This is a genomic window from Actinoplanes sp. NPDC000266 (assembly GCF_042899005.1).
Taxonomy (GTDB): Bacteria; Actinomycetota; Actinomycetes; order Mycobacteriales; family Micromonosporaceae; genus Actinoplanes.
This window is the reverse complement of the sequence record NZ_JBIAZI010000021.1, coordinates 1-57,671: the sequence shown is the minus strand read 5'-3', so window position 1 is coordinate 57,671 and position 57,671 is coordinate 1. Positions and strand designations below refer to the sequence as shown.

Sequence of the window (57,671 nt, the reverse complement as noted above, 5' to 3'; positions counted from 1 at the left end):
CTGGGCGGGCACGGCGGTGAGCAGCGGGCCGTGTTCGTCTACCAGCTGGAGTCGTACGACTATTGGCGGAAGTTCCTCGGCCGCGACGATTTCGAGTTCGGGCAGTTCGGGGAGAACTTCACGGTCGACGGGCTGGCCGACGACGAGGTCTGCGTCGGCGACCGCTACCGGATCGGGGCGGCGCTGTTCGAGGTGACGCAGCCCCGGGTCACCTGCTACCGGGTCGGCATCCGGATGGACGACCCGCGGATGCCGTCGCTTCTCGTCCAGCATCGGCGGCCCGGTTTCTACTTCCGGGTCCTCGAGGAGGGCGAGGTCCGGGCCGGCGACGAGATCGTCAAGGTGGCCGACGGGCCGGAGGGCCTCACCGTGTCCGAAGTGGACGGCCTGCTCTATCTGCCGGGCCATCCGCGCGAGAAGATCGAGCGGGCGCTGCGGATCCCGGCGCTCAGCCCGGGCTGGCAGGGGTCGTTCCGGGCGATGCTCGACCAGCCGGAGACGGCGAGCGGCAACGCCGGGCTGGTCGACGCCGTGCCGCCGCCGGCCTGGGGTGGTTTCCGGGCGTTGCGGGTGGCCGCCGTCGAGCGGGAGAGCAGCACGATCACGTCGGTGCGGCTGGCCGATCCGGACGGGAACCCTCTGCCCGCGGCACTTCCAGGCCAGTTCTTGACGGTACGTCTGCGCGCGGGCCTCGTCCGCAGCTATTCGCTGTCCGGAAGGCCGGGCGACGCCGCGTACCGGATCAGCGTCAAGCGCGAGCCGCACGGTGCCGGCAGCGAATATCTGCACACCCACGTCCGCGCCGGCGACCTGCTCGACGTCGCCGCGCCGCGCGGTTCGTTCGTCCTGCGGCCCGGCACGACGCCGGTGGTGCTGATCAGCGGCGGCGTCGGCGCCACGCCCGTACTGGCCATGCTGCACGAACTCGCCGAGCATCAGCCCGATCGCGAGGTGTGGTGGGTGCAGGCGGCCCGCGACGGCGACGAGCGGCCCTTCGCGGCCGAGGCGGCCGCCCTGCTGGCGCGCCTGCCCAACGCCCACACGTACGTCTGTTTCAGCCGTCCCCGCCCGCAGGACCGCGACTACGACTACACCGGCCGCCTCTCCGCCGACGTGCTGCGGACGCTGAACCTGCCGGCCGGCGCCGACGTCTACCTCTGCGGTCCCGCCGCTATGGAAGAGAGTGTCACCACGGCCTTCCCGGCCGGGCTCGTGCACACCGAGGTCTTCGGGGCGCACGCCGCCCTGACCCCCGGCATCAGCGCCAAACCGGCCCGGCCGCCGCATCCGCCGGAGGGCGAGAAGGGCACCGGGCCGTCGGTGTCGTTCGTCCGCAGCGACCTGACCGTCCCCTGGCCCGACGGCGAGACCAGCCTGCTCGACCTGGCCGAGGCCTGCGACGTGCCCGTGCGCTGGTCCTGCCGCGTCGGCGTCTGCCACAACTGCGAGTCGGGCCTGCTCTCCGGCGAGGTCACGTACACCACCGAGCCGGTCGACCCGCCGGCCGAGGGCAACGTGCTGATCTGCTCGTCCCAGCCCCGCGGTGACGTCGTCCTCGATCTTTGACGCGCTGTCGAATCTGGCCCACCCCATTCGACGGAAGAGCGACGGAGACACGAGGGAGGACATCATGGCGCAGTACGCCGTTCTGATCTACGCGGCCGAGGGACCCGAGGAGGACCTGGCCGCGCACGACCGGCACGCCGCCGATCTGGCCGAGTCCGGCGGTCTGGTGGCGGCGTTCGCGCTGGAGCCGGGCGCGACCGCCACGGCGATCCGCGACGAGGTGCTGACCGACGGCCCGTTCGTGGAGGCCAAGGAGGTCATCGCCGGCTTCTACGTGATCGAGGCGCCCGACCTGGACGCCGCGCTGCGCGTGGCCGGCCGCAACGCCTCACCGCCTGGGCGTCCGGCGGCGTGCCGGCCAACCCGGCCGCGTGGCTCACCACCACGGCGAGGCGGCGCGCCATCGACGCCGTCCGGCGCGAACAGGCGTACCGGGCCAAGCTCATGCTCCTCGAACGGCCGGGCGAACCGCGTGAGGTGGCCGCGGAACCGGCGCCCGAGGACCCGCTCGGTCTGATCTTCCTCTGCTGCCATCCGGCACTGGCCCCTCAGGTGCGGCCCGCGCTCACGCTGCGGCTGGTCTGCGGGCTGACCACCGCGGAGATCGCCCAGGCGTTCCTGGTGTCCGAGCCGACGATGGCGGCCCGGCTGACCAGGGCCAAGAAGAAGATCTCGGCGGCCCGGATCCCGTTCCGGATGCCGGGACCGGCCGAGCTTCCCGGTCGCCTGCCGGCCGTCCTGGGCGTCATCCACCTGCTGTTCACGACCGGGCACACCGCGCCGTCCGGCCCGGCGCTGGTCCGGGCCGACCTCACCGTGAACGCCCTCCGGGACGGCCGCCCGGGGCGGTATGTGCTGCAAGCCCGGGCGGGCCCTGCCCGAGGTGGAGCGGCTGGAACGCGACGGCCGGCTCGCCGGCTACCGCTATCTGCCGGCGGTCAAGGCCGACCTTCTGCGGCGGCTGGGACGGGACGGCGAGGCCGTGCTCGCCTATCAGCGGGCGCTGGAGCTGACCGCGAATGAGGCCGAACGGGCGTTTCTCACCGAGCGGATCGTCAAGGCAGCGGGTCGCCCGGTCTGACCAGGCCGCTCTGGTAGGCCAGGACGACCAGCTGGGCGCGGTCGCGGGCGTTGAGCTTGGCCATCGCGCGGTTGACGTGGGTCTTGGCGGTCAGCGGGGAGACGTAGAGGCGGGTGGCGATGTCCTCGTTCGACAGGCCGTGCGCGACCAGCACCAGGATCTCGCGCTCGCGGTCGGTGAGGACGTCGAGGGCGGCCAGCGCCTCCGCCGGTGGCGGGCGCAGCTGGTCGAGGAAGCGGCCGACCAGGCCCTGGGTGGCGCGCGGGGACAGCAGGGCCTCGCCGCCGGCCACCACGCGGATCGCGTTCACCAGGTCGGCCGGGTCGACGTTCTTGCCGAGGAAGCCGCTGGCGCCGGCCTGCAGGGCGAGGACCACGTTGTCGTCGTTCTCGAACGTGGTGAGCACCAGAACCCGTACCCCCGCCAAATGGTCGTCGGCGCAGATGCGCCGTGTCGCCTCGAGCCCGTCCATGTGCGGCATCCGGATGTCCATCAGCACGACGTCGACGCGGGCCGAGCGGGCCAGCTCGACCGCCGCCTTGCCGTCGGAGGCCTCGCCGGCGACCTCCAGGCCCTCCTCGGCGTCGAGGATCATCTTGAAGCCGGCCCGGATCAGCGCCTGATCGTCAGCAAGCAGCACGCGAATGGTCAACGGTGGTTCCTCTCAGGGGCAGCACGGCGTGCACCCGATATCGGCCCGCGTCGTCGGGGCCGGTGGTCAAGGTTCCGTGCGCGGCGGCGGCCCGCTCCCGCATGCCGATGAGCCCGAAACCGGATCCGGAACGCGTGTTCACCCGGTACGGGACGATCGTGTTGGTGACGCCGACGGTGATCGCGTCGGTGTCGTACGAGATGTCGAGATTCGCGGTTCCGTCGCCGTACCGGTGAGCGTTCGTCAGCGCCTCCTGCACGATCCGGTATGCGGCCAGGTCGGTCATCGCGGGCAGCGTTCGTGGAGAGCCGCGCTGGTCGAGGCGTACCCGGAAACCGGCCGCACCCAGACCGCTCAGCAGCTCCGGCAGACGGTCGAGACCGGAGGTCGGCTCCGTCGTGTCGGCCTCGTCGGGATCCCGCAGCACGCCGATCACCGACTGGATCTCGCGGAGCACGGTGTCGGCCGCGTCGCGGATGTGACCGAGCACCGGCCAGACCTGCTCGGGATGCTTCTGCAGCACGTGCCCGGCCGCGCCGGCCTGCACGCTGATCACCGCGATGTGGTGGGCCACCACGTCGTGCAGCTCGCGCGCGATGCGCAGCCGCTCGTCCATCACCCGCCGCCGGGCTTCTTCCTCGCGGGTCTGTTCCGCTTGGCGGGCCCTCTCGGTCACTTCGGCGATGTACGCCCGGCGCGAGCGCACGCCCAGGCCGAGGCCGGCGCCGCCGAAGATCCACGAGAACGCGGCCAGCGACTGGATGTTCCACCAACTGCTCGTGTCCGCGATCAGGCCGGTCACGAAGATCGCGGCCGACACCGCACACGCGTACTCCCGGGGGCGGAACGGCACCGCGTACATGACCACGCCGAGCGCCAGCAGCAGGCCCCCCGACGGCGCCTTGACGGCAATGGTCACCAGTGTGGCCACCGTGACCACGGCGAGAGTGGGCAGAGGCCATCGCCGGCGGGCGAAGACGGCCAGGACGGCGATCGTCGTGAGCAGCACATATCGCCGTTCGCCCTGAGCCTCTTCGAGCTTGATGGTGGCCCAGCCGAGCAGAACGGCGATGAGCAGATCCCGCAGCAGGGACTCGGCCTTCGTCTTCATCACCCACGACGGTAGGCGCAGCCGTCGCGCCCCGGCGTCGTCTCCCAGTAGTAGCAGCCCCGCGGCGGATATACCGCGGGCGCAGTAGTGGCCGTCCGCGCTCGGACGACGCCTTTCCGCGCGCGTTTCGGGACCGTTGAGGGGTCACTCTTCTCGACCTCTCGAAGGGCTCTCAGGTGGCGACTCTCCTCTACCGGCTCGGCCGGTTCTCGTTCCGGCGGCGCCGCCGGGTGACCGTGATGTGGCTGCTGCTGTTCGCCCTGATGGGCGTCGGCGCGGCCACCCTGTCCGGCCCGACCAGCGGCTCCTTCTCCATCCCGGGCACCGAGTCGTTCCGGGCCATGGAGGTGATCGGCGAGAAGATGGGCGGCGGCGGCGCTGACAGCGCGTCGGCCCAGGTGGTCTTCACGGTCGACGGGGCCACGAAGCTGACCGACACCGATCAGCAGGCGGCGCTGAAGCGGGCGGTGACCGCGCTGCGCGGCGCGCCCGACGTCGGCGCGGTCTCGGAGCCGACGGTGTCGGCCGACAAGCAGACCGCGTACGCCACCGTCACCTACAAGGTCACCGCCGAGGAGGTGACCGAGCACGACCGGGAGTCCCTGTACGAGGCCGGGCGCACCGCCGAGTCGGCCGGTGTCGAGGTGGAGTACGGCGGCACCGCCACCCAGGCCTCCGAGGCCGGCGGCGCGACCGAGGCCATCGGCGTCGTGGTGGCCGCGGTGGTCCTGGTCATCACGTTCGGCGCGCTCGTCGCGGCCGGGCTGCCGCTGCTCACCGCCCTGCTCAGCGTGGGCGTCGGCATGCTCGGCATCCAGATCGCCACCGGCTTCTTCGACCTCAGCGGCTCGACCTCGGCCCTGGCCACGATGCTGGGCCTGGCCGTCGGCATCGACTACGCGCTGTTCGTCGTCTCCCGCTATCGGCACGAGCTGGCCGAGGGCCGCGACAAGGAGGAGGCGGCCGGCCGCGCGATCGGCACCGCCGGATCCGCGGTCGTCTTCGCCGGCCTCACCGTGATCATCGCGCTGGCCGCGCTCTCGGTGGTCGGCATCGGCTTCCTCACCAGCATGGGCCTGGCCGCCGCGGGCACCGTCGCGGTCGCCGTGCTGATCACGCTCACCCTGCTGCCGGCCCTGCTCGGCTTCGCCGGCGACAAGATCATGGCCAAGAAGCGCCGGCGGGCCACCACCGGCATGACGTTCGGCGAGCGCTGGGCCCGGCTCGTGGTGCGCCGCCGCGTCCCCGCCCTGCTGATGGCGGCCGGCGTGCTGGCCGTGATCGCCATCCCGGCCACCAGCCTGCGGCTGGCCCTGCCCGACGACAGCACCGCGGCCGTCGACTCGACCCAGCGCAAGGCGTACGACCAGCTCGCCGAGGGCTTCGGGGCCGGCTTCAACGGGCCGCTGATCATCGTCGTCGAGGCGCCGGCCGGTCAGGCCGCCGGCGCCGCCGAGCGGGCCTCGAAGGTCATCGGCGGGCTGGACGACGTGGTCGCGGTGACCCCGGCGACCGTCAACAAGGCCGGCGACACCGCCCTGCTGACCGTCATTCCGGGGAGCGGGCCGAGCAGCGCCGCCACCCAGGACCTGGTCACCGCGATCCGGGCCCACCAGGTGGCCGGGGCGACGCTGGCCGTCACCGGCACCACGGCCATCAACATCGACGTGTCGGAGAAGCTGAACGACGCGCTCATCCCGTATCTGGCCGTGGTCGTCGGCCTGGCCATCCTGCTGCTGATGCTGGTGTTCCGCAGCATCGCGGTGCCGATCAAGGCCACGCTCGGCTTCCTGCTCTCGGTGGCGGCCACGTTCGGCGCGGTGGTCGCGGTCTTCCAGTGGGGATGGCTCTCCGGGCTGCTCGGCCTGGACACCACCGGGCCGATCGTGAGCCTCATGCCGATCTTCCTGATCGGCGTGCTGTTCGGCCTGGCCATGGACTACGAGGTCTTCCTGGTCACCCGGGCCCGCGAGGAGTTCGTGCACGGCGCCTCACCGGACGAGGCGGTGATCTCCGGCGTGAAGCACGGGGCCCGGGTGGTGACGGCCGCGGCCCTCATCATGATCAGCGTCTTCGCCGGCTTCATCCTGGCCGACGACGCGATCATCAAGTCGCTCGGTTTCGCGCTCGCCTTCGGCGTCGCGGTGGATGCCTTCCTCGTACGGATGACGATCGTGCCCGCCGTGCTGTCGCTGCTGGGCCGGTCGGCGTGGTGGCTGCCGCGCTGGCTCGACCGGGCCCTGCCCAACGTCGACATCGAGGGCGAGAAGCTCACCTCGGCCGTCCGGGAGGACCCTGAACTGGTGGGCGCCGCTAGGTGAGAGCGACCTTGGCGCCGGTGGTGTGGAACGACTCGTGCAGCACCACCGTCGCCAGGGTCCCGCCCTTGGGCAGGTCGAAGACGAGCGTCCCCTTCGCCTCCGAACTCGGGGCGATCGGGTTGACGAAGTTCCGGTCGGGGTTCGCGATGACCTCGGCCTGCATGTCGGTGGAGTATTCGGCGCCCTCGGCGTCATAGCCCTTCTGGGCCGTGGTGTCGAAGGTGACCGGCTTGGAGGAGCCGTTGCGGGCGACGATGTCGACCAGGCAGTACGAGCCCTTGGGCTCGAGGTCGACCGAGCCGTCGCCGATCGAGCCGACCCGGCAGCGCACGGCCATCACCCGGAAGATGAACTTGCCGTCGACGACCGCGACGTTGAGCTGGGCGCCCTCGGTGGTGAGGACCTCGCCGTCGTCGCGTTCACGCCACTTGGCGTACGCCAGCAGGGCGGCGGCGGCCAGGACGGCGAGGACGACGAAGCCACCGAGGACGCGCGGCCATCGCGACTTTGCGGGTGCTTGCGCGGGAGCGATCACGCAACACATCCAAACGATGACCGTCACCGTCCGCAGTGGCCCGTTCAGCCATACTTCAGCTTCAGCTCGTCTCGCCCGCCATGCTGAACGACCCGAGCCGGTTGATCGCGTAGAGCGTGCCGCCGACCAGGAAGATCACGCTCATGATCACGGACACCGGCAGCGACACCTCGCCGTCGAGCACGGCGCTCGGCGCGATCTTGTCGGCGATGCCGATGACGTACTGCTCGATCGAGAGCACCCGCGTCCCGCTGACGAAACGGCCGAGAAGACCTTCCCAGACCAGGATGTACGCCAGACCGACCAGCACGGGCCGGCGGGTCAGCAGGCTCAGCAGCAGGAACAGCGCCGAGTAGGCGAGCGCGCCGGCCACCGCGCCGATCACGAGGGCGAAACCGAGCTTCACCGACTCGACCAGCGCTCCCACCACGAACAGCGGGATCGCGGCCGTCAGGGCGGTCACCCCGGACGCCACCAGCAGTTTGGCCAGGATGATGTCGCGGCGCGGCAGCGGCTTGGTCAGGATGTGGATGATCGTGCCGTCGTCGACCTCGGAGCCGAGCACGCCGGTGCCGACGATCAGGGCCGTCACCGGGAGCACGACGGCCAGGCCGAGACCGACCACGACCGGCTCGCCCCAGTCGGCCGGGCTGACGTCGTACGCCTTGCAGATCAGCGCCAGGCCGATGAGCAGTAGCGGAAGCGGCAGCAGGAGCAACGCCCGGCGGCGGCCGAACAGGCCCCGGAAGGTGATGTAGGCGACCGTGGACATCATGCCTCCAGCAGGTAGGAGAAGACGCTCTCCAGCGACTCGTCGGACGGCAGCAGCTTGCGCAGCCGGATGCCCTCGCCGAGGGCGATGCGCGGCAGCGCGCGGGTGAAGCTGCCGTAGTCGGAGGCGCGCACGGTCAGCCCGGTCGCCTCGATCTCCACGCCGCTCACCGATTTCTCCCCGATGAGCGCGACCGCCAGCTTGCGGTCGTCGGAGCTCTGCACAGCGAACACGTGCGGGCGGTTCGTCATCAGCCGGCGGATCCGCCGGTAGTCGCCGGAGGCGGCCAGCCGGCCCGCGACGATCACCTGGACCAGGCCGGAGAGCTGCTCGACCTCCTCCAGGATGTGCGAGCTGAACAGGATCGTGTGGCCCTGGTCGCCCAGCGTGTGCAGCAGCTCCATCATGTGCATGCGCTGCCGCGGGTCCATGCCGTTGAACGGCTCGTCGAGCAGCAGCACCTGCGGCTCGTGGACGAGGGCGGCGGCCACCCGGGTGCGCTGGCGCATGCCCTTGGAGAACGTGTCGATCCGCCTGTCCTGGGCGCCGGTCATCTCGACCAGCTCCAGCGCGCGCTTGGCGGCGCCGGCCGGGTCGGGCAGCTTCTGCATCTTGGCGCAGGCCACCACGAACTCGCGGGCGGTGAGGAAGCCGTGCACGGCCTCCCGCTCGGCGACCAGCCCGAGCGTGCCGTAGATGGACGGGTTGCGCCAGGTCGGCGCCCCGTCGATGCTGACGGCGCCCTTCGACGGGGCGAGGAAGCCGGCCATCATGTGCAGCACCGTGGTCTTGCCGGCGCCGTTCGGGCCGAGCAGGCCGGTCACGCCCGGCTGCAGGGTCATGCTGACGTCGTTGACCGCGACCACGTTGCCGTACCAGCGGGAGACGTTCTGAAGCTCGACGACACTCACAGCGCAGCCACCTTCCGGTACCGGGCCAGCAGAAGCAGAAGGGCGGCGGCGACCAGGCAGACGGCCTCGATGCCGTAGATCGGGCCGAAGCGGCCCACGTCCAGGCCCAGATCGACGCCGTCGCGCAGCCAGATCTGCACGCCGTTGATCAGCGACATGGGGCTGGCCAGGCCGGCCAGGTTCTGCGCGGTCTCCGACGGCAGGATGCTGAGCACGGCGACCACCGGGGCGGTCATCAGGAAGAAGGCGACGATGCCGCCGGCCGCGAACGCGCGCTTGCCGGTCAGCGAGGCGACCAGCAGGCTGATCGAGGCGAAGAGCACGGCCCAGAGCAGGCTGTACGCCCAGCCCGGCAGCAACTCGCCGTAGAACTCCTCCCACACCTTGCCGATCCCGCCGTCGATGGTGAACGCGGCGGTCAGGAACATGATCAGCTGCGGCACGCCGAGCAGCAGGAACACCGCGGTGACCAGGGCCGCGAACTTGGCCGCGACGTAGTCGGCGGCGCGCAGCGGCCGGCTGAAGTACAGCGGCAGCACGTTCGAGCGGATGTCCCGCGACATCAGCTCCGGGGCGACGATCGCCACGAAGAAGATGATCAGCCAGGTCATCGTGTCGTCGAAGGTGAAGTAGTCGAACAGGATCACGTCGACCTGGGCCCGCACCGCGGCGTTGATCACCGCGACCAGCAGGACGATGCCCACCACCAGCCACGGGAAGATCTTCGACTTGAACGAGCGGCCCAGCCCGAACGCGGCCCGCAGACCGTGCTGGTAGAGAGCGGCGAACACCGAGGCGCGGCCCAGGCGGGGGCCCTCGTACCGCTGATATCCGATGTCGTGGATGACGCCGGCGTCAGACATCGGCCGTCTCCTTCGTGGTGAAGAGCTCGGCCACCCGGTGGCGTCGCTGGTCGAGGCGGTGCAGCGGCAGGTCGAGCTCGGCCACGGCGCGCAGGATCTCGTCGTACGAGCTCTCCGAATCGAGCGGGACGAGCAGCTGCCGGCCCTCCCGGGTGACGTCGAGCCGCAGGTGGGTCAGGGCGTCGAAGAGCTCGTCCATGCCCTCGGAGACCTCGACCGCGAGCACGTCCGAGGCGGCCGTCATCGCGGAGATGCGGTCGGCCCGCAGCAGCCGGCCGGCCTCGATCGCGATGAGCGAGTCACAGATCCGCTCCACCTCGCCGAGCAGGTGGGAGCAGACGACGACCGAGATGCCGAACTCGGTGCCGATGCGGTGCACCAGCGCCAGCATGGCGTCCCGGCCGGCCGGGTCGAGGCCGTTGGTGGGCTCGTCGAGCAGCAGGAGATCGGGGTCGTGCACGAGCGCCTGGGCCAGCTTGACCCGCTGCTTCATGCCGGTGGAATAGCCGCCGATCTGCCGGTAGCGCTCCTCGTAGAGCCCGACGTGGCGCAGCGCCTCGGAGGCCCGCTCCCGCGCCGCCGTCTTGGGCAGCCCGCTGAGCCGGCCGAGGTGGGTGACGAACTCGGCCGCGGACACGTCCGGCGGCAGGCTGTCGTTCTCCGGCATATATCCGACCCGCGCCCGCACCTGATCGGTCTGCACGACCGGATCGAGGCCGAACACCCGCACGCTCCCACTCGTGGGCGCGATGAGCCCCAGCATGATCTTGATGAACGTGCTCTTCCCGGCGCCGTTGGCGCCGACCAGCCCGATCACGCCCGCCTCGACGTCGACGGTGAGATCGCCGAGAGCGGTCACCCCGCCCCCGTACGTCTTCGTCAATGACTGTGTCGCGATGATGGTCACGGGCTCAGCCTAGGAAGCCGGTGCACCCGGCGGATCCGGTGGAACCCTGAGAGCGCCTACAGGGTCTCTCAGCTCACTCTCAGGTTGAGGTACGGTGCGCCGGTGCCGTCCACGTATCCACCCTTGAACCTGGCCGTACACACACCGCGGCTGACCCTGGCCGCCGCCGCCCGGGGCCGGGGCCTGGGCAAGGAGTCCCGGGCGGCGATCCTGCACCTGGCCTTCGAGGGTTTCGGCGCGAGGGAGGCGGGAAGCGACGCCTTCACCGACGACCACGCCTCGAACCGCGTCTCCGAGTCCCTCGGCTACACCCGGAACGGCTCCGACTGGGCCACCCGCCGGGGAGAGCCGGCCGAACTGCAGCGCTGGCGCCTGACCCGGGCCGCGTGGACCCCACGCCGCCGCCCCGACATCACCCTCACCGGCGTCGAGGAGTGCAAGCCCGCCCTCGGCCTGTAGCCGTGTCCCAAGCGGTCCGGCCCGCAACCGCCACAGCTGCGGTGAGGCCGTCAGGGAGTGGCCCGGGCTCGGATCACCAGGGCGATGCCGAACAGGGCGGGCAGCAGCATCACCTGAGGGAGCAGGGCGATCAGGCCGTGGCCGGTCAGGCGCCAGTCGGTCCACAGGCCGATCGCGGCGGCGACGGTGACGATGGTCAGGCCGATCGACGTGTCCCTGGTCGCGGGGCGGGGTGCGGGTGGCGGCAAAGGGCGGTCGGGTTCCAGCGCGATGCCGGCGATCAAGCGGCGGTAAGCCTCGGGCGTGCCGATCTGCTCGCGTTCCGATGGGTGGGCCACGTAGAAGCGGAGCGCGGCCGCCACAAAAGCGCCGGACGTCCCGTCGAAGATCAGGGTGTCGCGGTTGGCCGGGCGGCCGGTTGTCTCGGGCTCACCGTGGGCGGCGATGGTGATCTCGCCGTCCAGGTCGTTGCGGGGCTGGGTCTCGGACAGCGCCGGCCAGGGGTGGAAGAGCGTGCCGGCCAGCTTGTCAGCCCGTACACCCGTGGGGGTGAAGGTGACCCCGGTGCCGTGCCAGAGGCCGTACGCGTAAAAAGGCAGAGGCGCGAGTGTGGCGATCAGCAGGACCACCCACGCGGTTCTGTCGGGCTCGGCGAGGCCCAGCGACAGGCAGGCGGCGATCAGCGCGAAATGGGCCAGGCCGGCCAGGATCAGCGCGGGGCCCCGTGGCGTCGTGAAGCCGGGCATCGACGGCGTTCGGGGGCGTTCGGCCACGAACCAGGCCAGCAGGGCCAGGGCCACCGCCGCGCCGAGCAGCAGGGCGCCCCGGTGGGCCAGGGCCAGGATGACGAGAACCGCCGCGCCTCCCACGAGGGTGGCGCGGCGGTGCCGGACGATGAGCACGGACGGAAGCTAGCGGCGCGGGGTGACGGCAACCTGAAAAATGGGCAAACGGCCGAGCTTGCGGTACGCGTCGAGCGCGGCCCGGGTGCTGTCCACCGAGGAGTCCTGGCCTTTTTGATTGCTCGGGGTCTCGAACTGCACCATCGCCTTGATCCGCGGGAACTTGCGGATGTCGTCGCCCATCCGGCGGTAGAAGTCGGCCTTGTACTTCGTGTTCCGCTTCGACGACCAGACGCCCCACTCGGCCAGCATGAGCGGCTTGTTCGGGTGGCGGGCCACCGCCCAGCTGTAGAAGCCGGGCCACGCGCGCTTGCCCTCGAGGCGGCGGTTGAGGATCTCGGCGAAGTTCCCGTGGCCGTATCCGGGGTCGCTGTAGGCGTACGTGTCGAAGCCGATCCAGTCGACCACGTCGTCGCCGGGGTACATGTGGTTGAACCAGCTCTTCTGCGCGTGCGGCACGTACGCCATGTGCACGAGCACGGAGACGATGTTGTCGGCGCCCTTGGCCCGCAGGCGCTTCACCACGTGGCGGTACATGGCGGCGTAGTCGCGGGCCGTGTAGCCGGAGCCGGCCTTCTCGCGGACGTCGTTCTCGCCCTCGTGGTGCACGGCGAAGAAGAACTGCTCGGGGAAATTCTTCTTGATGTGTACGGCGAGCCGGTCGATGAACGCGTCGGTGCGGCGGTCACCCTTGGCGATCTTGGCCCAGGACGCGGACTCCGGCTTCCAGTTGAGGAACAGGATGCGCTTGCGGCCGGGCTGGTGCGCGATCGCGATCTCCTGCTCGGTCGGGAACAACTGCCGCGTCCCGCCGTGATAGGCGTGGTAGATCGCCTGGTGGCGGCCGGTCTTGCGCTCGAACCGGGAGAGGGCGGAGGCGCCGCGGCTCTCGGTGTGCGCGCCCGGGGCCACGCCCCACAGGACGCCGCAGGTCGGCACCAGGTTGTGGCCGGTGTAGCAGCGTCCCCCGCGACGCTGCTGCTGCGGTTGCTGCTGCTGTGGCTGGGTGACGGCGGCGGCGAAGCCGGGCGCGGCGATGTTGGCGATCCGCGGCGCCGGCGCGGGCGCGAGCACGGACGCGGCGGCGCCGGCGGCCGAGGTGGCCGCGGCCGAAGCCGAGGCCGCGGTCGAAGGAGCGGCCGACGACGGCGCGCGGAAGACCGGCGGCGCGACGCCCGGTTCCGCCGTTTCCGGAGCTTCGGGCGGCGACATGGCCGGCACGGAGACGGTCGGGTCGCTGAGCCCGAGTCCGATCTGGTCGGTACCGCCGGTCCACGCCCAAGCGAGCGTGGCCGCGACCGAAAGTGCGAATGCCGTAGGTATCGCGGCGAACTGAACAAGCCTTCGTCGACTCACGATCAGCCAGTATTAGGGCTTTAGTCCGTTTTGTCTAATACCTGACGGGAAAAGGTGGAGGGGAGACCCATCTCGACCACGATCACGCGGGCTGCCAAACTGTCCCCTTAGTCGGCCCGCAGGGGGATACGGAAGTGAATGGTTCGATGCTGCCCGAGGACGTGCTGCGCGACGCCCCGTCGTACACGCCGCACCCGCACGAGCTGGCGGACCTCGAACTTCTGCTCTCCGGCGCCTATGCGCCGCTCATCGGCTTCCTGGGCCGCGCCGATCTGCACGCGCTGCGCCGCCGCGGCCGGCTGGCCGACGGCACGCCGTGGCCGGTGCCGGTCACATTGGAGGTTCCCGAGGAGATCGCCGGGCGGCTGAACCTCGAGGACCCCCTGCGCCGCATGGTCATCCTCACCGACCCCGAGGGCGCGCCGGTGGCCGCGCTCGAGGTCTCCGACGTCTGGCCGTCGCGCGAGCGCGAGTGGGGCGTCGGCGGCCGGGTGACCCGGATGGGCGACGGCGGCCACGGCCCGTTCCAGCGCCTGCGCCGGACGCCCGAGGAGGTCCGCGCCCTGCTCCCACCGGGCCGGGTCCTGGGCGTGATCGCCGACCGGCCGCTGCACCGCCCGCAGCTCGCCCAGATCTCGCACGCCGCCCGCACGCTCGGCGCCCATCTGCTGATCCTGATCCCGGTGATCGGCCCCGGCCCGGACGGGCTGCCGCCCGAGGCGCTGGTCCGCACGATCTTCGCCGCCCGCGACCGGATGCCCCCGGCCACGATCGTCGCCGTGCCGCTGCTGCCGCGCGGCGACGAGCTGCGCGACGCCCTGCTGCGGGCCCGCGTCGCCAAGTCGTACGGCGTGACCCATGTGCTCTCCACCGGCGACATGCTCTCCGGCGGCAACCTGCGGGTGCTGGTGCCGCGCGAGCTGGCGTACGACAACCGGGACGGCCAGTGGCGCTGGCGCGACGACATCCCGCCGCGCAACCGCCGCCTGGCGATGACCCCGGCCGAGATCGACGACCTGCTCGACCGCGGCTTCCCGCTGCCCGAGTGGCACACTCCCCCGGCCGTGGCCAAGGAGCTGGTGCGGGTCCGGCCGCCGCGCCGGCACCGCGGACTCGTGGTCTTCTTCACCGGCTTCTCCGGCTCCGGCAAGTCGACGATCGCGCGCGGCCTGGCCGACACGCTGCGCGAGAGCGGCGACCGCACGATCACCCTGCTCGACGGCGACGTGGTGCGCCGCGAGCTCTCGGCCGGGCTGGGCTTCAGCAAGGCCGACCGCGACCGCAACGTGCGCCGCATCGGCTGGGTCGCGGCCGAGGTCGGCCGCCATCGCGGCATGGCCGTGGCCTGCCCGATCGCGCCGTACGAGAGCGCCCGTGCGGCCGTGCGGGCGATGGCCGTCGAGGCCGGCGCCGGCTTCGTGCTGGTGCACGTGAACACGCCGCTCGAGGTCTGCGAGCAGCGCGACCGCAAGGGCCTGTACGCCCGGGCCCGGGCCGGCCAGCTGCGCGGCATGACCGGCATCGACGACCCGTACGAGGAGCCGGCCGACGCCGAGCTGACCATCGACACGACGACCATGTCGGTGGCCGAGGCCATCGAGATGGTGATCGCTTATCTGGTGGAAAGCGGCTGGGTGGAGCCGAAAATGTAAGGGACCCATCACGTCGGCGGGAGTGAGGCGTTGAGCCCTTGGGGGCGAAACGCCCAAAAGAACCTCACTCCACCCCCGAAAGGGCCGCCAACCGATGGAAGCGTCACGCCCCGCGGATGTCTCGCACTATCTCGGTGTCTTCCGCCGGCACTGGTGGATCGCACTGATCGCGACGGGCGCCGGACTCGGTGCGGGTGCGGGCCTGACCTCGGCGATGCCCAAGGTCTACCAGTCGTCCACGGCCGTGCTCGTGCAGGCCGTCGACCAGGACACCAACGCGCAGGGCGGCCGCACCAAGGGCTCGGTCAACCTGGACACCGAGGCCCAGCTGGTCGGCTCGGGCGCGGTTGCCACCAAGGCGGCGGCGCTGCTGCGCAGCGACCGGTCGCCGATCGAGCTGGCCAAGGACGTCTCGGTCGAGGTGCCGGCCAACACCACGGTCCTCATGGTCACTTTCAAGTCCGACTCGCCGGAGGGCGCGCAGGCCGGCTCGCACGCGTTCGCCGAGGCCTATCTGCGCAACCGCGAGGAGACCGCGCAGAACGGCCTCGACCAGCAGATCAAGACGCTCTCGGCGAAGATCAAGCAGCTCACCACGACGCTGACCGGCATCAACGCCCGGCTGGCCCGGGCAACCCGGGGCAGCTCGGACGAGAGCAACCTGCAGAGCCTGCGGCAGAACTCGCAGAACCAGCTCAACGGCATGACCGGCAAGCTGAACGAGCTGACCACGACCACCGTCGGCGCGGGCAGCATCATCAGCGACGCCCGCCTGCCCGAGGACCCGGTCAGCCCCAAACCCATGATCAACATTTCCACCGGCGGCATGCTCGGCCTGCTGCTGGGCCTCGCTCTGGCCTTCGTCCGGGAGCGGTACGACCGGCGGCTGCGCTCGGCGGCCGACGTGCGTGACCGCGGGCGGATGAACGTGCTGGCCGCGCTCGACGAGCGGACCACCCCGCACTTCGACGACGTCCTGCAGCCGTACGGCGCCGGCGGCCGGGTCTTCAACCGGCTGCGCAACGAGGTGCTGGCCACCCTGCCGCCCGAGGCCCGGACCATCGTGGTGACCGGGGCCAGCCGCGGCTCGGCCAGCACCCTGGTGGCCGCGAACCTGGCCGCCGCCCTGGCCCGCACCGGCAGCGACGTCGTGCTGATCGGCGCCCACCTGCCGGACAGCGTCGTCGACGCGGCCCCGCTGGCCCGGATGCTCGGCGTCTCGGCCGTGCCCGGCCTGTCCGACCTGCTGGCCGGCCGGGTCGGCCTGTCCCGCGCGCTCCAGCGCTGCCCGCGCATCCCGTCGCTGCGGGTGATCACCACCGGCGGCGCCGCCACCGCGGCCGGGCTGATGCAGTCGCAGCGGCTCCGCGACACCCTGGAGACGCTGCGGAGCCAGGGCGGCTACGTGGTCATCGAGGCCCCGTCGACCGCGAGCAGCGCCGACGCGCAAAGCCTGGCCAGCCTGGCCGACGCCGCGATCCTCGCGGTCGAGCTGCGCCGGGCCCGCCGCCCCGCTCTGCTCGACGCGGCCGAGCAGCTCCAGCGCGTCGGTACTCCGCTGCTGGGCGCCGTTGTGCTGCCGCATCTGACCAACCTGCGTACGGCCGAAGCCGCCGCACCCGTCGTGACCCTGACGCCCGCGCCGGCGTCGTCGGGCCCCCGGCCCGACGAGACGGCCGTGCTGACCGCGCCCCAGCGCTTCCCGACCAACACGGTGTCATCGGCCGAGAAGGCCGCGCTGCGCCAGCGCGACGTGAACCACGCGGACGAGATCACCGCCGTGATCGACATGTCGGGCGCGGTCAAGGACATCGCCAAGGACGGCGACAAGAAGTGACCCAGACGGCCCCCACCCCGGCGCGTGTAGCGGGCGGGGCGGCTCACGGTGCGCCGAAGCGGAGGGATCTGCCGGCCTGGCCGGTGGCGAGCATCCTGGCGTTCTACCCGATCTGGTGGGCGCTCGGCCTCGGCGTGCTGATCTTCGCGGTGATGGCCGTGCCGATGCTGTTCCTGCTGATCCGGCGCCGCGCCGCCGGCCGCCCGCTGCGGCTGCCGCCCGGCTTCGCCTTCTGGGTGATCTTCCTGGCGGCCGTGGTGGTCAGCATCGGCGCGCTCGGCGCCGACCCGGCCGGCACGGTGGCCGAGCATGCGACGGGCCGTCTGCCCGCCGTGGCTTACAAGGCTTTGATGTACGCCTCGCTGACCGTCCTGCTGGTCTACGCGGGCAACCTGACCGAGGCCGAACTGCCCAAGCGCCGGCTGGTGAAGCTGCTCGGCTGGCTGTTCGTGGTGACCGTGCTGGGCGGGCTGCTCGGCATGGTGGCGGGCACGTTCGAGTTCACCTCGCCGGTGGAGTGGCTGCTGCCCTCGGGCGTACGGAACAAGGGTTTTGTGCAGTCCCTGGTCCATCCCTACGCGGCCCAGATCATGGACATCGTCGGCGAGGGGCAGCCGCGCCCGGCCGCGCCGTGGGGCTACACCAACACCTGGGGCAACAACTTCTGCCTTCTGGTCGGCTGGCTGATCGTGGCCGCCCGTACCTCGCGGGCGAAATTCTGGACGACCGTCTGCCTGGCCGTCTCGATCGTGCCCGCGGTCGTCTCGCTCAACCGCGGGCTGTGGATCGGCATCGGCGTGCTGGTCGTCTACGTGGCCGCCCGCTACGTGCTGGCCGGCAAGCTCTGGATCATCGGAGCGGTCCTGGTCGCCGGGGTCATGCTCGCCGTCACGCTCGTCGCCACCCCCCTCGGCGACGTGGTCGGGGCCCGGATGGACAACGGCAAGTCCAACGGCGTCCGCTCGTTCCTCATCGACCGGGCCCTGGACGGCTTCACCGGCTCCCCCGTCGTCGGCTACGGCGGCACGCGCAACACCCTCGGCGGCCGCAACTCCATCACCGTGGGCGAGAGCGCCGGCTGCGAGCGCTGCGGCAACTTCACCGTCGGCGGCAACGGGCAGCTGTGGCAGTTGCTCTACGCACACGGTGCGGTGGGCACGGTGGGTTATCTCGGTTTCTTCGCGTACGGCCTGTGGCGGTTCCGCCGCGACCGCAGCGCGATCGGGGTGGCCGGCAGCGCCGCCATCGTCACCTCGTTCTCGGCGATGCTCTGGTACAACTCGCTTGTCACCCCCCTGGCCTTCACCGTTCTGGCGTTCGCGCTGCTCTGGCGCAATTCATCCGAGGGGGACACGACGACATGAGTCCGGTCAAGACGGCGCCGGCCGAGCTGACCGCGGGCGACGCGGAGCTGCGTACGCGGTACCTGACCGAGGTGCTCGACCTTCTCTACCCGCGGCCTTGCCGTACGGACGGTTCGCCGGGCACCCCCATCGCCGAATATCTGGTGGTTCCCGACGCGCGGCGGCCCCGCCTGCTGGTGCCCTCGATGTCGCGCCGGGTGGCGGCCGCGGCCGTACGCCGGTACGCGGAACCGCAGTCACGGGCGGCCCGGCTCAAGCGGGAGGCGGTGGTGGCCGCGGTCCGCACGGGGGCCTCCGGCGTGCTGCTGCGCGACCGGGTCCGGGTCACCGGCCCGTACTCCCAATGCATCGACGGCTATCTGAGCGAGGCGCTGGGCCGCGAGCTGGCGGTCAGCGTCCACATCGGCCCGGCCCGGGCCAACCGCAAGCCGGTGCTCCAGCTGCTCAGCCCGGACGGTGACACGTTCGGTTTCGGCAAGCTCGGCACCGGGCCGCTCACCCAGCGGCTGGTCCGCGCGGAGTCGGCGGCGCTGACCGCGCTCGGCAACAGCGGACTGACCAAGCTGACCGTGCCGCGGGTGCTGCACGCCGGCGAGTGGCGCGGGTTGCAGGTGCTGGTCCAGTCGGCGCTGCCGGTGTGGCTGCCGCGCGCGCCGCTGAGCCAGCGGCGCCTGGTCGCGGCGATGCTCGACATCGCCGGATGCTGCGGATATACGACCGGGACCCTGGCCGGCGGCGCCTACTGGCACGAGCTGCGCGGCCGCCTGGCCGCGGTGAGCGACCGGCCCGAGGGGGTCAGCCTGGCCTCGGCGGCCGAGCTGCTGGTGCGCCGCGGCGGCGAGCTGACCTTCCGCTACGGCGCGTGGCACGGCGACTGGGCGCCCTGGAACATGGCCAACCTGGCCGACGCGCTGCTGGTCTGGGACTGGGAGCGGTTCGCGACCGGGGTGCCGCTGGGCTTCGACGCCATCCACCACGAGCTCCAGAAGCGCATCCAGTCCACTGAGGACGCCCGGGACGCCGTCGAGGCGACCGTGAAGCGCGCGGGCGAGCTGCTGGCGCCGTTCGGTGTGGTGCCCGAGGGCCGCGAGGTGACCGCGCTGCTCTACCTCGTCGATCTCGCCACCCGATATCTGACCGACCGCCAGGCCGAGGCCGGCGCCCGCTTGGGCGTGCTCGGCACCTGGCTGCTCCCGGTGCTGATCCGCCGGGTCGAGGAGCTGTGACCATGGACGTACGCAAGATGCCGGCGCCGATGAAGCGCGTGGTGCACCTGGGCTCGCGCTCCTACGGCCGGCTCACCGCGCCGGGCCGGATGACGCCGTCGTTCCTGATCTGCGGTGGCCAGCGCTGCGGCACGACGTCGCTCTACCGGGCCATGGCCGAGCATCCGGTCGTGCTCAAGGCCGTGCTGCACAAGGGCGTGCACTACTTCGACACCTCGTACGGGCGCGGCATGGGCTGGTACAAGGCCCACTTCCCGCTCACCCGCGGCGCCGACAAGATCGCCGAGCGGTACGGGGTCGCGGCGCAGACCTTCGAGTCGAGCCCGTACTACATGTACCACCCGCAGGCGGCGGCCCGGATCGCGCGCGACCTGCCCCACGCGAAGCTGATCGTGCTGGTCCGCGACCCGGTCGAGCGGGCCTATTCGCAGCACCACCACGAGGTGGCCCGCGACTTCGAGCCGGAGCGCGACTTCGGCGCGGCGCTCGCCCTGGAGGCGGCCCGCCTGCACAAGCAGGAGGAGAAGCTGGCCGAGGATCCGGAGTACTACAGCTTCAGCCACCAGCACCACGCCTATCGGGCCCGCGGCGAGTACGCCCGCTATCTGAGCGTGATGGCCCAGCATGTGGGCCGGGAGCGGATCCACGTGGTGGAGAGCGAGCGGTTCTTCGCCGAGCCGGAGGACGTGTACGACGAGGTCTGCGACTTCCTGGGGCTGCCGAACTATCTCGAGCGGCCGCCGTTCGAGCGGCACAACGCCCGCCCGCGCCAGGCCGACATGGATCCGGCGCTGCGGCGCGAGCTCACCGACTACTACCTGCCCCACGACGAGGCCCTCGCGCGGTGGCTGGGGCGTATGCCGATCTGGCGCCGTACGACATGACCGCGGTTCTGGATCGTTCGGGCTCCACCAAAGCCGCGGCTCGCGGCGGGCTGGCCAACATGGTGGGCTCGGCGCTGGCCGGCGGCACCGGCGTGGTGGTCACGTGGGTGGTGGCCCGGTCGCTCGGCGCCGAGCAGGCCGGGGCGTTCTTCGCCGCCACGGCCGCCTTCGTGCTGACCGGCGGGCTGGCCAAGCTCGGCACCCAGACCGGGCTGGTCTACTGGCCGGCCCGGCTGCGGGCCACCGGGCGGGCCCACCTGCTCGGCGCGTGCCTGCGGGCCGGGCTGACGCCGGTCGTGGTGGTCTCGGTCCTGCTCGCGGCGGCGATGTGGCTGACCGCGCCGGTGATCGCGCGGATCACGGCACACGACGCCGGGCACGTCGTCGACGCGCACACGGCCGGGTTGCGGGTGCTGGCCGCGTTCCTGCCGTTGCAGGCGCTGACCGACGCGCTGCTCACGGCGACCCGCGGCTATCGGGCGATGCGGCCGACCGTGCTGCTCGACCGGGTGCTGCGTAACCTTCTGCAGGTCGCACTGATCGGGCTGGCGGCATTGTGGACGGCCGGGTCGCTGCCCGGTTTCGCGCTCGCCTGGGCCGCTGCTTATCTGCCGGTCGCGGTGCTGGCGGCGTACAGCCTCAGAAAGGTCTATCGCGCGGGAAAGCCGCCCGGGGTGACCACCCACCGGGCCGAGCGCGTCAGCGTCCGCCGGGACTTCTGGCGGTTCACCGGGCCGCGTGCGCTGGCCAGCGTGGCCCAGCTGGCCCTGCAGCGGGTGGACGTGCTGCTGGTGGCGGCCCTGGCCGGTCTGGCCCCGGCCGCCGTCTACGCCGTGGCCGGGCGGTTCGTCGTGCTGATCCAGTTCGCCAATCAGGGGATCTCGCAATCGGTGCAGCCGCGGCTGGCCGAGGCGCTGGCCACCGGCGACCGGCGCGGCGCCAACCACCTGTACCAGACGGCGACCGGCTGGCTCGTGTTCGTGACCTGGCCGATCATCCTGCTGGTGATCCTGTTCGCGCCGCTGTGGCTGCGGCTGTTCGGTGAGCACTACGCGAGCGAGGGACGGGTCGTGGTAATCGTGCTGGCCGGCGCGATGCTGGTCGCCACCGGCTGCGGCATGGTCGACATGGTGCTGGCCATGGCCGGGCGCACCTCGTGGAACCTGGCCAACGTGCTGATCGCGCTGGTCGTCACGATCGGGCTCGACGTGCTGCTCATCCCCCGGCACGGCGCGCTGGGCGCGGCGATCGGGCTGGCCTGCGCGATGGTCGCCAACAACCTGCTGCCGCTGATCCAGGTCGGGCGGGCGGTGGGGCTGCACCCGTTCGGGCGCGGGACGCGGGCGGCTGGACTGCTGGCGGTCGCCTGTTTCGGCGTACTCCCCTGGGCCGTCACCGCGATCGCCGGAACCGGCGGCACCGGACTGACCCTCGCGGCGCTGGCCGCCGTTCCCGCCTATTGCGGCGGCGCCTGGCTGCTGCGCACACGCCTTGCTCTGGACGCCTTCAAACCTTCGAGGAGGACGAGTTGACCACCGACTACACCAAGGTGTTCCAGGACACCGACGCGGTCGAGAAGTACGAGAACATCACCTACGCGCCGGACAGCTACGCCTCGCAGATCAACGAGCGGCAGCAGGACTATCTGCGCACGCTGGTACGGCGCGAGTTCGGCCCGCTGGCGCCGGTGCAGCACGACTTCGCCTGCGGCACCGGGCGGGCCATCCGGATCCTGCACGGGCTGGTCCGCGAGGCGCACGGCTACGACACGTCGGCCGAGATGATGGCGAAGGCGGCCGAGGTCGGCTCGCGGGCGAACTGGCACCAGGTGGCGGTGGACGGCCCGGTGCCGCATCCGGTGCCGGCCGGCTTCCCGGCCATCGTGACGATGTTCCGGCTGCTGCTCAATGTGGACTCTTCTATCAGAGACCGCGCGCTCGCTTTTGCGGCCAAGGCGCTGCCCTCGCGGGACTCGGGCGTGCTGGTGGTGGAGAACCACGGAAACGCGGCATCGGTGCGGCATCTGCGGGCCCGCAAGCATCAGGGGCAGCGGTGGTTCGCGGAGTTGTCGCACGAGGAGGTGGCGGCGCTGTTCGAACGGCACGGCTTCGAGATCGTCGAGCGGCGGGGCTTCTCGATGATCACCCCGTCGCTGCACGGGAACCCGGTGGCCCGGGCCGTCGACGCGGCCGCGCGGCGAATGCCGGGCAGTGACTCGTATGCCGTGAACGTCCTCTACACCGCGCGCCGTGTCCACCACGCCGACCTTCCCAGCGACCACCATGCGTAGATTTGCGCTGATCTTAGTGGTGGTCCTTTTTGTCGGTGCTTGCTCATTTGGTCGGGACAAAAAGGACATCGATCAACCTCCGGCGCCGCCCGATCTGTCCGCGGCGCCGGCCGCGGTCGCCGTCCAGCAAGGGCCCTTCACCTCGGGGCCGGTGCGCGCGCCGCGGCGCGGGGCGCTCGTCGGGGCGTGGATCAAGCCGGACGCGCTGACCCACGTGGGCCGGCTCGCCGCGGTGGACAGCCTCCAGGCCGACCTGGGCCGGCGGCTGAGCATCGTGAACACGTACCGGCGCTTCGAGCAGATGGTGGGAACCCCGTCCGACAAGGAGTTCCTGGCCCGGGGCGCGACGTTGATGGTGAGCTGGGCGACCGGCGACAACCGGTCCATCCTGGACGGTGAGCACGACGACCTGATCCGCAAGCAGGCCAAGGCCGTACGCAAGCTGAAGGTCCCGGTGCTGCTGAGAATGCGCTGGGAGATGGACCGTCCGAACCTGCGCGCGACGATGTGGTCGGGTGCGGATTACATCGCGGCCTGGAAGTACGTCCGGAAGATCTTCGACGAGGAGCGGGCGAAGAACGTCTCGTGGGTGTGGTGCCCGACCGCCGAGGGGTTCATCAGGGGCGACGCGCCGGGCTTCTACCCGGGCGACGACCAGGTCGACTGGACGTGCGTCGACGTGTACGCCGGCGAGAAGTTCCAGCCGATCGGCCAGCTGATGGGCCCGTTCCTGACGTGGGCGGCCCAGCGCCCGAAACCGATCGTGATCGGCGAGTTCGGCGTGGCCAAGGCATGGGGTTCAGCCGGCCGAGCGGACTGGTTGAAGGACGCGGGCAGAACATTCAAGGCCAACCCGCAGATCAAGGCGATCGCGTACTTCGAATCGGACCCGGAGGGCAACGGCCCGAACAAGCAGTTCCAGCTCACGGGCGACAAGGCGGCGTTCAAGGCCTTCCACAGACTGGTCCGGGACCCGTACTTCAATCCGTGACGGCTTCGAGGAACTCGAGCCGGTTGCCGTGATCGTCAGATGAGTAGAACCGCCGGTGGCCCGGAAAGTGGGAATCCCACTGAACCGGGCGACCGGCGGTTTCCAGTTTGGCCGCGAGACCATCAAGACCATTGACGAGTACGCCGGGGTGAGCCCGCTGGGCGGCCACAAAATCCGGCACGGGGCTGACGTGGATCTCCCAGCCGCCCCCACGGAACCAGCACCCACCACGGGCGGCGAGCGCGGGCGGCTTGGTCAGTTCCACCATGCCAAGGACACCGGCGTAGAAGCCGCGAGCGAGGTCTTCGCCGCCGGGCGGGCAGAGGACTTGGACGTGGTGGAGCCGATCGAAGTCGAAGGTCATGCCCGCAGAGTACCTTGCAAACCGTACGTACGTCTTGCTTCGTGGAGCGCCTTCGTCGAGCTGGGCGCGCCACGGAGGCGGGGTGCGACCTTGCGCCAGTCGCCCGGCTTGCGCATGGGCGATTTCTCCGTGCCAGATTTCTTTTTCCGTTGCGCCGAATTCGGCATGATCGGCATCAATTATCGATGGCTTTGGCGGCGCGGTGGCGGGATAATTGGATATGCGCTACCAACAACTTGGACTCTTCACTCGCGAGCAAATGGACAGCATGCGCGACCGAACCCGCGCACGCAATTGGTCACCCGAGATGGATGCGTTTCGCCGCGAACACGAGCGCCGCCGCGCGTGGGGCCTCATCCAGCGCCACGGGCTCAAGCTCATGCGGCTACGGCTCGAGCGCGGCTACGCGCCCCGGCCACCGATCGACACTAGATCGCCGACCACCGCGCGACCGTCCACTTCGGAGCAACTGCGGCCTCTCGCCCCGACACCGCCCCGACCGCCAGTCACCGCAGCGACTCCATCGCCCGCCCAGCCGCTTACCGCAGCAACTCAGCCATCAGAAGACACCGCCGAGGTGGCCGCACCTCAGTCATCGGGAACCACAGGCGCTGCCGTCGCAACGCGCTCACCAGACGCCCCAAGCACTGGCGCCGCAACGCAGCCGCCAGGTCCCGCAAATACTGGCTCCGCAACGTAGCCGCAGAACCCGCAAACACTGGCGCCGCAACGCAGCCGCCGGAACCCGCAAACACTGGCGCCGCAACGCAGCCGCCGGAACCCGCAAACACTGGCGCCGCAACGCAGCCGCCGCGAGCCTCACGCATCACCGCCGCACCGCAGTCGCCGGAACCCGCGAACACCACCGCCGCAACGCAACCGCCCCGAGCCCCGCGGATCACCGCCGCACCGCAGTCGCCGGCCGCCCCAAGCACTGGCGCCCCAAGCACTGGCGCCCCAAGCACTGGCGCCGCAACGTAGTCGCCGGAACGTCGCCGCCGCGCCGCAGTCGCCCGGGGCCGCGCGCATCGCCGTCGCACCGCAGCCGCCGGCAGTTTCAGGCGCTGCTGCCGGTATGCGACGCCGTTCACCGGCACAGCTCGCCCTGCAACCGGAGGCGCGGCCGGCCAGAAGGCGATCGGAGCAACCGGTTCAACACCGGCCGGTGCAACCCGATCACGACGATTCAGTCCATTAATTGTGCGCGTTGAGCGGATCCGGCTACCAAACAATAGCCCCGCCGGGTCCGCTGCGGCAATTAATTCGAGGCTCGCATTCGGTCAGGAAGGTGATTGCGGCCGCTCGAAAAAATTGTCTGTCAGCGGGCTCGGGCTCGCTGTCCGGGGGCCTGGGCCAGCAAGCGCAAAGCGTAGGGGGCGTCATGGCGTAAGTAGCGGCTCGCCAAGCGGCGAGGCTCTGTTCCCAAGCGGTGGGCCCACTCCAAACCGGTGCGCTGCATCCAGCGGGGAGCCCGCTCGATGTCGCCGGCCACGAAGTTCACCGCCGCGCCGCAACCGATGAACCAGGACTGCGGGAGCAGGGCTCGCAGGCGGGTGATCATGCGTTCCTGTTTGGGGTAGCCGAGGCCTACGAAGACCAGGTCGGGGGCGGCTCCTGCCACCTTGCGGCAGAAGTCCTCGTACAACAGCGGGTCTCTGTCGAAGCCGAACGGGGGGCACAGCGTTCCGGCTATGCGCAGGCCGGGGCATTGCGCCGCCAAGCGGTCGGCGGCTCGGGTGGCGCCGTCCTTCTCGGCTTCGTCGCGGTCGGCGGGGGCCCCGCCGATCACGAAGATGGAGCGGTGGTCTCGGCCCAGACCCTGTGACAGTGACCAGATCAGGCTGCTTCCCGCCACCCGCTCCGGCAACGGCTGGCCGCCCAGGCGGCTTGCCCAGACCAACGGCATGCCGTCGGCCACGATCAAGTCGGCGTCGTTGAGGTGGCGGCGGCATTCGGCGTCGGCCTGGGCCCGGCGCAGGATGTCGATGTTCGGCGTGATGATCCGGCCGCCTCGGCCGCGGGCCAAAGAGTCGCGCACGACGGCCACGACCTCCGCCTCGGTGATCCGGTCGATGCCCGTCCCGTCCAGGTGGACGCGGTCGAACGCCTCGATTGTCACGCAACGCCTCCTTCGCGCTTGTTCGCTCGTTATAGGAGCGAAACGAGCGAAGGTGGGCAAGAGTGGCACGCGTGGTATTTCTGGGTGGATTAGGACGAAGTGGGACAACGCTCGTCGAACGTCTGCTCGGCCAGCTGCCCGGGGTGTGCGCGCTCGGCGAGGTCGTCCACCTCTGGCAGCGGGACATCCGCGACGACGAGCGGTGCGGCTGCGGCGCCCGCTTCTCCGGGTGCGGATTCTGGCGCCGGGTCGGTGAGCGGGCCTTCGGCGGCTGGCACAACGTCGACGTCGACCGGGTGCACGCCCTGCGCGACGCCGTCGAACGCACCCGGCACATCCCCCGGCTCGCCACCGCGGCCGAGGCGCCGGACGAGGTGCGCGAGTACGCCGGCTTCTACGCCCGCGTCTACTCGGCCGCGGCCGAGGTCTCGGGGGCCGAGGTCGTCGTCGACTCGTCCAAGCACTCGGCACTCGCCCACGTGCTGCGCTGGGCCGACGACATCGACCTGCGGGTGGTGCATGTCGTCCGTGATGCGCGCGGGGTGGCGTACTCCTGGACCAAGCGGGTCTCCCGTCCGGAGACCGACGGCGCCGAGGAGATGACCCGCTACTCCCCCGGCCGCTCGGCGATGCTCTGGAACGCCCACAATGCCGCCTTCGGGCTGCTCGCCAAGCGCGGCGTGGCCGTGCACCGGCTGCGCTACGAGGAGTTTCTCGCCCATCCGCGTTCGGAGTTGTTGAAGATCGGTGACTTCGCGGGGCTGCGGCTCCTCCCCGGCGATCTGGCCTTCCTCGGCAACGGCCACGCCGATCTCGGCGTCGGGCATTCCGCCGCCGGCAACCCGATGCGCTTCACCGTCGGGCGTCTGGAGCTGCGCCGCGACGACGCCTGGGTGAGCTCCCTGCCCGCCAAACAGCGTCGCCTGGTCGGAGCGGTGTGTGCGCCGATGCTGCGGGCGTACGGATATCCGCTTCTGAAAGAGGAGAGTCGATGAACTGGCCGTCCGTCGGTGTCGTCATCCCCACCCGGAACCGGCCCGAGCTGGTCCGCAAGGCCATCGCCTCGGTGCGTGACCAGCGCTATCCGGGCGAAATCAAGATCTTGGTGGTGTACGACCAGACCGAGCCGGACTATCTGCTCGCCGCCACTGAGGGCGTGCAGGTCTTGGTGCTGACCAACTGGCGTACGTCCGGTCTGGCCGGCGCCCGCAACACCGGCATCCTGGCCCTGGACACCGAGTACGTGGCCTTCTGCGACGACGATGACCAATGGCGACCGGACAAGCTGCGGCGTCAGGTGGCCGCCCTGCTGGCCGACTCGGACGCCGAGTTCGCGACGTGTGCGATCGAGGTCGAGTACGAGGGGAAGACCACCGCCCGGCTGGCCGGGCGCAGCCGGGTCACCGTGGACGAGCTGGCCCGCTCGCGGATGGCCATGCTGCATTCGTCGTCGTTCCTGATCCGCCGCACGGCGCTGGCCGAGGACGCGATCGGCCTGGTCGCCGAGGACGCGCCGGGCAGCCAGAACGAGGACTGGGACCTGCTGCTGCGGGCCGCCCGCCGGGCGCCCATCGTGCATCTGGACGAGCCGCTGGTGCGGGTGCTGTGGGGCCGGACCTCGCACTACGCCTACGAGTACGCGACGAAGATCAGCTCGCTGCGCTGGATGATGCAGCGGCACCCGGAGATCAGCGGCTGCCGTCCGGGCGCGGCCCGCGTCTACGGTCAGCTCGCCTGCTGGTCGGCCGCCACCGGCAACCGCAGCCAGGCGTGGCAGTTCAGCAAGGAGGCCGTCCGGGCGAACTGGAAGGAACCCCGTACCGCGATCGCCCTGGCCGCCATGACCGGTGCGGTCAAGGTCGAAAACGTGCTCTCGGCTTTGCATAAGCGAGGCCGAGGTATCTGACAACACTCTTTCGGTCACGCCCGATCACAAGGTAGTGTTCGGGCGTGTTCGAATTAGTGCGGATCCTCTGATGCTGGCGCAACAGCGCCAGGCCGCGATCCTCGACCGGGTCCGGGCCGCCGGCGGCGTACGGGTCAGCGAGCTCGCCTCCGAGTACGGCGTCTCCGACATGACGATCCGCCGCGACCTGGAGTCGCTGGCCGATCGTGGCCTGCTGGCGAAGGTACACGGCGGAGCGACCACCGTCAGCCCAGGCTCAGCACATGAGCCCGGCTTCGCCGCCAAGAGCGTGCGCCAGCGCCTCGAGAAATCCGCCATGGCCATGCGCGCCGCCGCCATGGTCTCCCCCGGCGACGCCATCGCGCTGTCCGCCGGCACCACGACCGCCGAGCTCGCGCAGCGCCTCGTCGACGTGCCGTCGCTGACCGTCGTGACGAACTCGATCCCGGTCGCCGACGTCTTCTACCGGGCCGGCCGCCCCGACCAGACGGTCGTGCTGACCGGCGGCACCCGCACCCCCTCGGACGCCCTCGTCGGCCCGGTCGCGGTCGCCGCGATCGGCACCCTCCACCTCGACATGCTCTTCCTGGGCGTGCACGGGATGAGCGAGCGCGCCGGATATACGACGCCAAACCTCATGGAGGCCGACGTCAACCGGGCCCTCGTCGAGGCGGCCGAGCGTCTCGTCGTGCTCGCCGACCACACCAAGTGGGGCACCGTCGGCATCAGCTCGATCGTCCCGCTGGAGCGGGCCGACGTGCTGATCACCGACGACGGGCTGGACGAGCAGGCCCGTGCATTGCTGATCGAAACAGTTCCAGAACTTGTGATGGTGAGTGGCCAGTGACCTTCAAGAGCCGCACGGCGATCCGTCTCTCCGACGGCCGTGAGCTGATCTACTTCAACGAGGAGGAGGGCTCGCACCGGGCCGAACACCCGGACACCCGCCACCTTCCGACGCCGCCGCACACCTCGCAGTTGCGCTACGACCCGCTGGTCGACGAGTGGATCGCCATCGCCGCCCACCGGCAGACGCGTACCTTCCTGCCGCCGAGCGACGCCTGCCCGCTCTGCCCGACCACGGCCACGTTCGCCAGTGAGATCCCGGCCCCCGACTACGACGTCGTGGTCTTCGAGAACCAGTTCCCGTCGTTCAGCGACCGGGTCTCCCCGGACGAGGTCGACGAGATCAACCCCATGGTTCCCGTACGCCCGGGCGTCGGCCGCTGCGAGGTCGTGTGCTTCACCAGCGACCACAACAGCTTCTTCGGTGCGCTCACACCGGCCCGCGTCCGCACGGTCGTGGACGTGCTCGCCGACCGTACGGCCGAGATCTCGCAGTTGCCCGGCGTGGCCCAGGTCTTCCCGTTCGAAAATCGGGGCGTCGAGATCGGCGTGACGTTGCACCACCCGCACGGGCAGATCTACGCCTATCCGACCGTGCCGCCGCGCACGAAGCTGATGCTGGCCGCGGCCGCCAAATACAAGGAACGGACCGGCGGCGACCTCTACACCGACGTCCTGGCGGCCGAGCGGGAGCAGGGCACCCGGATCGTCGGCGGCAACGAGCACTGGACGGCGTTCGTGCCGGCCGCGGCCCGCTGGCCGTTCGAGGTGCAGATCGCGCCGAATCGCAAGGTGGCCGACATCCCGGCGCTGTCCGACGCCGAACGCGACGCGTTCGGCCCGCTCTACCTGGACATGCTGAAGCGCTTCGACGGACTGTTCGGCAAGCCGATGCCGTACATCTCGGCCTGGCACCAGGCGGTCGTGGGCGAGGGCCGCGACCTGGGATATCTGCACCTGCAGCTGTTCAGCATCCGGCGCGCCGCCGACAAGCTGAAGTATCTGGCCGGATCCGAGTCGGCCATGGGCTACTTCGTCAACGACATCGTCCCCGAGAAGGCCGCGCAGCTGCTGCGCGAGGCCGCCTGAGCTTCCCTTCCTCACTTCCGCCTTCTCGTTGACGCGAGGCCTTCGGGGCGGGAGAAGAGGGGCGGGGGTCCCGGGACAGGGACCCCCGCTGGGAAGGGACGGCAGGCGGCGCCTACATGGCCGTACAACCGCCGAGAGAACCGATCGGCGCCCGGGACAAGGCAGCCGGATCGGTGGGCGACCCCTCGGCGTCGCGCGGCCCATCCGTTCTGCCATGAGAAACGAGGTCCGTAACCACGGGTTACGGATCTAAACATGCAATTTGCGCCATCAGAAACGGCGCCGATATTCGGCCGGCGAGACGCCGAGAGCGCCCAGGAAAGCCCGGCGCATCGCCTCCGGCGTGCCGTATCCGGCCGCCTTGGCCACCTCGGCCACCCCGTCCGAGGTGTCGGCCAGAAGGCGGCGAGCGGTCTCGAGCCGTACGCGGTCGACGTACCGGCCCGGCGAGGTGCCGGTCTCCGCCACGAACGCGCGGGCGAACTGCCGCGGCGACAGGTTGGCGTGCGAGGCCAGCGCCGTCACCGACAGATCCGCGTCCGGATGCTCGATGATCAGCCGCTGTACGTCCCGGAGCGGCTCCCGCCGGGCCGTCTGCGCCGAGAGCTGCGCGCTGAACTGGGCCTGGTTGCCCGGCCGGCGCAGGAACATGACCAGCGCCCGGGCCACCGCCAGCGCGGCGTCGCGGCCCAGGTCCTCCTCGACGAGGGCGAGCGCCAGGTCGATGCCGGCGGTGACACCGGCCGAGGTGAACACGCCGCCGTCCCGTACGAAGATCGGGTCCGGTTCGACCTCGACGCCCGGATAGCGCTTGGCCAGGGTCGCGCAATATTGCCAGTGGGTGGTGGCGCGGCGGCCGTCGAGCAGCCCGGCCGCGGCGAGCAGGAAGGCGCCCGTGCAGACCGACATCACCCGCGGCGGCCGGCCCCCGTGCCGGCGCAGCCATGCGACGACATCCCGCGGCGGCTGACGCGTTCCGGCCCCGCCGGGGACGACCAGCGTGTCCGGCACCGTCTCGTCCAGCGGCCCGTCCGGGACCAGGGTCAGACCGCTTGACGTACTCACGGGACGGCCACCGGGGCTCGCGGTGGTGATCCGGTAGTCGCCGGCGTTGGTGAAGACCTCGACCGGCCCGGTGACGTCGAGGCTCTGCACGCCGTCGAAGAGCAGCACCCGTACGTTGCGCATCGTCTATATATGCCACAGGGCCGCCGGCACTTTCGTGCCGGCGGCCCTGTTACTGCGAAATCAGGCGAGCTTGCGCGCCAGGTTCTCGTCGAGCGCGTTCATGAACTCGTCGGTCGAGAGCCACGGGGCGTCCCGCGAGATGAGCAGCGCCAGGTCCTTCGTCATCTGACCGCCCTCGACGGTCTCGACGCAGACCTTCTCCAGCGTCTCGGCGAACTGGGTCACCTCGGGGGTGCCGTCCAGCTTGCCGCGGTGCTTGAGGCCGCCGGTCCAGGCGAAGATCGACGCGATCGGGTTCGTCGACGTCTTCTCGCCCTTCTGCCACTGCCGGTAGTGCCGGGTGACCGTGCCGTGCGCCGCCTCGGCCTCGACGGTGTTGCCGTCCGGGGTCATCAGCACGGAGGTCATCAGGCCGAGCGAGCCGAAGCCCTGGGCCACGGTGTCGGACTGCACGTCACCGTCGTAGTTCTTGCAGGCCCAGACGTAGCCGCCCTCCCACTTGAGCGCGGCCGCGACCATGTCGTCGATCAGCCGGTGCTCGTAGGTGAGGCCGGCCGCCTTGAACTGGTCGGCGAACTCCGACTCGAAGATCTCGGCGAACAGGTCCTTGAAACGGCCGTCGTACGCCTTGAGGATCGTGTTCTTGGTCGACAGGTAGACCGGGTAGTTGCGGGCCAGGCCGTACCGGAACGAGGCGCGCGCGAAGTCGCGGATCGACTCGTCGTAGTTGTACATCGCCATGGCGACGCCGCCGCCCGGGTAGTCGGCGACGTGGAACTCCATCGGCGCCGAGCCGTCCTCGGGGGTGAACGTGACGGTCAGCTTGCCGGCGCTGGGCACCACGAAGTCGGTGGCCTTGTACTGGTCGCCGTGGGCGTGACGGCCGATGATGATCGGCTTGGTCCAGCCCGGCACCAGCCGCGGCACGTTCTTCATGATGATGGGCTCACGGAAGACGACGCCACCGAGGATGTTGCGGATGGTGCCGTTGGGCGACCGCCACATCTTCTTGAGGCCGAACTCCTCGACGCGGGCCTCGTCCGGGGTGATCGTCGCGCACTTGACGCCGACGCCGTGACGCTTGATGGCGTTGGCCGCGTCGATGGTCACCTGGTCGTCGGTCTCGTCGCGGTACTGGATCGACAGGTCGTAGTACTCGAGGGGGACATCGAGGTAGGGCAGGATCAGCTGCTCCCGGATCTGCTTCCAGATGATCCGGGTCATCTCGTCGCCGTCGAGCTCCACCACCGGGTTAGTGACCTTGATTTTCGCCATTCGGCCGGCGCTCCTCTCCCATGTTTTTAGCAGTACGAGCGTACTGCAGGGCCGTCGAAGATCATCTGTCGCCCCCGGACCGGGATTTACCCCGATCGCCCCAACCAGTTTGCCCGCTTGTCGGCGGCCTGTATCGCAAACCCGGTGGCATCGAACAATGTCACTGCAAGAGAAGCTCAACCAGCCGATCGGCCGTCGACTGCTCCTCTCCGCGGGCGCCGGGGCCGTCGCCACCGGCCCATTGCTGCTCTACCCCACCGCCGGCTACGCACACACCAGCACCACGCTGCCGGCGGACGTCTTTGGGCTCGGCGTGGCCTCGGGCGACCCGCTGCCCGACGCGGTGGTGCTGTGGACCCGCCTGCACGGCGCCATCCCCGACCGTGTCGTGCCGGTCGAGTGGGAGATCGCGGCCGATCCGCTCTTCCGCAAGTCGCGCCGCGCCGGGGTCACCGCCGCCCTGCCCTCGCTGGGCCACTCGGTGCACGTGGACGTGCGCGGCTTGCGACCGGACGCGGAGTACTACTACCGCTTCCGGGCCGCCGGCCGGATCTCGCCGGTCGGGCGCACACGCACCGCGCCCGCCGCGCTGTCGAAACTGCGGCACCTCCGCTTCGCCTTCGCGAGCTGCCAGGACTATCAGGCCGGCTTCTACACCGCCTATCAGCACCTCGCTCAGGAAGACCTCGCCTTCGTCGCGTTCCTCGGCGACTACATCTACGAGGGACCGCGCAACGCCGCCGCGGTACGCCAGCACGAGGGCACCGACGAGCCGTACACATTGGAGCAGTACCGCGAACGGCACGCGACCTACAAGGCCGACCCGGACCTGCGGGCGGCGCACGCCGCCTTCCCGTGGATCGTCACCTTCGACGACCACGAGGTCGACAACAACTGGGCCGACGAGATCCCGCAGGACCCCGACCTCCAGACCCCTTCGTCGTTTCGAGCCCGGCGGATCGCGGCCTTCCAGGCCTACTACGAGCACATGCCGCTGCGCCGCTCGTCGCTGCCGCGCGGGCTCGACATGCAGCTCTACCGCCGGTTCCGCTTCGGATCGCTGGCCAGCCTGCACGTGGTCGACACACGGCAGTACCGCAGCGACCAGCCGGCGACGCTCGAGGCGGCGCAGGACCCGGCGCTGAGCATGACCGGCGCCGAGCAGGAGAGCTGGCTGGTCAACGGGCTGCGCCATTCCGGCGCCCGGTGGAACCTGCTGGCCAACCAGGTGATGTGGGCCCAGAACGACCGCAAGGCCGGCCCCGAGCAGGTCTTCGACTTCGACAACTGGGACGGTTACCGCGCCCAGCGCACCCGGCTGCTCAAGCTCTTCCGCAAGGTCGACAACCCGGTCGTGCTGACCGGCGACCGGCACTGCACGTGGGTGAGCGACCTGCGGCCGAACTTCGACGACCCCTCGACACCGGCAGTCGGCGCGGAGATCACCGGCACCTCGATCACCTCGGGCGGCAACGCGAACACGACGTCGTTCCATGCCACCTACGACCCGATCATGGCGGAGAGCCCGCACTGGCGGTACATCGACAACCAGCGCGGATACGTGGTCTGCGACGTCACCCGTGAGCGGATGGTGAGCAGCCTCCGCCTGGTGGACACGGTATGGGCGCCCACAGCCGCGGTCCGAACAGCGGCCGAGTTCGTCGTCGAGTCGGGCCGGCCCGGCATCGCCGAGGTGATCGATTCTGCGACCTCCCCACCGTCGACCGCCTCCACCCCCACCCAGGGTGGGAAACCGCGCGCCTTCGACGTTACCGACGACCAGGGCCTTGATCGCTAGTTGTCCACAGGCCGTTCGGCTGTCCACAGGTTCGGGAATCGGGGGTGCGGGGCGACCCGCGCCCTCGGCAGAATCGCGGGCATGCCACTCACCCACAAAGTCGGACGGCTCACGGTCATCGCCCTTCAGGACGCGGAAGGGCCCTTCTTCCTGCCCCGGGCCGAGGCGTTCCCCGACGCCACGGCCGAGCAGTGGGCCGAGGCCGACGCGGCCGATCCGGCCGCGGTGACGGCCGAGGGCGAGTGGTGGCTGCGCTTCCGGAGTTATGCGGTGCGGCTCGGGGATGGACCGGTCACGCTGGTCGACGCGGGCATCGGGCCGGCCGGGTCGCTGGCGGCCGACTGGGCGCCGGTGCCCGGGCGGCTGCCCGACGAGCTGGCCGCGGCCGGCATCGAGCCGGCCGACGTCGAGACGATTGTGCTGACCCACCTGCACAACGACCACATGGGCTGGGCCGTCCCGCGCGACTCACCCTTCACGGCGGCGCGAGTGGTGGTGCAGCGGGCCGACGTCGCTCACTACGAGGCCCACCGCGACCAGGCCGGCCAGTTCGACCTGCTGATCGAGCCGCTGCGCGCCGAGGGCCGCCTCCAGGAGCTCGACGGCGACCTGACCCTGAGACCCGGCCTTCGCGTCGTGTCGACCCCGGGCCACACGCCCGGCCACCAGTCCGTCCTGGTCGAGGACGGCGACGACAGCCTGCTCGTCGCCGGCGACATGCTCGTGCACGCCATCCAGCTGCCCCATCCGGAGCTGGCCTACGCCAGCGACGCCGACCCGGAGCTGGCGCGCGCCACCCGCGTGCGGGTGCTGGAGGAGGTGATGGCGCGCGGATCGACGCTGGCGGTGTCGCATCTTGGGGCGGCGTTCCGCACGGCTTGAGGCGCGGACCGGCGCTCGAAGCCCGCGTGGCAGCGAGCGTGAGTGGACCGCTCGGGTCGGACCACCGTCGCTCGAGCGCCGGGGGCGGCGACGTTGCGGTCGGGTGGGCCGGAGCGCGTACAAAAGCAGGAAGGCCGGACCAGAGCGGCCCGGCCTTTCCCAGAAAGCACGATCAGAGGTTGGCGACATCCGCCTGCTTGGCGCGGACCGCCTCGGCGGCCTCCTTGAGGCCGGCGATCTCGGCGTCGGTGAGCTTCTCCTCGACGACCTTCTTGATGCCCTCGCGGCCGATCTGGGCCTCGACGCCCAGGTAGACGCCGTTGATGCCGTATTCGCCGTCGACCCAGGCGCAGACCGGGAGGACCTCGCCGGAGTCCTCGACGACGGCCTTGGCCATGCGGGCGGCGGCGGCCGACGGGGCGTAGTAGGCCGAGCCGGTCTTGAGCAGGGCGACCACCTCGGCGCCGCCGTTGCGGGTGCGGACGACGAGCTCCTCGATCTTGTCGGCCGGGAGCAGGTCGGACAGCGGCTTGCCGTCGATCGTGCAGCGCGACGGGACCGGGACCATGGTGTCGCCGTGCGAGCCGAGGGTGAGCGCCTTGACGCTCTTCACCGGCACGGCCAGCGTCTCGGCGATCGAGTTGGTGAAGCGGGCGGTGTCGAGCACGCCGGCCTGGCCGAAGACCCGGTTCTTGGGGAACTGGGTGGCGATCTGGGCCAGCGCGGTCATCTCGTCGACCGGGTTCGAGACCACGATGACGACGGCGTTCGGGGCGTACTTGGCGATGTTCTCGGCCACCTGCCGCACGATCTTGGCGTTGACCTCGAGGAGGTCCATGCGGCTCATGCCGGGCTTGCGGGGAAGGCCGGCGGTGACCACGACGACGTCGGAGCCCTCGATGGCCTCGTAGCCCTCGCCGTTGGGGCCGGTGGTGGCGCCGACGACCTTGGTCTCGAAGCCCTCGATCGGCCGGGACTGGTTCATGTCGAGGGCCAGGCCGGCCGGCTTGCCGTCGATGATGTCGGTGAGCACCACGGTGTCGAAGATGTCGTACTCGGCCAGGCGCTGTGCAGTCGTGGACCCGTAGAAGCCGGCACCTACGACGGTTACCTTCTTGCCCATAGCTCTATCCACTCCCAGTCTCCGGGATACTTTTTTGCGAACGTATCAGTCGGTTAACGGCACGTTTCGCCCTGGTCGGCTTAACGCGAAATAAGCCACTCCCGCTATTCCCCGACGACGGCGCCGTACGCGGTGGCGAACTGGATCGCCTGGGCAATGTCGATCTTGGCTCCAGTGAGGTCGACATCGCGCAGCCGCACGCCGTCGAGGTCAGCGCCGCGCAGGTCGGCGCCCTTGAACACGGCGTCGGTGAGCCGGGCGTTCGACAGGTCGCAGTCGCGCAGGTCGGCCCGGGTCAGATCGGCGCCCATCAGGTCGGCCTCCCGCAACCGTAGGCCGGACAGCCCGGCTCCGGTGAGGTTCTGGCCGCGCAGGTTGACGAAACCCCAGTCGCCGCCCTCGACCGTGATGGGCCGCAGGCCGCAGTCGATGAACTGGGAGCCGGTCAGCTTGCAGCCGGTCAGGGTCGCGTCGAAGAAGGAGCAGCGTTGCAGCGTCGACTGCATGATGGCCACGCTGGACAGGACGGCCGCGTTGAAGCGGACGTTGCCGAAGGTGCAGTTGGTGAAGACGCAGCCGGTCAGCCGCGCCTCCGACCAGTCGACGTCGTGGAAGGCGCAGTCCTCGTACCGGACGCCGGTGACCTCCTCGAGCGCCCAGTCGGCGCCCGAGAAGGTCCGGTCCTGTACGAGGAGGTCCATCAGCCGTGGTAGAAGTGCCGCGTCCCGGTCAGGTAGACCGTCATCCCGGCCTTCTCGGCGGCCTCGATGACCAGGTTGTCGCGGATGGAGCCGCCCGGCTGCACGACCGCCTTCACGCCGGCCGCGATCAGCACCTCGAGCCCGTCCGGGAACGGGAAGAAGGCGTCGGAGGCGGCGACACTGCCCTTGGCCCGGTCGGCGCCGGCCCGGTTGACCGCGAGGTGGGCCGAGTCGACCCGGTTGACCTGGCCCATGCCGACGCCGACGGTGGCGCCGTCCTTGGCCAGCAGGATCGCGTTGCTCTTGACGCTGCGGATCGCCCGCCAGGCGAACGCCAGGTCGGCCAGGTCGGCGGCGGACAGCGCGGCGCCGGTGGCGAGCTCCCAGTTGGCCGGGTCGTCGCCCTCGGCGTCGATGCGGTCGGGCTGCTGCACGAGCGCGCCACCGCCGATCAGCTTGACCTCGGCCGGCGCCGGGTTCCAGGCCGGGGCGACCAGCACGCGCAGCTTCTTCTTGCCCTTGAAGATCTCGAGAGCGCCCGCCTCGTACGACGGCGCGACGATCACCTCGGTGAAGATGCCGTCGAGCTGCTTGGCCATCGCCTCGGTGACCTCGCGGTTGACCGCGATGACGCCGCCGAACGCCGAGACCGGGTCGCAGTCGTTGGCCTTGCGGTGCGCCTCGGCCACGTCGGCGCCGACCGCGATGCCGCACGGGTTGGCGTGCTTGATGATGGCCACGCAGGGCTCGGTGAAGTCGTTGGCGCTGCGCCACGCGGCGTCCGCGTCGACGTAGTTGTTGAACGACAGCTCGCCGCCGTGCACGAGCTCGGCCTGGGCCAGGCCCACCGGCGCGCCCGCGTCGGTGTACAGCGCGGCCTGCTGGTGCGGGTTCTCGCCGTACCGCAGGGTGTTCTGCTTCTTCAGCCCGATCCCGGTGAACTCCGGCCAGCCGGTCTCCTCGACCAGCGTGGTCGCGGTCCAGTTGGCCACCGCGACGTCGTACTCCGCGATGTCGGCGAAGGCACGCGCCGCCAGCGCCTTGCGCTGCGTCAGGGTGAAGCCGCCGGCTTCCAGGGCCTTCAAGACCAGGGGGTACGCCTCGACGGCCGTCACGACCGCAACCGACGGGTGGTTCTTGGCGGCGGAGCGGACCATGGCCGGCCCGCCGATGTCGATCTGTTCCACGCACTCGTCGACGCTCGCGCCCGAGGCCACCGTCGCCGTGAACGGGTAGAGGTTGCTGACGAGCAGGTCGAACGGCTCGATCTCGAACTCGGCCAGCTGCTGCTCGTGCGCCGGCAGGCGCAGGTCGGCCAGCAGACCCGCGTGCACCCGCGGGTGCAGCGTCTTGACCCGGCCGTCCAGGCACTCGGGGAAGCCGGTCAGCTCCTCGACCCGGGTGACCGGCACGCCGGCGCCCTCGACGGTCGAGGCGGTCGAGCCGGTGGAGACGATCTGCACCCCGGCCGCGTGCAGCGCCTGGGCGAGCTCGACCAGCCCGGTCTTGTCGTACACGCTCAGCAGCGCGCGACGGATCGGGCGGCGCCCCTCGGCAGTCGAACTCATGGAATGCGTACCTTCCTGTCCTGGATGGTCCAGCCCTCACGGACCAGTCGGCCGACCCACTCGACGAGCTGGGCCCGCTCGGCCACCTTGATGCGCTCGGTCAGCGCCTCCTCGGTGTCGCCGTCGAGCACGGGCACCGCGACCTGGGCGATGATCGGGCCGGTGTCGACGCCGGCGTCGACGAAGAAGAGGGTCGCCCCGGCGATCTTCACGCCGTAGGCGAGGGCGTCGCGCGGGCCGTGGATGCCGGGGAACGACGGCAGCAGCGCGTTGTGCGTGTTGATGTAGCGGTCGCCGAACGCGGCCAGGAACGCCGGGCCGACCAGCTTGAGGAAGCCGGCGGAGACGACCAGGTCGGGCTTGAACTCGGCGACGTGGCGGGCGAGGGCCGCGTCCCAGTCGTCGCGCGTCTCGTACGCCTTCACCGAGTCGACGAACGTCGGCACACCGGCGGCGGCCGCGCGGTCGAGGCCGGCGATGCCGTCACGGTCGGCGCCCACCGCGACGACCTGCGCGCCGTAGGCGGGATCGGCGGTGGCCTCGAGCAGAGCCTGAAGGTTGCTGCCCGAACCGGAGACGAGGACGACCAGGCGGGCGGGCGCGGGGTCGGTCACCCGAGGAGCCTATCTCCGTGGTTCGCGACGGCTGACAACGGGTAACGCAAAACCCCTGATCATCGGTTACGCTGCCGATTCTCAGGAATGCACATTTGTCGCTGTGCCAGCGCCATGTTTGACACTGGAGGACGCGTGACAACCCCACCCCCCTATTACGGCCCCCCTGGCGGCGACCCGGTCGGACCGCCCGCCGGCAACCAGAACACCCAGGGTCTCGTCGGCATGATCCTCGGGATCGTCGCGATCCCGCTGGTCTGCTGCGTTTATCTCGGTATCCCGCTCGGCATCGCCGCCGCCATCGTGAGCTGGCTCGGTCTGCAGAAGGCGAACGCGGGCCGCGCCACCAACCGCAGCCAGGCCCTGACCGGCCTGATCTGCGGCGCCGTGGCCACGGTGCTCGGCATCGGCCTGCTGATCTGGGCGCTCACCGCCGGTCAGAACATCAACTGGGAAGACCTCCAGAACAGCAACAACTGACCTTCGAAGAAAGGGGGCGCCCGGCCGGGCGCCCCCTTTCTCATGCGCTGGATTTCTTGAAGCGCCGGGCCGCGGCCGCGCCGACGGCCGCCGAGACGCCGACCACCGCGGTGGCGACCAGGCCGACCTGACCGGCGTCGGGCCCGATGGTGGCCATCCGGCCGTCGCCCAGCGGGCCGCCGGACATGTCGGCCAGCACGCCCAGCACGATGCCGGCGGCCGGGCCGGCGATCAGGCCGGCCCCGAGCAGCAGCGACCACGGGGTGTCGGGGGCCTTCGGCAACGCCCGCGGGCGGGTCGATCCGGGGCGGCGGCGGACCTCCGGCGGCGGCGCCTGCTCGGCCTCGCGGTGGGCGCGCAGGGTGAGCATCCAGCCGGCGGCCAGGCCGGCCAGCACCGGGATCGAGAGCAGGAGCGCGCCGACCGCGCCCATCGGCCCGTTCGGCAGGCCGGCCAGCAGCGGCAGGGTGGGCAGCGGCCCGACGGTCACCTCGGTCAGCCGCACCACCGATCCGGTGCCGAGGGCGAAACCAGGACCGAGCAGATAGGCGGCGGCCCAGATGACGCCGTTCAGCCCGTACGCCAGGCTCAGCAGGGTGATGCCGGCCTGCCCGGCCACGCCGGTGTTGTAGGCCGAGATCATGTCGGCCGCCTGCCCGCCGCCGACCGCGACGGCGAGGCCGGTGACCGCGGCGCCGGCCGCGAGGATCAACAACGCCGCGAGTACGCCCGTACGCAGCCCGTGCCGCAGCACCGCGGGCATCCGCTGCGCCCAGCGGGCCAGCGCCCCCGTCCCGCGCACCGAGCCGGCGAAGGCGGCCAGGCCACCGAGGACGAAGAAGTTGACCGCGGCCCGGCCCGGCGTGACCTCGGTGCCGCGCCCGTCGACCGCGAGCGCGGCCAGCGAGCCCAGCAGCGAATAGGTCAGGGCGATGGCGAACGCGACTGAGAGCGCCCCGGCCGTGGAACCCGAGCGGCGGGCGCCGACGGCACGGGTGACATGCAGCCCGGCCCGCTCCAGGCGCCAGAGGATGAGCGCGGTGAGCAGCAGCGGGGCCAGGCCGAGCGATCCGATCGAGGTGCCGATCGGCACGCCGTGCCCGAGCATCCAGCCGGCCAGCCCGGCGTGCGCGGCGCCGGCCAGTCCACCGGCGCCCTCGAGGGTGCGGGCCAGGCCGATCACGGCGGCCACGGGCAGATACGAGATCAGCGCGGCCCAGATCGTGGCGAAGCCGGCCGCCACCGGCAGCGGGGCCCGGCGGACCCGCTCGGGCGGTGGGCGGCGCTGGGTGGGCAGCTTGACGGTCTCGCGGTTGCCGAGCGCCTTCTCGTCGACCAGGACGGTCTTCTGCTCGGTGGCTTCCTCGTCGTCGTCACGCGGATCGAACGCTTCCGTGTGCCGCTCGATCGGCTCGGTGGTCCGCACGATCGGGGCGTCCTGGACCGCCTCGGCGACCTTCGGGTCGTCCGAGTCGTCCGGGCGGGGTGGCGTCGACATCGCGAACTACTTTTCCACGCCGGGGGCGGCCCGGCGCTGCAGATACGACGGCGCGCCGTCAATCAATTGACGGCGCGCCGGCGTGGCGTACAGAAATCAGCTCATGACTTCGCGCATGAGACGGGCGGTCTCGCTCGGCGTCTTGCCGACCTTGACACCCGCGGCCTCGAGCGCCGCCTTCTTGGCGTCGGCGGTGCCGGCCGAGCCCGAGATGATCGCGCCGGCGTGACCCATGGTCTTGCCGGGAGGCGCGGTGAAGCCGGCGATGTAGCCGACGACCGGCTTGGTGACGTTCGCCTTGATGAACTCGGCGGCCCGCTCCTCGGCGTCGCCACCGATCTCACCGATCATGACGATGGCGTCGGTCTCGGGGTCGTCCTGGAACGCCTTGAGCGCGTCGATGTGCGTGGTACCGATGATCGGGTCGCCACCGATGCCGACGGCGGTCGAGAAGCCGAAGTCCCGCAGCTCGTACATGAGCTGGTAGGTCAGCGTGCCGCTCTTGCTGACCAGGCCGATGCGGCCGCCCGGGGTGATGTCGGCCGGGATGATGCCGGCGTTCGAGGCGCCGGGCGACGCGATGCCGGGGCAGTTCGGCCCGATGATCCGGGTCTTCTGGCCACGGTCGATGTTGTACGCCCAGAAGGCGGCCGAGTCCTGCACCGGCACACCCTCGGTGATCACCACGGCGAGCGGGATCTCGGCGTCGATCGCCTCGATCACGGCCGACTTGGTGAACGCCGGCGGGACGAAGATGACCGACACGTCGGCGCCGGTCTCCTTGATCGCCTCGGCCACGGTCGCGAAGACGGGCAGCTCGGTGCCGTCGAAGTCCACCTTGGTGCCGGCCTTGCGGGGGTTCACCCCGCCGACTACCTGGGTGCCCGCGGCGAGCATCCGCTTGGTGTGCTTGGAGCCCTCCGAGCCGGTGATGCCCTGGACGATGACCTTCGAGTCCTTGGTAAGCCAGATCGCCATTACGTCACTTCCCCGCAGCCGCGAGCTCGGCGGCGCGCTCGGCCGCTCCGTCCATCGTGTCCACCCGCTCGACCAGCGGGTTGTTGGCGCCGTCGAGGATGGCCCGGCCTTCCTCGGCGTTGTTGCCGTCGAGGCGGACCACGAGCGGCTTGGTGACGGTCTCGCCGCGCTCGGCGAGCAGGGCGAGGGCCTGGATGATGCCGTTCGCGACCGCGTCGCAGGCGGTGATGCCGCCGAAGACGTTCACGAAGACCGACTTCACGGCCGGGTCGCCGAGGACGACCTCGAGGCCGTTCGCCATCACCTGGGCGCTCGCGCCGCCGCCGATGTCGAGGAAGTTGGCCGGCTTGACGTTGCCGTGCTTCTCACCCGCGTAGGCCACCACGTCGAGGGTGGACATGACCAGGCCGGCGCCGTTGCCGATGATGCCGACCTCGCCGTCCAGCTTGACGTAGTTGAGGTTCTTGGCCTTGGCCGCCTGCTCCAGCGGGTCGACCGCGGACTGGTCGACCAGCGCCTCGTGGTCGGGGTGCCGGAACGCCGCGTTCTCGTCCAGCGTGATCTTGGCGTCCAGCAGGAGCACCCGGCCGTCGCCGACCTTGGCCAGCGGGTTGACCTCGACCAGGGTGGCGTCCTCGGCCACGAAGGCCTGCCAGAGCTTCACCGCGATGTCGACGATCTGGTCGGCCACCTCGGCCGGGTACTGAGCCGCGGCGACGATCTCACGGGCCTTGGCCTCGTCGACGCCCTTGCTGGCGTCGATCGCGATCTTGGCGACCCGCTCGGGCTGCTCCTCGGCGACCGTCTCGATCTCCATGCCGCCGGCCACGCTGGCGATGCAGAGGAAGGTGCGGTTCGCACGGTCGAGCAGGTAGGAGAAGTAGTACTCCTCCTTGATGTCGGCCGTCTCGGCCAGCATCACCTTTCCGACCGTGTGGCCCTTGATGTCCATGCCCAGGATGTCGGTCGCCCGGGCCTCGGCCTCGTCGGCGCCGTCGGCCAGCTTGACGCCGCCCGCCTTGCCGCGGCCGCCGACCTTGACCTGCGCCTTGACGACGACCTTGCCGCCGAGCCGCTCGGCGATCGCCCGGGCCTCCTGCGGGGTCTCGGCGACGCCGCCGCCCAGCACGGGCAACCCGTGCCGTTCGAACAGGTCACGCCCCTGATACTCGAACAGGTCCACGTGTCTCCTTTCGCTCGCGACGCCAAGCGCCGGCAAGCCGCACCGTTGCGTCCCGACCTGTGTGCGCGCGGCGAACGAGAGTCGCCGGCGTGAAGAATGTCCGGCCCTGCGAGGCCTTCATTCGCAGACTAGCGACCTGAACGGGTGCTCCGAAGGCGCGGGTGCGCGGTGTGCAAGACCACACACCCGGGGCAGGAGTGGCCCGTGGTACGCGGTCATGCCAGAGGTACCCGATGGTTCGCGAAATAGGCGACCGCCTGGAGAATCTCGGCCTCTTTCTTGTCCGCGAAGGTCAGCGTGGCGGTGAGCCCGCTGCCGTAGATCAGATTGAGGCTGCTCGCGTCCACCGCCGTGAAGGCGCCGAGGTTGTCGTTCACGCGCGGATCACGCGGGTGCACGACCAGCATCTTCTCGACGAACCAGCGCCGCCGGCTGATCAGCCCGATGTGCTCCCAGGGCAGCCAGACGGCCGGGCCCCGGGTCGGCCGGGTCTTGATCCAGAGGCCGGCCGGGCCGGCCGCGAGCACCGGGCCGCCGCTGGCGACGAGCCAGACGATGCCGCCGACCCAGAGGAAGAAGACGACACCGATCACCGCCGGTACGGCGATCAGCGCCGCCCACTGCACGTCGTCCTCGCCGAGACTCGCCAGGCCGAACAGGCAGAGCGTGAACAACCAGATGAACGCGCTGGAGGCGCCGACGAAGCCGAGGCGCTTGGCGAGATGGGGGCGTACGACGAAGGGCTGATCGTCGGGGATGCGCTTGACGACGGGGTACGGGGCGGTCACGCCGCGACAGGCTAGACCACCCGGGTGACCCCGGCGCGATTTCCCCCGTAACCCCCTTTTGGGGGCGTCGTTGATTGTGGTGTCGGAGCGCTACGGCGCACCGGCGCGAAGGCGGCCGATGCCCTGTCGGTCGAGGGGTGGCGGCGGGGCATCGTGCATGAGAGGCCGGACGTGTGAGGGGTGCGTCCGGCCTCTCCCCTTGCCCCCGTCCAACCACCCCACCGCCGCCCTTAAGCGGACTGAAGGCTCTGCTAGGATCTCCGCTGGTCAAGCCACCGGTGATGAGACATTGGCGCGTACCCATTCGACGATGGACGCGGTAGTGGCGCCCGGAGTGAAGATGTGCGCCACTCCCAGCTTTTCCAATTCGGTGATGTCGTCGGCCGGAATGATGCCCCCACCGAATACGACGACATCGCTTGCGTCACGCTCCGCCAGCAGTTCGATTACGCGGCGGAACAATGTCATGTGCGCGCCGGACAGAACGGACAAACCGATCGCGTCGGCGTCCTCCTGAATGGCGGTCTCGACGATCTGCTCCGGCGTCTGGTGCAGGCCGGTGTAGACCACTTCCATACCCGCGTCGCGCAGCGCGCGGGCCACCACCTTGGCCCCGCGGTCGTGCCCGTCCAGCCCGGGCTTCGCTACGACGACCCTGATCCGTGCCTGCATCCTGACCCTCCGTGCCGCTGACCGCGATGTCACCTGAACGAACGGTAACCCGCGCCGGGGCCGCGGGGTAGCGGCGGTCACATAACAGTGATCACCCGGCGTGATGGGAAATGTATTCTGCGTCACCTTACTTTGTGCTTCTCAGACAATCACACCGCGTGTGCGAACAGTTCACCAGGGAAAGACCACGAATTCGGACATTCGCTGCGCAATGCGGACCAGGAACTGTCAGCGAATTGGCGCTGCGACTTGTGACGCGGCTGCCGTTTCGTTACCGTGGCTCCCGGCTGTCAACCGGTTAACGCCGATCCGACAGCACGGAAGACCTGGTTCACCGGCAATTAGGTGAGCCCGTGACGCCGACGTTTTGCCACCGACGGAGGGTTGTTCGTGCGCCAGCGCTTGTCGTCTGAGCCCGATCGCTATCGCGGCCGACGCCGCGTACCAACCCCTCCCCGCAGCCGCTACGCCGTCGCCGTCACCTCGGCCTTCGTCGGAGCCGGAGTCGTGGCGCTGGGCGCCGCGGCCAACATGCCCGACACCAAGCAGGTCGACACCGAGGTTCTGAAGAGCCTCCAGAGCGCTCAGGTCGCCGACGCCGTCGCCGACCGCGCCGCCGACGACACCGCCGCCTCGCGGAGCGACAGCCGCGACTCGGCCGCCAAGCAGAACGTCAGCGCCGAGCAGGCCGCCGAGGACGTGTGGCTGCTCCCCCTCGACGACTACGTCTTCACCTCGCCCTACGGCGTCCGGTGGGGCAAGCTGCACGCCGGCATCGACCTGACCGCCCCCGAGGGCATGCCCTACAAGTCGGTGCACGCCGGTGAGGTCACCCAGGCCGGCTACAACGGCGGCTACGGCTACTCGGTCACCGTGAAGAACGAAGACGGCACCGAGGTCATCTACGCCCACTCGCGCCGGGTGCTGGTCAACGTCGGCGACAAGGTCAAGGCCGGTCAGGTGCTCGGCGAGGTCGGCAACACCGGAGCCTCGTACGGCGTACACCTGCACCTCGAGATCCACGTGAACGGCGCTCCGACCGACCCGATCCCGTTCCTGCGCGAGCGCGGCGTCGACATCAAGCTCCAGGTCGAGTCGGTGTACGCCGGGATGGCCGCGGCCTCCTGATTTTCCTCCCGGGGTGCCGGATGGTTGCCCCTCGGTAGGCGTTGCGTTCCCAGTCGTCCAGTCAGCTCAGTGCCCGCCCCAGGGGGCCGACAGGCAGATGTCGGTCACCAACTGGGGAGGTCTTGCCGCGTGCCGAATCGAGTCGAGTCCCTCGGCGGACGTCACCGCCGGGAGACGGTACGCCGGCACGTCGCCCTGCCCTTCGCCCTCGCCGGCCGCCGCGCGCGCAACGTGGCCCTGACTGTGGCCCTCGGCGCCGCCCTTGCTACCGGCATCACCGGTGGGGTGGCAGCCGCGGCCGAGTCGTGGCAGAAGCCGGCCGACGTCACCGTCTCGTCCGCCGACTTCGGCAGTGGCGACTTCGGCAGTGGCGACTTCGGCAGTGGCGACGAGTTCGTGCCGGGTGACTCTCTTCCGGCGGTCGACGCGGCCGCGCCCCCCGTGGGTGACATCGCCGGGCAGTCGGCCGGTCAGAAGAAGCGCCCCAAGCCGGTCGTCGTGGCCGCGGCACCGAACGCGGCCGCCGAGACCGGCGCGGCCTGGGTCAACCCGAACCCGGCGGGCCGGGTGACCTCCTGCTTCGGCCAGCGCTGGGGCCGGCTGCACGCGGGCGTCGACATCGCCGGCCCGCACGGCTCACCCATCCTCGCGGCGGGCGCCGGCGTGGTGGTGCGCGCGGGCGCGGCCGCCGGTTACGGCAACGCGGTGCTCATCGACCACGGCAACGGCTATCTCACCCACTACGGGCACATGTCGGTGATCGCCGTGTCGGCCGGCCAGCACGTCACGCCCGGCGAGCGGATCGGCGACGAGGGCTCGACCGGCCACTCCACCGGGCCGCACCTGCACTTCGAGGTGCACGTGGGCACGTACAAGAACCCGATCGAGCCCACCCGCTGGCTGCACGAGCACGGCGTACGACTGCCCGGCTGTTAGATCTTCTCGATGGGGGCGTGCCGGAGGACCAGCCACATCACCTGGTCGCCGAAGTCGATCTGAGCGCGGGCGCCCGGGCCCTGCCCCTCGACGGTGACGACCCGGCCGAGGCCGTAACGCTGATGATTGACCCGGTCGCCGGCCGACACCTTGGGCGCCTGGGGCAGCTCGCTGGCGGTCGAGAGCTTGCTGCCGTCGATGCCGAGGCGGCTCGCGAGCTGCTGCGCCTTCGGCGTGCCGCCGGAGAAGCCGCCACCGCGGGACCGGTCGCCACCGGCGCGGCCACCGACGCCGCCACCCGTACCGGACCATGAGGTGTAGTTGCCGGCCGTACGCTCCCAGCGGATCAGCTCGGGCGGAAGCTCCGCCGTGAACCGCGACGGAGGGTTGTACTGCGGCTGGCCCCACGCCCCGCGGGTGACCGCGCGGGAAAGATAGAGCCGCTGGCGGGCGCGGGTGATCCCCACGTAGGCCAGGCGGCGCTCCTCCTCGAGCTCGTTGTTGTCACCGAGCGCGCGGGTGTGCGGGAAGACGCCGTCCTCGAGGCCGGTCAGGAAGACCACCGGGAACTCGAGGCCCTTGGCCGTGTGCAGCGTCATGAGCGTGACCACGCCCTGGTGGTCGGGGTCGTCGCTCGGGATCTGGTCGGCGTCGGCCACCAGCGCGACCTGCTCGAGGAAACCGGCCAGCGTGGCGGCCGGGGCCTCACCCTCCTCGGCGTCCTCGGCCTGGGCCTCGACGCGCTCGGTGTACTCCCGGGCGACGCTGACGAGCTCCTGGAGGTTCTCCACCCGGCCCTGGTCCTGCGGGTCGAGGCTCTCCTCGAGCTCGGAGAGCAGGCCCGAGCGCTGGAGCACCGACTCGAGCACCTCCTCGGGCGGGGCCGTGCGCGAGAGCTCCCGCAGGTCGTCGAGGAGCTGGACGAAGTCGCCGATGCTGTTGACGGCGCGGGTCGAGATGCCCGGGGCGTCCTTGGCGTGGCGCAGCGCCTGACCGAAGGAGATGCGGTCGCGGGACGACAGCGCCTCGATGCAGGCCTCGGCCCGGTCGCCGATGCCGCGCTTGGGGGTGTTCAGGACGCGGCGGATGCTCACCGTGTCGTCGTCGTTCACCACCGCGCGCAGGTAGCCCAGCGCGTCGCGGACCTCCTTGCGCTCGTAGAAGCGCACCCCGCCGACCACCTTGTAGGGCAGGCCGACCCGGATGAACACCTCCTCGAACACACGGGACTGCGCGTTGGTGCGGTAGAAGACGGCGACGTCGCCGGGGCGGGCGTCGCCGCGGTCGGTGAGGCGGTCGATCTCGCGGGCCACCCAGTCGGCCTCGGCGTGCTCGGTGTCGGCGACGTAGCCGACGATCTGCTCGCCCGCGCCCTGGTCGCTCCAGAGCCGCTTGGGCTTGCGGGACGTGTTGCGGTCGATCACCGCGTTGGCCGCCGACAGGATCGTCTGGGTGGAGCGGTAGTTCTGCTCCAGCAGGATCGTGCGGGCGTCGGGGTAGTCACGCTCGAACTCGAGGATGTTGCGGATGGTGGCGCCGCGGAACGCGTAGATCGACTGGTCGGCGTCACCGACCACGCACAGCTCACCGGGCGGAAGGTCGCCGTCCTTCTCACCGACCAGAGCCTTCACCAGCATGTACTGCGCGTGGTTGGTGTCCTGGTATTCGTCGACGAGCACGTGACGGAAGCGGCGACGATAAGTCTCCACGACATGCGGATGCGACTGGAACAGGTGGACCGTGGCCATGATGATGTCGTCGAAGTCGAGCGCGTGCGCCTCGCGGAGGCGGCGCTGATAGAGCTCGTACGCCTCGGCGATGGCCCTCTCGTTGGGCCCCTTGGCCTTCTCCTTGAACTCCTCGGGCTCGATCAGCTCGTTCTTGAGGTTGGAGACCTGGGCCGCGAGACCGCGCGCCGTATATCTCTTCGGATCGAGGTCGAGCTCACGGACCACGAGCTGCATGAGCCGGCGCGAGTCGTCGGCGTCGTAGATGGAGAAGGTGCTCTTGAGGCCGGCGTGCTCGTGCTCGGCGCGCAGGATGCGGACGCACGCCGAGTGGAAGGTCGAGACCCACATCAACCGGGCACGGGGGCCGACGAGGTGGGCGACCCGCTCCTTCATCTCGCCGGCGGCCTTGTTGGTGAAGGTGATCGCGATGATCTCGCCGGGGTGCACGTCGCGCGCGGCCAGCAGATAGGCGATGCGATGGGTCAGCACCCGGGTCTTGCCCGAACCGGCGCCGGCCACGATGAGCAGCGGCGAGCCGGCGTGGGTCACGGCGTCGCGCTGAGGGCCGTTCAGGCCGGTCAGCAGCGACTCGGGGTCGAGCCCGCGCGGTTTCGGGCGCGGGGGTCTCGGCGCCTCGGGCTCCCGCACAGCGGGCATCGCGAACAGGGCACCGTCGGAGGTTTCAGAGGAAGGTCGCATCGCGGGGGCAAGTCTATGCCGACCCACCGACAAGAATCGCCGTCGTCCACCGGGGCCTGAGTTATCCACAGGTTTCGGCCAACCGGTAGCGCGCACACCCATCAATGCACCAGGCTGTCGAGGTCGGCCGACCCTCACCGTGATCGGGAGTTGAGCACTATGGACCGTCTCCGCCATCTCGCCGTCCCGGCCCTGGCGCTGGCCGTCGTCGCCGGCCTGCCGCTCGCGCGGCCCACACCCAGCGCCGCCGCGCCGCCGGAGTTCGCCCCGGTCAGTGTCTCGGCCGGCCTGCCCAAGGGCGCGACCGTCAAAGGGCAGTTCCTCAGCTACAACGACTTCCACGGCGCGATCGACCCGCCGAGCGGGAGCGGCGCCGTGGTCAACGCGTCCGGCACGAGCACGCCCGCGGGCGGCGTCGAATATCTGGCGACCTATCTGAAGAAGCTGCGGGCCGAGGCCAAGGCCGAGGGCCGTAAGACCCTGACCGTCGGCGCCGGCGACCTGATCGGCGCCACCCCGCTGGTGAGCGCGGCCTTCCACGACGAGCCGACGATCGAGCTGATGAACCAGGTCGGCCTGCAGGTCAGCTCGGTCGGCAACCACGAGTTCGACGAGGGCGTCGGCGAGCTGATCCGCATGCAGCGCGGCGGCTGCCACCCGGTCGACGGCTGCCAGGACGGCGACGGCTTCGGCGGAGCGAAATTCACCTATCTCGCGGCCAACACGATCGACAACAAGACCGGCCTGCCGATCCTGCCGCCGATCGACATCAAGCTGGTCGACGGCGTTCCGGTCGGCTTCGTCGGCATGACCCTCGAGGGCACGCCCGGCATCGTCAATCCGGCCGGCATCAAGAACGTGCACTTCACCGACGAGATCCAGACCGCCAACAAGTGGAGCAACGTGCTCAAGCTGTTCGGCGTGAAAGCTCAGGTGCTGCTCGTGCACGAGGGCGGTTCGCAGGGCACGGCCACCCCGACGCCGGGCGTCTCCGACTGCACCAACTTCTCCGGGCCGATCGTCCCGATCGTGGCCGGGCTCAACCCCGAGTTCGGTCTGGTCGTCTCCGGGCACACCCACCGGTTCTACTCGTGCACGCTGCCCAACAAGAAGGGCACGTCGGTGGTGACCAGCGCCGGCACCAACGGGCAGCTGATCACCGACATCGACTACACGATCGACCGGCGCAGCGGCCGGTTCGCCGAGATCACCGCGAAGAACGTGATCGTCGAGAACGGCGTGGCCGACGGGCAGGGCGGCTGGAAGCGGGACGCGAACGGCGTCTATCTGAAGAACCCCGACACGGTCGACGCGGGCGCCAAGAAGATCGCCGACAAATACCGCACCGCGGTCGCGCCGATCGCCAACCGCGTCGTCGGCTCGATCACGGCCGACATCACCCGCACGGCGACGCCGGCCGGTGAGACCCCGCTCGGCGACGTGATCGCGGATGCCCAGCTGGCCTATACGAAGGCCGGCGGGGCGCAGATCGCGTTGATGAACCCGGGTGGCATCCGGGCCGACTTCGACGCCGAGGCGTCGGCCGGTGGCGAGGCCAACGGCCAGGTGACGTACGGCGAGGCGTTCACCGTTCAGCCGTTCAACAACCTGGTGGTGACGCAGACCTTCACCGGGGCGCAGATCAAGGCCGTGCTGGAGCAGCAGTTCGCCGGGCACCAGGGCCAGACGACGACCAAGATCCTTCAGGTGTCGGCCGGCTTCACGTACACGTGGAGCGCCTCGGCCGCGCTCGGCTCGAAGATCTCGAACCTGGCCCTCAACGGCACGCCGATCGACCCCGCCGCCTCCTACCAGGTGACCACGAACGACTTCCTGGCCAACGGCGGTGACGGCTTCAGCGCCCTGACCGCCGGCACCGGCCGCACGACCGCACCGGGCTTCGACATCGACGCCTTGGTCGCCTATCTGGGAGCGGCCCCGGTCGCCCCGGGCCCGGCCAACCGCATCAGCACTACGGCCTGACCCACCGGGCCGGTCAGAAGAGTTCGAGGCCGCCGCCGGGGGCGGTGGTCTCGGGCTGGGGCTGGCCGGTCTGCTCGGGGGCCAACTGGTCGATCTGGGCGATGGCCGCCTGGACCTGGGAGATCAGGCCGCTGATGCTGTGCTGCTGGTCGTCGGCGACCGAGCGGACCTGGTCGATGGCGGCGCGGACGCTCGCGATGCCGTCGGTCATGGTGGCCACGGCGCTCGACACGTCGGTGGCGCTCGCGGTCAGGGCGCCCAGCGTGGTCGTGATGCGGTCGGCCGAGGTGGACGTGTCGTCAGCCAGCTTGCGGACCTCGTCGGCCACGACCGCGAAGCCCTCTCCGGACTTACCGGCGCGGGCGGCCTCGATCGTGGCGTTCAGGGCCAGCATGCGGGTCTGGCCGGCGATCTGCGCGATCACCGCGACCATCTCGGCGGCGGCGGGCAGGCTGACGCCGAGCGCCTCGGCCGCCCGGTCGGCCTGGGCCGCGTGGTCGGCCATCTGCTCGGTCGCCGAGTGGGCCGCGGCGGCGCCGGCGTTGATGTTCTCCACCGACTCGCGGACCGTGTCGACCTCGTGGACGGCGTCGCCGAGCTGATAGGCGATGCCGCCGATGATCTGCTCCGACTCGGCCTGCACCCGGCGCAGCGTCTCGTCCCGCGCGTGCTCCTCGGCCGTCAGCTGCTCCTCCCGCAGCGCCTCGGCGCGCGCCCGCTCCTCGGTGATCTCGGCGTCCTGCGCCTCGAAGGAAGCGAGCATGCCGTTGACCGCGGCCCCGAGCGCGTTCAGGTCCGGATGCGACGAGCCGGGCAGCCGGCCGCGCAGGTCACGGGACTCCATGATCTCCTCGGCCGCCCGCCGCAGCGGCCGCACCTCGTCGCGGACGGTGCCGCGGACCACCCGGCCCAGCGCCGCCTTGAGGATGATCATCGTCAGGACGATGACGACCGCGATCGCGATCAGGGTGCGCACCGCCGCGGTGTGCACCGGGCGCTCCTCAAGAATCTGGAACGTGACCCCGGCCCCGTCGACGCCGGTGACCGTGGTCTGCACAGCCACCTCGTCGCCGACCACTGCGGTGTCCACCCGCAGCGTGCCGATCAGGCTGTTCAGATCCTCGTGCTGCACCCGGCCCTTGACCGGGCCGTCCCGCAGCGTCGTCGTGTCCTCGGTACTCTCCTGGAGCATTCCCAGGCCGGTGGCGTCGAGCGCGCGGAGCAGGATCAGCGAGCCGGACGACGTTCCGCCACCGCTCCGCTCGAAGACCGGGAGACTGCAGAAGATCGTGGGGGTGCCGGTCGCGGAGGTGACCCCGCAGCGGGCCTCCCCGGCCGCCGCGCCGGTGTCGACCAGGGTCTCCAGCACCGACGAGTCGCGCAACTCGTCCGGCAGATCGTCGTAGCCCTCCGAGCCGAGCAGCCCGCCGACCGTTCTTCTCCCGTCCCGGCTCACGCCCACGACGCCGGAAAGCCCGTACAGGTCCCGCACCGTCGCGGGCGGGAAGTCGCCCTCGAAACCGGCCTGGTCACCCTCGGCCACATGGGTGTGGACGCTGGTCCGCATCGAATTGGTGATCCCGAAGTCGACGAGGCTCCGCGCCCGCTCGCTGAGCGCGACCCGCAGCTCCTCCGCCTCCTTGACCATCATCCTCTGCTCGACCCCGTTGAAGGCGCGCAGCGTGATCACCCAGACGGGCACCATGAGGACCACGAGCACCACCGCGAGCAGAGCGATGATCCGCAGCCGGCCCGGCGCCCGCAGCACTGTCGGCACGTCCACATGTTCAAGTTAGGCAACGTTGGAGAACCGCTTGTACCGAATAGCCACGTTTGTGCAGGCGGGCACCGGGAGTGGGAGCCGTCCCACGGATCGGGCGCTTTTCTTGCGGACTGGTTCCCGCCGGGGGCATACTCGGCACGTGATCCAGCAGGCGCGATTTTTCTATGGCAGCGGAAGCCCCGCGGCCATAGGACGCGTCTGAACGACAGACCTCCATCAAGCCCCGGGCCTCACCGCCCGGGGCTTGATGCTGCCCGGGCCGGGTCGACCGGGGCGCCAGCACCCGAGGAGCACGACATGACCGCCGACGTGGTGGACAACAAGACCGGCGACAGCGCTGCCCAGACGAGCGCGGCCGGGATGGACCTCAAGACCGGCGCCGCCGAGCCGCTGGCCGCGCACGAGATCAGCGCGATGCGTGAGCGGATCGACGAGATCGACCAGGCGATCATCGACCTCTGGCTGGAACGGGCCCGCCTCTCCCAGGAGGTCGGCCGCACCCGCATGGCCAGCGGCGGCACCCGCCTCGTCCTCTCCCGCGAGCGCGAGATCGTCGAGCGCTTCCGCGAGGCCCTGGGCGCCGACGGCGCCCAGGTCGCCCTGATGATCCTGCGCGCCGGGCGCGGCCCTCTCTGACCCCTACCGCCGGGCCAGGTCGAGCGTCTCCGCGAAGTGGCAGGCGCTCGGATGCGGGGAACGCTCGCGGACCTCGAGGGTCGGCTCGTGGACGGCGCAGCCGGGCTGGGCCTTCCAGCAGCGCGTGCGGAAACGGCAGCCGGACGGCGGATCGGCCGGTGAGGGCACGTCGCCCTCCAGGACGATGTGCCGCCGGTGACCGCGCAGGCGCGGGTCCGGCACCGGGACCGCCGACAGCAGGGCCTGGGTGTACGGGTGGGTCGGCTGGTCGTAGATCGCCACGTGGCTGCCCGTCTCGACCACCTTGCCGAGGTACATCACGGCGATGCGGTCGGAGATGTGCCGGACCACCGACAGGTCGTGGGCGATGAAGACGTACGAAAGGCCGAAGTCGCGCTGGAGGCGCTCGAGCAGGTTGATCACCTGGGCCTGGATCGACACGTCGAGGGCGGACACCGGCTCGTCGCAGACGATGATCTCGGGGCGGAGGGCCAGCGCGCGGGCGATGCCGATGCGCTGGCGCTGACCGCCCGAGAACTGGTGCGGATAGCGGTTGAGGTGGTCGGGGTTGAGGCCGACCGTGTCGATCAGGTCGCGCACCGCGCGCTCGCGGCCCTGCCCTGGCACCGCCTCCGGGTGGATCTCGAACGGCTCGCCGACGATGTCGCCGACGGTCATGCGCGGGTTCAGCGACGTGTACGGGTCCTGCATGACCATCTGGATGTTGCGGCGGGCCTGGCGCAGCGCCGGGCCGCGCAGGCGGATCATGTCGTCGCCGCGTACCCGGATCTCACCGCTCGTGGGTTTCTCCAGGCCGACCAGCATCTTCGCCAGCGTCGACTTGCCGCAGCCGGACTCGCCGACGATGCCGAGGGTCTCGCCCCGGCGCAGGTGCAGGTCGACGCCGTCGACCGCCCGGACCGCGCCGGTCTTCTTCCGCACGACGATGCCCTGGGTGATCGGGAAGTGCTTGACCAGGCCCCGCGCCTCGAGAACGACGTCAGACACCGAGGACCTCCCGGATGAAGTGGCAGCTGGCGATGCGCCGCGACGCGATCTGATAGGCGGGCGGCGGCGGATCCTGCCGGCAGATGTCCCGGGCGTAGGCGCACCGCGGGTGGAACGGGCAGCCCCGCGGCACGTCGGTCAGGGCCGGCGGCAGCCCGCGGATCACGTTGAGCCCGCGGCCCTTGAAGTCGAGGCGCGGGATCGACTCGAGCAGCGCCTTCGTGTACGGGTGGGCCGGGTGCGCGTAGATGTCGTAGACCGGCGCGTACTCGACGACTTTGCCCGCGTACATCACCGCGATGGTGTCGGCGACGTCCGCCACCACGCCCATGTCGTGGGTGATCAGCACCAGGCCCATGTTGCGCTCGCGCTGCACCTCGGCCAGCAGGCCCATGATCTGGGCCTGGACGGTGACGTCGAGGGCCGTGGTCGGCTCGTCGGCGATCAGCACGTCCGGGTCGAGGGCGAGCGCCATCGCGATCATGACGCGCTGGCGCATGCCGCCGGAGAACTGGTGCGGATAGTCGTCGGCCCGGTTCTTCGCGTCGGGGATGCGCACCTGGTCGAGGAGCTCGACGGCGCGGCGCTTGGCCTCCTGGCGGGACAGGCCACGATGCGTACGGAAGAGCTCGCCGATCTGAAATCCGACGCTGTAGACCGGGTTCAGGGCGCTCAGCGCGTCCTGGAAGATCATCGCGATCCGGTTGGCGCGGACCTTGCGGCGCTCGGTCTCGGGCAGTTTCAGCAGGTCGACGCCGCGGTAGAGCACCTCGCCCCTGGTCACGTGGGCCGGTGGCGTGTCGAGGATGCCCATGATCGCCTGCGCGGTGACCGACTTGCCGCAGCCCGACTCGCCCAGCACGGCGAGCGTCTCGCCGGGGCGCAGGATGAGGTTGACGCCGTTCACCGCGCGGGCCACGCCGTCGCGGGTGCGGAACTCCACGTGCATGTCGTTGACCTGGAGCAACGGGGCGTTCGGGTCGAAGTCCATCTCGGTCACCGCAGCTTCGGGTCGAAGGCGTCGCGGATGGCGTCGCCGAGCATGATGAAGGCCAGCACCGTCATCGCGAGGAAGACCGAGGGCCAGATCAAAGGCGCCGCGGTCGTACGGACGTACGGCCCGGCCTCGGCAATCGCGATGCCCCAGCTGATGGCGTCGCCCTTGAGCCCCACGCCGAGGAACGACAGTGTCGACTCGCTGGCGATGTTGACGCCGAGCAGGATCGTCAGCACCACCAGGAACGGGCCGATCGAGTTGGGCAGGATGTGCCGGAACATCTGGCGCCCGGGGCTCGCACCGAGCATGCGGGCCGCCGCCACGTAGTCCTGGCCCTTGGCCGAGATGACGGCCGAGCGCATCACCCGGGCCGACGTCGTCCAGCCGAGCAGCCCGAGGGTCAGCGTCACCGCCAGCAGGCCGTTGTCGTCCGGGTTCGCCGAGAACCGTTTGGCCAGCACGATCGCCGCCAGCAGGAACGGGACGCCGAGCATGACGTCGATGAAGCGGGACAGCACCGCGTCGAGCCAGCCGCCGTAGTAACCGGCGGCCAGGCCGAACAGCAGACCGATGACGCCGGCGATCAGGGTGGCGAACAGGCCGACGATCAGCGAGTCGCGCGCGCCGTAGATGGTCTTGGCGTAGACGTTGCAGCCCTGGAAGTCGTAACCGAAGGGCGCGCCGCCGGCCGAGCCGGCGTTCTTGTTGGCCAGCACGCAGTCGCGCGGGTCGGCCGAGGTGAACAGCGACGGCCAGGCCGCCATCAGCAGGATGACCACGACCAGCACCGCCGCCACCCAGAAGATCTTGCTGGAGCGCAGGTCGATCCAGGCGTCGCCGGCCAGGCTGCGCGGCTTGGCCGGCGAGCTGCCGTGGCGGGGGCGGGTCGGCGCCGGGCCGGGCGCCTCGGCCGCGCTGACGGCGTTGAGGTCACTCATAGCGGATCCTGGGGTCGAGAGCGGCGTACAGCAGGTCGACGATCAGGTTGATCACCAAGAAGACGATCACCAGAACGCTCACGAAGCCGACCACCAGCGGGCCGTCCTCGGCGCGGATGCCGCGGAACAGGTTGAAGCCGACGCCGGGGATGTTGAAGACACCCTCGGTGACGATCGCGCCCGACATGAGGGCGCCGATGTCCACGCCGATCAGCGTGATCACCGGGATCAGGGAGTTGCGCAGCACGTGGGCGCCGATCACCCGCTTGTTCGTCAGACCCTTGGCCCGGGCCGTACGCACGTAGTCGGCCCGCATGTTCTCGGCCACCGAGGAGCGGGTGACCCGCAGCTCGGTCGCGATCACCAGAGTGCCCAGCACCAGGGCGGGCAGCAGCAGGTCCCACAGTCCGGCGTCACGGGTGACGGTGACCGGGAACCAGCCGAGCTGGACACCGAAGACCACCTGGGCCACCGGGGCCAGCACCACGACCGGCATGGCCAGCACGATCAGAGTGATCACCAGCGTGACGTTGTCGAACACGCCACCGCGGCGGATGCCGGAGAGCACGCCGGCCGAGACGGCGATGACGGCCGCGATCAGGACCGCGAGCAGCGCCAGCTTGATCGTGATGGGCCAGGCCTCGGCCAGCATCTCGCTGATCGGGCGGCGCTGGGTCAGCGAGGTGCCGAGGTCGCCGGTGAGCAGGCCCCGCACGTAGTGCCAGTACTGCACGAAGAAGGGGTCGTCGAGGTGGTACTGCGCGTTCAGGGCGGCCCGCTGGCTCTCGCTGAGCGGGCGCTCGCCGACCAGCGCCTGATAGGGGTCGTCCTGGTTGGCGAACATCAGCGCGTACACGAGGAACGTGGCCCCGAAGAAGGTGAGCACCATCTGGAGCAGGCGCCGCACGATGTAGCGGAACATGTGGGTGAAGCCTCTTGGGCCGAAGGGGTGGAACACAGCGGTGGGGGGGGGGGGGGGGCGGGCCGCGGCCCCCCCCCCCCCCCCCACCAAAACCCAAACACAAAAAAAAAAAAAAGAAGATAATATAACGAAAAGGAAACAAAACAAAACAGAGACACA

50 protein-coding genes and 2 pseudogenes (1 of these 52 running past the window's edge) are annotated in these 57,671 nt (G+C 70.6%); 24 read left to right on the top strand and 28 right to left on the bottom strand.

The window, feature by feature from the left end; all coding sequences use genetic code 11:
- The 3 genes and pseudogenes from ACFY36_RS49460 to ACFY36_RS49450 form a co-directional block, all read left to right on the top strand.
- Positions 1-1,566 carry the 3' portion of an MOSC domain-containing protein gene (locus ACFY36_RS49460; protein ID WP_499752890.1) on the top strand. The gene continues 147 nt to the left of window position 1, outside the view, so 1,566 of the gene's 1,713 nt are visible here — the last part of the coding sequence; the start codon falls outside the window, past its left edge; its stop codon occupies positions 1,564-1,566.
- A 64-nt stretch (positions 1,567-1,630) separates the two neighbouring features.
- Positions 1,631-1,822, top strand: a pseudogene (locus ACFY36_RS49455) (YciI family protein); the annotation flags it as partial.
- Between the two features lie 71 nt (positions 1,823-1,893).
- Positions 1,894-2,647: pseudogene (locus tag ACFY36_RS49450) on the top strand (RNA polymerase sigma factor); the annotation flags it as partial.
- Here the strand turns inward: ACFY36_RS49450 and ACFY36_RS49445 are convergent.
- Positions 2,622-3,299: a response regulator gene (locus ACFY36_RS49445; RefSeq protein WP_499752889.1), complete on the bottom strand. Its 678-nt coding sequence runs from the start codon at positions 3,297-3,299 to the stop codon at positions 2,622-2,624. The pseudogene ACFY36_RS49450 and the gene ACFY36_RS49445 sit on opposite strands and share 26 nt — an antisense overlap.
- Positions 3,274-4,410 (bottom strand): sensor histidine kinase, encoded by a 1,137-nt coding sequence (locus ACFY36_RS49440; protein ID WP_499752888.1) that lies wholly within the window; start codon positions 4,408-4,410, stop codon positions 3,274-3,276. The genes ACFY36_RS49445 and ACFY36_RS49440 overlap by 26 nt, the downstream gene beginning before the upstream one ends.
- 176 nt (positions 4,411-4,586) lie before the next feature.
- On the opposite strand from ACFY36_RS49440, the gene ACFY36_RS49435 reads away from it, so the two are divergent.
- Positions 4,587-6,731, top strand: a complete 2,145-nt coding sequence (locus ACFY36_RS49435; protein ID WP_499752887.1) for an MMPL family transporter — start codon at positions 4,587-4,589, stop codon at positions 6,729-6,731.
- Here the strand turns inward: ACFY36_RS49435 and ACFY36_RS49430 are convergent.
- The 5 genes from ACFY36_RS49430 to ACFY36_RS49410 form a co-directional block, all read right to left on the bottom strand.
- A complete protein-coding gene (locus tag ACFY36_RS49430) occupies positions 6,724-7,266 on the bottom strand; it encodes a DUF4352 domain-containing protein (RefSeq protein WP_499752886.1) in 543 nt (180 codons plus the stop codon). The two genes, ACFY36_RS49435 and ACFY36_RS49430, sit on opposite strands and share 8 nt — an antisense overlap.
- A 61-nt stretch (positions 7,267-7,327) precedes the next feature.
- The gene (locus ACFY36_RS49425) at positions 7,328-8,038 is read right to left on the bottom strand and encodes an ABC transporter permease (RefSeq protein ID WP_499752885.1); all 711 of its coding nucleotides are present in this window, start codon (positions 8,036-8,038) and stop codon (positions 7,328-7,330) included.
- Positions 8,038-8,949 (bottom strand): ABC transporter ATP-binding protein, encoded by a 912-nt coding sequence (locus ACFY36_RS49420; protein ID WP_499752884.1) that lies wholly within the window; start codon positions 8,947-8,949, stop codon positions 8,038-8,040. Before ACFY36_RS49420 ends, ACFY36_RS49425 begins: the two co-directional genes overlap by 1 nt.
- Complete coding sequence (locus tag ACFY36_RS49415) at positions 8,946-9,812, bottom strand: ABC transporter permease (RefSeq protein ID WP_499752883.1); 867 nt, start codon at positions 9,810-9,812, stop codon at positions 8,946-8,948. Before ACFY36_RS49415 ends, ACFY36_RS49420 begins: the two co-directional genes overlap by 4 nt.
- The gene (locus ACFY36_RS49410) at positions 9,805-10,719 is read right to left on the bottom strand and encodes an ABC transporter ATP-binding protein (protein ID WP_499752882.1); all 915 of its coding nucleotides are present in this window, start codon (positions 10,717-10,719) and stop codon (positions 9,805-9,807) included. The genes ACFY36_RS49415 and ACFY36_RS49410 overlap by 8 nt, the downstream gene beginning before the upstream one ends.
- Positions 10,720-10,821: 102 nt before the next feature.
- On the opposite strand from ACFY36_RS49410, the gene ACFY36_RS49405 reads away from it, so the two are divergent.
- Positions 10,822-11,178 carry a GNAT family N-acetyltransferase gene (locus tag ACFY36_RS49405; protein ID WP_499752881.1) on the top strand — a complete coding sequence of 119 codons (357 nt, stop codon included), beginning with the start codon at positions 10,822-10,824 and terminating at the stop codon, positions 11,176-11,178.
- A gap of 50 nt (positions 11,179-11,228) precedes the next feature.
- On the opposite strand, the gene ACFY36_RS49400 is transcribed toward ACFY36_RS49405, so the two are convergent.
- Positions 11,229-12,080: a hypothetical protein gene (locus tag ACFY36_RS49400; protein ID WP_499752880.1), complete on the bottom strand. Its 852-nt coding sequence runs from the start codon at positions 12,078-12,080 to the stop codon at positions 11,229-11,231.
- Positions 12,081-12,089: 9 nt separating this feature from the next.
- On the bottom strand, positions 12,090-13,436 hold the full coding sequence (locus tag ACFY36_RS49395) for a glycoside hydrolase family 26 protein (protein ID WP_499752879.1): 1,347 nt from the start codon (positions 13,434-13,436) through the stop codon (positions 12,090-12,092).
- A gap of 146 nt (positions 13,437-13,582) precedes the next feature.
- Between ACFY36_RS49395 and cysC the strand changes: the two genes are divergently transcribed.
- The 8 genes from cysC to ACFY36_RS49355 all read left to right on the top strand — a co-directional run bounded on the left by cysC (position 13,583) and on the right by ACFY36_RS49355 (position 23,680).
- On the top strand, positions 13,583-15,088 hold the full coding sequence (gene cysC / locus ACFY36_RS49390) for an adenylyl-sulfate kinase (protein WP_499752942.1): 1,506 nt from the start codon (positions 13,583-13,585) through the stop codon (positions 15,086-15,088).
- Between the two features lie 94 nt (positions 15,089-15,182).
- Positions 15,183-16,925, top strand: a complete 1,743-nt coding sequence (locus tag ACFY36_RS49385; protein WP_499752878.1) for a Wzz/FepE/Etk N-terminal domain-containing protein — start codon at positions 15,183-15,185, stop codon at positions 16,923-16,925.
- Positions 16,922-18,289 (top strand): hypothetical protein, encoded by a 1,368-nt coding sequence (locus tag ACFY36_RS49380; protein ID WP_499752877.1) that lies wholly within the window; start codon positions 16,922-16,924, stop codon positions 18,287-18,289. The genes ACFY36_RS49385 and ACFY36_RS49380 overlap by 4 nt, the downstream gene beginning before the upstream one ends.
- Positions 18,286-19,515 (top strand): hypothetical protein, encoded by a 1,230-nt coding sequence (locus ACFY36_RS49375; RefSeq protein ID WP_499752876.1) that lies wholly within the window; start codon positions 18,286-18,288, stop codon positions 19,513-19,515. Before ACFY36_RS49380 ends, ACFY36_RS49375 begins: the two co-directional genes overlap by 4 nt.
- 2 nt (positions 19,516-19,517) lie before the next feature.
- Positions 19,518-20,399: a sulfotransferase family protein gene (locus tag ACFY36_RS49370; protein WP_499752875.1), complete on the top strand. Its 882-nt coding sequence runs from the start codon at positions 19,518-19,520 to the stop codon at positions 20,397-20,399.
- Positions 20,360-21,931, top strand: coding sequence for an MATE family efflux transporter (locus ACFY36_RS49365; protein ID WP_499752874.1), 1,572 nt, complete (start codon positions 20,360-20,362; stop codon positions 21,929-21,931). Before ACFY36_RS49370 ends, ACFY36_RS49365 begins: the two co-directional genes overlap by 40 nt.
- Positions 21,928-22,689, top strand: a complete 762-nt coding sequence (locus ACFY36_RS49360) for a methyltransferase domain-containing protein (RefSeq protein WP_499752873.1) — start codon at positions 21,928-21,930, stop codon at positions 22,687-22,689. Before ACFY36_RS49365 ends, ACFY36_RS49360 begins: the two co-directional genes overlap by 4 nt.
- Positions 22,649-23,680, top strand: coding sequence for a glycosyl hydrolase (locus tag ACFY36_RS49355; protein WP_499752872.1), 1,032 nt, complete (start codon positions 22,649-22,651; stop codon positions 23,678-23,680). Before ACFY36_RS49360 ends, ACFY36_RS49355 begins: the two co-directional genes overlap by 41 nt.
- Here the strand turns inward: ACFY36_RS49355 and ACFY36_RS49350 are convergent.
- Both ACFY36_RS49350 and ACFY36_RS49345 read right to left on the bottom strand, forming a co-directional pair.
- Positions 23,670-24,044 (bottom strand): VOC family protein, encoded by a 375-nt coding sequence (locus tag ACFY36_RS49350; RefSeq protein WP_499752871.1) that lies wholly within the window; start codon positions 24,042-24,044, stop codon positions 23,670-23,672. The genes ACFY36_RS49355 and ACFY36_RS49350 overlap by 11 nt on opposite strands.
- Before the next feature lie 1,318 nt (positions 24,045-25,362).
- Complete coding sequence (locus tag ACFY36_RS49345; protein WP_499752870.1) at positions 25,363-26,163, bottom strand: WecB/TagA/CpsF family glycosyltransferase; 801 nt, start codon at positions 26,161-26,163, stop codon at positions 25,363-25,365.
- Positions 26,164-26,225: 62 nt separating this feature from the next.
- Here ACFY36_RS49345 and ACFY36_RS49340 point away from each other — a divergent pair, with 62 nt between their 5' ends.
- From ACFY36_RS49340 to galT, 4 genes are all read left to right on the top strand, one after another.
- Positions 26,226-27,158 carry a sulfotransferase gene (locus ACFY36_RS49340; RefSeq protein WP_499752869.1) on the top strand — a complete coding sequence of 311 codons (933 nt, stop codon included), beginning with the start codon at positions 26,226-26,228 and terminating at the stop codon, positions 27,156-27,158.
- Positions 27,155-28,069 carry a glycosyltransferase family 2 protein gene (locus ACFY36_RS49335; protein ID WP_499752868.1) on the top strand — a complete coding sequence of 305 codons (915 nt, stop codon included), beginning with the start codon at positions 27,155-27,157 and terminating at the stop codon, positions 28,067-28,069. Before ACFY36_RS49340 ends, ACFY36_RS49335 begins: the two co-directional genes overlap by 4 nt.
- Before the next feature lie 70 nt (positions 28,070-28,139).
- The gene (locus ACFY36_RS49330) at positions 28,140-28,916 is read left to right on the top strand and encodes a DeoR/GlpR family DNA-binding transcription regulator (RefSeq protein ID WP_499752867.1); all 777 of its coding nucleotides are present in this window, start codon (positions 28,140-28,142) and stop codon (positions 28,914-28,916) included.
- Positions 28,913-30,004, top strand: a complete 1,092-nt coding sequence (galT, locus tag ACFY36_RS49325; protein WP_499752866.1) for a galactose-1-phosphate uridylyltransferase — start codon at positions 28,913-28,915, stop codon at positions 30,002-30,004. The genes ACFY36_RS49330 and galT overlap by 4 nt, the downstream gene beginning before the upstream one ends.
- A 270-nt stretch (positions 30,005-30,274) precedes the next feature.
- Here galT and ACFY36_RS49320 read toward each other — a convergent pair whose 3' ends face one another.
- Entirely contained in the window at positions 30,275-31,192 is a 918-nt protein-coding gene (locus ACFY36_RS49320) for a GlxA family transcriptional regulator (protein WP_499752865.1), read from the bottom strand.
- Between the two features lie 60 nt (positions 31,193-31,252).
- A complete protein-coding gene (locus ACFY36_RS49315) occupies positions 31,253-32,467 on the bottom strand; it encodes an NADP-dependent isocitrate dehydrogenase (RefSeq protein WP_499752864.1) in 1,215 nt (404 codons plus the stop codon).
- Between the two features lie 157 nt (positions 32,468-32,624).
- Here ACFY36_RS49315 and ACFY36_RS49310 point away from each other — a divergent pair, with 157 nt between their 5' ends.
- The gene (locus tag ACFY36_RS49310; protein WP_499752863.1) at positions 32,625-34,265 is read left to right on the top strand and encodes an alkaline phosphatase D family protein; all 1,641 of its coding nucleotides are present in this window, start codon (positions 32,625-32,627) and stop codon (positions 34,263-34,265) included.
- Positions 34,266-34,346: 81 nt separating this feature from the next.
- Complete coding sequence (locus ACFY36_RS49305; RefSeq protein WP_499752862.1) at positions 34,347-35,147, top strand: MBL fold metallo-hydrolase; 801 nt, start codon at positions 34,347-34,349, stop codon at positions 35,145-35,147.
- 172 nt (positions 35,148-35,319) lie between these two features.
- On the opposite strand, the gene mdh is transcribed toward ACFY36_RS49305, so the two are convergent.
- From mdh to purN, 4 genes are all read right to left on the bottom strand, one after another.
- Positions 35,320-36,270, bottom strand: coding sequence for a malate dehydrogenase (gene mdh / locus ACFY36_RS49300; protein ID WP_499752861.1), 951 nt, complete (start codon positions 36,268-36,270; stop codon positions 35,320-35,322).
- A 104-nt stretch (positions 36,271-36,374) separates the two neighbouring features.
- Positions 36,375-36,971 (bottom strand): pentapeptide repeat-containing protein, encoded by a 597-nt coding sequence (locus tag ACFY36_RS49295; protein WP_499752860.1) that lies wholly within the window; start codon positions 36,969-36,971, stop codon positions 36,375-36,377.
- On the bottom strand, positions 36,971-38,539 hold the full coding sequence (gene purH, locus ACFY36_RS49290; protein ID WP_499752859.1) for a bifunctional phosphoribosylaminoimidazolecarboxamide formyltransferase/IMP cyclohydrolase: 1,569 nt from the start codon (positions 38,537-38,539) through the stop codon (positions 36,971-36,973). The genes ACFY36_RS49295 and purH overlap by 1 nt, the downstream gene beginning before the upstream one ends.
- The gene (purN, locus tag ACFY36_RS49285) at positions 38,536-39,153 is read right to left on the bottom strand and encodes a phosphoribosylglycinamide formyltransferase (RefSeq protein WP_499752858.1); all 618 of its coding nucleotides are present in this window, start codon (positions 39,151-39,153) and stop codon (positions 38,536-38,538) included. The genes purH and purN overlap by 4 nt, the downstream gene beginning before the upstream one ends.
- Positions 39,154-39,288: 135 nt before the next feature.
- Here purN and ACFY36_RS49280 point away from each other — a divergent pair, with 135 nt between their 5' ends.
- A complete protein-coding gene (locus ACFY36_RS49280; protein ID WP_499752857.1) occupies positions 39,289-39,633 on the top strand; it encodes a DUF4190 domain-containing protein in 345 nt (114 codons plus the stop codon).
- A 40-nt stretch (positions 39,634-39,673) separates the two neighbouring features.
- On the opposite strand, the gene ACFY36_RS49275 is transcribed toward ACFY36_RS49280, so the two are convergent.
- From ACFY36_RS49275 to icmB, 5 genes are all read right to left on the bottom strand, one after another.
- Positions 39,674-41,131, bottom strand: a complete 1,458-nt coding sequence (locus ACFY36_RS49275; protein ID WP_499752856.1) for a cell division protein PerM — start codon at positions 41,129-41,131, stop codon at positions 39,674-39,676.
- Positions 41,132-41,227: 96 nt separating this feature from the next.
- A complete protein-coding gene (gene sucD / locus ACFY36_RS49270; protein ID WP_499752855.1) occupies positions 41,228-42,109 on the bottom strand; it encodes a succinate--CoA ligase subunit alpha in 882 nt (293 codons plus the stop codon).
- Between the two features lie 4 nt (positions 42,110-42,113).
- The gene (gene sucC, locus ACFY36_RS49265) at positions 42,114-43,292 is read right to left on the bottom strand and encodes an ADP-forming succinate--CoA ligase subunit beta (protein ID WP_499752854.1); all 1,179 of its coding nucleotides are present in this window, start codon (positions 43,290-43,292) and stop codon (positions 42,114-42,116) included.
- A gap of 215 nt (positions 43,293-43,507) precedes the next feature.
- The gene (locus ACFY36_RS49260; protein WP_499752853.1) at positions 43,508-44,080 is read right to left on the bottom strand and encodes a hypothetical protein; all 573 of its coding nucleotides are present in this window, start codon (positions 44,078-44,080) and stop codon (positions 43,508-43,510) included.
- A 267-nt stretch (positions 44,081-44,347) separates the two neighbouring features.
- Positions 44,348-44,752, bottom strand: a complete 405-nt coding sequence (gene icmB, locus ACFY36_RS49255; RefSeq protein WP_097322690.1) for a coenzyme B12-dependent isobutyryl CoA mutase small subunit — start codon at positions 44,750-44,752, stop codon at positions 44,348-44,350.
- Positions 44,753-45,142: 390 nt separating this feature from the next.
- Here icmB and ACFY36_RS49250 point away from each other — a divergent pair, with 390 nt between their 5' ends.
- Positions 45,143-45,880: a M23 family metallopeptidase gene (locus ACFY36_RS49250; RefSeq protein WP_499752852.1), complete on the top strand. Its 738-nt coding sequence runs from the start codon at positions 45,143-45,145 to the stop codon at positions 45,878-45,880.
- 129 nt (positions 45,881-46,009) lie between these two features.
- Positions 46,010-46,816, top strand: a complete 807-nt coding sequence (locus ACFY36_RS49245) for a M23 family metallopeptidase (protein ID WP_499752851.1) — start codon at positions 46,010-46,012, stop codon at positions 46,814-46,816.
- On the opposite strand, the gene pcrA is transcribed toward ACFY36_RS49245, so the two are convergent.
- A complete protein-coding gene (pcrA, locus tag ACFY36_RS49240) occupies positions 46,813-49,203 on the bottom strand; it encodes a DNA helicase PcrA (protein WP_499752941.1) in 2,391 nt (796 codons plus the stop codon). The two genes, ACFY36_RS49245 and pcrA, sit on opposite strands and share 4 nt — an antisense overlap.
- A 201-nt stretch (positions 49,204-49,404) precedes the next feature.
- Between pcrA and ACFY36_RS49235 the strand changes: the two genes are divergently transcribed.
- Complete coding sequence (locus ACFY36_RS49235; RefSeq protein WP_499752850.1) at positions 49,405-51,228, top strand: bifunctional metallophosphatase/5'-nucleotidase; 1,824 nt, start codon at positions 49,405-49,407, stop codon at positions 51,226-51,228.
- A 13-nt stretch (positions 51,229-51,241) separates the two neighbouring features.
- On the opposite strand, the gene ACFY36_RS49230 is transcribed toward ACFY36_RS49235, so the two are convergent.
- Positions 51,242-53,011 (bottom strand): methyl-accepting chemotaxis protein, encoded by a 1,770-nt coding sequence (locus tag ACFY36_RS49230; protein WP_499752849.1) that lies wholly within the window; start codon positions 53,009-53,011, stop codon positions 51,242-51,244.
- Between the two features lie 297 nt (positions 53,012-53,308).
- Between ACFY36_RS49230 and ACFY36_RS49225 the strand changes: the two genes are divergently transcribed.
- Positions 53,309-53,647 (top strand): chorismate mutase, encoded by a 339-nt coding sequence (locus ACFY36_RS49225; protein WP_499752848.1) that lies wholly within the window; start codon positions 53,309-53,311, stop codon positions 53,645-53,647.
- A 3-nt stretch (positions 53,648-53,650) separates the two neighbouring features.
- On the opposite strand, the gene ACFY36_RS49220 is transcribed toward ACFY36_RS49225, so the two are convergent.
- The 4 genes from ACFY36_RS49220 to ACFY36_RS49205 are packed head-to-tail and all read right to left on the bottom strand — an operon-like array spanning position 53,651 to position 57,512.
- The gene (locus tag ACFY36_RS49220; RefSeq protein WP_499752847.1) at positions 53,651-54,655 is read right to left on the bottom strand and encodes an ABC transporter ATP-binding protein; all 1,005 of its coding nucleotides are present in this window, start codon (positions 54,653-54,655) and stop codon (positions 53,651-53,653) included.
- A complete protein-coding gene (locus tag ACFY36_RS49215) occupies positions 54,648-55,646 on the bottom strand; it encodes an ABC transporter ATP-binding protein (RefSeq protein WP_499752940.1) in 999 nt (332 codons plus the stop codon). The genes ACFY36_RS49220 and ACFY36_RS49215 overlap by 8 nt, the downstream gene beginning before the upstream one ends.
- Positions 55,647-55,651: 5 nt before the next feature.
- The gene (locus tag ACFY36_RS49210; RefSeq protein WP_499752846.1) at positions 55,652-56,590 is read right to left on the bottom strand and encodes an ABC transporter permease; all 939 of its coding nucleotides are present in this window, start codon (positions 56,588-56,590) and stop codon (positions 55,652-55,654) included.
- Positions 56,583-57,512 (bottom strand): ABC transporter permease, encoded by a 930-nt coding sequence (locus tag ACFY36_RS49205; protein WP_499752845.1) that lies wholly within the window; start codon positions 57,510-57,512, stop codon positions 56,583-56,585. Before ACFY36_RS49205 ends, ACFY36_RS49210 begins: the two co-directional genes overlap by 8 nt.
- Between the last annotated feature and the right edge of the window lie 159 nt (positions 57,513-57,671).

Coding starts and splice junctions, on each gene's coding strand:
- ACFY36_RS49310 (WP_499752863.1), top strand. CDS start 32,625: ATGTCACTGCAAGAGAAGCTCAACCAGCCGATCGGCCGTCGACTGCTC.
- ACFY36_RS49335 (WP_499752868.1), top strand. CDS start 27,155: ATGAACTGGCCGTCCGTCGGTGTCGTCATCCCCACCCGGAACCGGCCC.
- ACFY36_RS49295 (WP_499752860.1), bottom strand. CDS start 36,971: ATGGACCTCCTCGTACAGGACCGGACCTTCTCGGGCGCCGACTGGGCG.
- ACFY36_RS49385 (WP_499752878.1), top strand. CDS start 15,183: ATGGAAGCGTCACGCCCCGCGGATGTCTCGCACTATCTCGGTGTCTTC.
- ACFY36_RS49320 (WP_499752865.1), bottom strand. CDS start 31,192: ATGCGCAACGTACGGGTGCTGCTCTTCGACGGCGTGCAGAGCCTCGAC.
- ACFY36_RS49205 (WP_499752845.1), bottom strand. CDS start 57,512: ATGTTCCGCTACATCGTGCGGCGCCTGCTCCAGATGGTGCTCACCTTC.
- ACFY36_RS49330 (WP_499752867.1), top strand. CDS start 28,140: ATGCTGGCGCAACAGCGCCAGGCCGCGATCCTCGACCGGGTCCGGGCC.
- ACFY36_RS49315 (WP_499752864.1), bottom strand. CDS start 32,467: ATGGCGAAAATCAAGGTCACTAACCCGGTGGTGGAGCTCGACGGCGAC.
- ACFY36_RS49440 (WP_499752888.1), bottom strand. CDS start 4,410: ATGAAGACGAAGGCCGAGTCCCTGCTGCGGGATCTGCTCATCGCCGTT.
- ACFY36_RS49225 (WP_499752848.1), top strand. CDS start 53,309: ATGACCGCCGACGTGGTGGACAACAAGACCGGCGACAGCGCTGCCCAG.
- sucD (WP_499752855.1), bottom strand. CDS start 42,109: ATGGCGATCTGGCTTACCAAGGACTCGAAGGTCATCGTCCAGGGCATC.
- ACFY36_RS49350 (WP_499752871.1), bottom strand. CDS start 24,044: ATGACCTTCGACTTCGATCGGCTCCACCACGTCCAAGTCCTCTGCCCG.
- ACFY36_RS49415 (WP_499752883.1), bottom strand. CDS start 9,812: ATGTCTGACGCCGGCGTCATCCACGACATCGGATATCAGCGGTACGAG.
- ACFY36_RS49215 (WP_499752940.1), bottom strand. CDS start 55,646: ATGGACTTCGACCCGAACGCCCCGTTGCTCCAGGTCAACGACATGCAC.
- icmB (WP_097322690.1), bottom strand. CDS start 44,752: ATGCAGGCACGGATCAGGGTCGTCGTAGCGAAGCCCGGGCTGGACGGG.
- ACFY36_RS49305 (WP_499752862.1), top strand. CDS start 34,347: ATGCCACTCACCCACAAAGTCGGACGGCTCACGGTCATCGCCCTTCAG.
- mdh (WP_499752861.1), bottom strand. CDS start 36,270: ATGGGCAAGAAGGTAACCGTCGTAGGTGCCGGCTTCTACGGGTCCACG.
- cysC (WP_499752942.1), top strand. CDS start 13,583: ATGCTGCCCGAGGACGTGCTGCGCGACGCCCCGTCGTACACGCCGCAC.
- ACFY36_RS49210 (WP_499752846.1), bottom strand. CDS start 56,590: ATGAGTGACCTCAACGCCGTCAGCGCGGCCGAGGCGCCCGGCCCGGCG.
- ACFY36_RS49370 (WP_499752875.1), top strand. CDS start 19,518: ATGGACGTACGCAAGATGCCGGCGCCGATGAAGCGCGTGGTGCACCTG.
- ACFY36_RS49375 (WP_499752876.1), top strand. CDS start 18,286: ATGAGTCCGGTCAAGACGGCGCCGGCCGAGCTGACCGCGGGCGACGCG.
- pcrA (WP_499752941.1), bottom strand. CDS start 49,203: ATGCCCGCTGTGCGGGAGCCCGAGGCGCCGAGACCCCCGCGCCCGAAA.
- purH (WP_499752859.1), bottom strand. CDS start 38,539: ATGAGTTCGACTGCCGAGGGGCGCCGCCCGATCCGTCGCGCGCTGCTG.
- ACFY36_RS49275 (WP_499752856.1), bottom strand. CDS start 41,131: ATGTCGACGCCACCCCGCCCGGACGACTCGGACGACCCGAAGGTCGCC.
- ACFY36_RS49425 (WP_499752885.1), bottom strand. CDS start 8,038: ATGTCCACGGTCGCCTACATCACCTTCCGGGGCCTGTTCGGCCGCCGC.
- ACFY36_RS49235 (WP_499752850.1), top strand. CDS start 49,405: ATGGACCGTCTCCGCCATCTCGCCGTCCCGGCCCTGGCGCTGGCCGTC.